Source organism: Gemmobacter sp. LW-1, from assembly GCF_001303875.1.
GTDB lineage: Bacteria > Pseudomonadota > Alphaproteobacteria > Rhodobacterales > Rhodobacteraceae > Gemmobacter > Gemmobacter caeni.
Genome location: NZ_LJSC01000047.1, coordinates 1 through 56469, shown reverse-complemented (window position 1 = coordinate 56469; position 56469 = coordinate 1). Strand labels below are relative to the sequence as shown.

Below are 56469 nucleotides of genomic sequence, written 5' to 3'. Positions count from 1 at the left end.
TCTGTACATAATAACATCTGTCAAGAGGATGCGATGACGGTGATCTGGGCGGAGACAGCATTGCTGCCGAATGGCTGGGCCGAGGCGGTGCGTGTGGAGATGGCGGAGGGGCGCATTACGTCCGTCACGCCGGGCACCGCGCCAGAAGGGCAGCGGGTCGGCTGCCTGCTGCCCGCCGGGCAGAACCTGCATTCGCACGCATTCCAGCGCGCCATGGCGGGGATGACAGAGCGGCGCGGCGCAGGGCAGGATTCGTTCTGGACCTGGCGGACCCTGATGTATCGCTTCCTCGACCATCTGACGCCCGAGGATGTGCAGGCCATCGCCGCGCTGGTGCAGGTGGAGATGCTGGAGGCCGGTTTTGCCGGGGTCAGCGAGTTTCATTACCTGCATCATCAGCCGGGCGGTGCCCCCTATGCCGATCTGGCCGAAATGTCGGCGCGTATCGTCGCGGCGGCGGCAGAGACCGGCATCGGGCTGACGCTCTTGCCGGTCGCTTACGAACGCGGCGGCTGTGACGGGCGGGCGCTGACCACGGGGCAGTTGCGTTTTGGCAATGCGCCTGATCGCTTCGCCCGGCTGCATCAGGCCGCCGCGAAGGCGGTCGCGACGCTGCCGGACGGCGTGATCGGCGTCGCGCCGCATTCGCTGCGCGCGGTGCGCCCGGAAACCCTGGCCGCGATGCCGGGCTTCGGTGGGCCGGTGCATCTGCATCTGGCCGAACAGGTGGCCGAGGTGGAGGAAGTGCAGGCAGCTTACGGCGCACGGCCGACCGAATGGCTGCTGGCGCATGCACCCGTGGATACGCGCTGGTGCCTGATCCATGCGACGCAGATGCTGCCCGCCGAGACAGAGGCGCTGGCGCGCACGGGCGCGGTGGCGGGGCTGTGCCCGATCACCGAGGCCAATCTGGGCGACGGCATCTTTGACGGAATGCGCTGGCAGGCGGCGGGCGGTGTGTTCGGCGTGGGCTCGGACAGCAATATCCGCATCTCGCAGGCCGAGGAATTGCGGTCCTACGAATATTCGCAGCGTCTGCGTGATCGGGGCCGGGCGATGCTGGCGACCGCCGATGCCTCGAACGGGCGGGTGCTGGTGGAAAGTGCGGCGCGGGGTGGGGCGCAGGCGGGCGGTCGGGCCGCCGGGGCGATTGCGCCAGGGCTGTGGGCCGATCTTCTTGCGCTGGACACCGGCGCGCTGATGCTGGAGGGGCGGCGCGAGGATGCAATACTGGATGCCTGGATTTTCGCGGGCGATGATCGGCTGGTGGCCGATCTGTGGTCCGCAGGGCGTCATGTCGTGCAGGGCGGACGCCATGTGGCGCGCGACAGTATCGAGGCACGCTACCGCGCGGTCATGCGGCGGCTGGTGGGGGTCATGTAATGGCTTCGGGCCTCAAAGGTCCGGCGCGCGCGGGCGACTGGGTCCAGGTCTGGGTTCCGGGTGGGAAGCGGTACAAGGGCGGCTGCCCCCGGTCTCCGGCCACCCTCCGGGATATTTTGTCAGAGTTAAAGAGCCGCGTCTCAGAGGACCGGCGCCTTGTCGATGCGGGACAGCGGTTCATTCACATCAAGGATCAGGCCACGGATGCCGGTGATGCCGAAGCCCTGAAGCCGGGCGGTATGCATGGTCAGATAGGCTTCGGCCTCGGCCCGGCTGGCAAAGCCGTAGATGCCGCCCGCGATGCCCTGCGCCTGATCCTCGGTCCAGTATTTGAACAGGAAGCCCGGCTCGGCTGCGATGGATTGCGCCAGCCCTTCGAAAGCGGAGGCCATTTCGGCACCCCAGGGGCCGGCGTGGGGAAAATCGACCTGAACGAGGGTGACGGGCATCGGGGCCTCCTGCATGGGTTGCAGGGCGAGGCTAGGCGGCGCGGGGCGGGCTGTCCAGTGGCTCGGGGCCTGCGGCGGCGAGGCGGCGGCGTACGATGCGGGTGAGGCGGCGGTGCAGCGGCGAGATGCGGTGCCGCAGGTGCAATGCGGCATAGACCGGCTGGCGCAGCACCGGCGCATCGCTCACCCGGCGAAAATGGCCGCTGGCAACAAGCCCGGTCGCGGTTTTCTCCAGCACATAACCCGCGCCGCCCATCGCGGTCAGCAGGCTGGCGACGGTGGCGCTTTGGCCCACCGAAATGGCGGAACCCGCGAGTTGCGGCGTCACCTCGCGGTGCATCCGTTCGAATGCGGGCGAGAAATGCGCGAAGACAAAACTGTCGGGGCTGACCTGTTCCAGCGTCTCGGCCTCGGACGAGACCATGACATAGGGCACTTCGCCCACGGTTTCGAAATGCAGGTCGGGGTGGGGCTTGGGCGAGAACATCACCGCAAAATCCTGCACCCCGGTCAGCAGGTCGGCGCACATCTGATTGGAGTAATCGGGCTCGATATAAAAGGCGGTTTCCGGCAGGGCGCGGCGGAAATCGGCGACCCATTCGCCGATATGCTGGGCGGCAAGGTCATTCTGGATGCCCAGCCGGATCAGCTGTGCCGCGCGGTCGGGCAGGCGGATGCGGCGGCGCGCCTCGTTCCACTCATGGCGCAGGCTGCGGGCATGGGATTCGAAGCGCCGCCCTTCCATCGTCAGATCGGTGCCTGCGCGGGACCGGGCAAAAAGCCGGGCGCCCAACGCCGCTTCCAGCGCCGCGATCCGGGCCGAGACGGTGCTTTGTGTCACGTCCAGCCGTTCGGCGGTGCGGTTGAAGCTGCGCGTCTCGCAAAGGTCGAGAAACGTGTCCAGAAGGTCGATCTGCATGGCGGCACCGTGATCGGGTTTTCCGATCAATAGGGCGCGTCCGGGTGAATTGAAAGCGCGAAGATGCGGGCCGATACTCCGCCCAAACAGGGAGTGGATCATGGCGGATTTTCCGACGACGGCGCGGGTTGTGATCATCGGGGGTGGGGCGGTCGGGGCCTCGGCGCTTTACCATCTGGCGAAGGCGGGATGGAGCGATTGCGTGCTGCTGGAGAAGAACGAACTGACCGCCGGGTCCACCTGGCATGCGGCAGGCAATGTGCCGACCTTTTCCTCAAGCTGGTCGATCATGAACATGCAGCGCTATTCGGCGCAACTCTATCGCGGCCTTGGGGCCGAGGTCGATTATCCGATGAACTACCATGTCACCGGCTCGGTCCGGCTGGCGCATACGGCGGAACGCTTGCAGGAATTCAAACGTGTCGTCGGCATGGGGCGCTATCAGGGGATGGACCTTGATATCCTGTCGCCTGAGGACATCCGCACGCGCTATCCCTTCCTTGAAACGCACGACCTGACCGGGGCGCTTTACGATCCCTATGACGGCGACATCGACCCGGCGCAGCTGACGCAGGCTTTGGCCAAGGGGGCGCGTTCCATGGGCGCGCGGATCGAGCGCTTCTGTCCGGCGACCGGCGTGCGGCGCGAGGGCGGCGACTGGGTGGTTTCAACGCCGAAGGGCGAGATCCGCTGTGAATTCGTGGTGAATGCTGCGGGTTACTATGCCCGCGAGGTCGGCAAATGGTTTGGCCGCGACGTGCCGATGATGGTGATGAGCCATCAGTACATGCTGTTCGACACCATCCCCGAGATCGAAAGCTGGTCGAAAGAGGTGGGCCACAAGCTGCCGCTGCTGCGCGACGTGGACAGCAGCTATTACCTGCGGCAGGAAAAGTACGGCTTCAACCTTGGCCCCTATGAGCGCAATTGCAAGGCGCATTGGGTGACGAAGGACGATCCCTTCCCCGAGGATTTCAGCTTCCAGCTTTTCCCCGACGATCTGGAGCGGCTGGAATGGTATATCGCCGATGCCATGGCGCGGGTTCCCCTGCTGGAAAAGGCGGCGCTGACCAAGGTGATCAACGGGCCGATCCCTTATACACCGGACGGCAATCCGCTGATCGGGCCGATGCCGGGGGTGCCCAATGCCTTCGAGGCCTGCGTTTTCACCTTCGGCATCTGTCAGGCCGGGGGCGCGGGCAAGGTGCTGGCGGAATGGGTGACCGAGGGCGCGACCGAATGGGACATGTGGTCCTGCGACCCGCGCCGCTTCACCGGCTGGGAAGATCGCGACTATTGCGTGCAGAAAGGGATGGAGGTTTACGGCCACGAATATGCCATCCACTTCCCGCATCATGCCTGGCCTGCGGCGCGCGACCGCCGCCTCAGCCCGGTGCATGCTCAGACCATGGCGCTGGGCGCGCAGTATGGCGCCTATAACGGCTGGGAACGTGCGCTGTGGTATGCGCGGCCGGGCGATGACATATCCGAAGCAGGCACCCAGACCTGGCGTCGCGAAGGTCCCTGGTTCGGCGCGGTGGCCGAGGAATGCGCGGCGGTGCGGGATGCGGCGGGGATTCTGGATCTGCCGGGCTTCTCGCGCTTCCGCCTGACGGGGCCGGGCGCGGCGGAGTGGCTCGCACGGCAGATCAGCGGCAAGGTGCCGTCGGTCGGGCGGCTGGGGCTGGCCTATTTCGCCGATGACAAGGGCCGCATCGTCACCGAGATGTCGGTGGCGCGGCTGGCGGAGGACGAGCTTTGGCTCATCACCGCCGCCACGGCGCAGGCGCATGACCGCGAATGGCTGGAACGCCATCTCGAACCGGGGCTGCGCCTCACCGATGAAAGCGCCGATTGGGCGACGCAGATCCTGACCGGGCCGAATGCGCGCGCCATCCTTGCCGGGGTGGCGGAGGCAGATCTTTCCCGCCCCTGGCTGACCTGGCAGACGGCGGTGATCGCCGGGGCGGATTGCCTGCTGATGCGGGTCAGCTTCGCGGGCGAACTTGGCTGGGAAATCCATTCCCGCAACGCCGATACGCCGCGCATCTGGGAGGCAGTGATGGCCGCCGGCCAAGGGCATGGGCTGAAACCCTTTGGCATGTTTGCGCTCAACAGCCTGCGGGTGGAAAAGGGCTATCGTGCATGGAAAGGCGATCTTTCGACCGATTACACCCTGCTGCAAGGCGGGCTGGAGCGCTTCATCGACTGGTCGAAACCTGCGTTCAGGGGCAAGACGGCGCTGGAGGCGGAAAAGCAGGCGGGGGTCAGCAAGCGTTTTGCCACGCTGGTGATCGAGACCGGCGATTTCGACCCGCCCTATATGTCGACGATCTGGCACGAGGGTCAGGTGGTCGGCGAACTGACCAGTGGCTACTGGGGCCACCGCGTCGGCGCCTGCATCGGGCTGGGCATGATCCGCGCCGATCTGGCGGTGCCGGGCACCGAGGTCGAGGTGGAAATCTTCGGCGAGAAGCTGAAAGCGCGGGTGCAGAAGGATGAACCGCTCTGGGATCCGGCCAATGCGCGGATCCGGGCGTGACGCAAATTTCTTGCAAAGAAATTTGCAAAAGTTTTCGGAAAACTTTTGCCCGCAGGCGGCGGGCGCAGGAGCGGTGACATGACGGAACTTCCGCAAAAGGCGCGGGCGGTGATCATCGGGGGCGGGGTCTCGGGTTGTTCGGTCGCCTATCATCTGGCGAAGGCCGGGTGGCGCGACATCGTGCTGCTGGAGCGCAAGCGGCTGACTTCAGGCACCACATGGCATGCGGCAGGGCTGATCGGGCAGTTGCGCGGTTCCGCCAATATGACGCGGCTGGCGAAATATTCGGCCGATCTTTACGTCCGGCTGGCGCAGGAAACCGGGGTGGAAACGGGGATGCGGCAGGTCGGCTCGATCTCGGTCGCGCTGACGAAGGAACGGCATGAGGAGTTGTTGCGTCAGGCCACGGTGGCGCGCATCTTCGACGTGGCGGTGCACGAGATTTCGCCCGCCGAGGTCAAGGCCATGTATCCGCATCTGAACACCGATGGCGTGGTGGGGGCGGTGCATCTGCCGCTGGACGGGCAATGCGATCCGGCCAATATCGCCATGGCGCTGGCCAAAGGCGCGCGGATGCAGGGCGCGACGATTGCCGAGAACGTCAAGGTCACCGGCGTCACCGAGGCGGCCGAGAATGGCCGCCGTCGCGTCACCGGCGTGTCCTGGCAACGCGGCGAGGAACAGGGCCATATCGCCGCCGATGTCGTCATCAACTGCGGCGGCATGTGGGGCCGCGATCTGGCGGCCTCCAGCGGTGTCACGCTGCCCCTGCATGCCTGCGAGCATTTCTATCTGGTGACGGAAGGCATTGACGGCCTCGGCCATCTGCCGGTGCTGCGGGTGCCGGATGAATGCGCCTATTACAAATCCGATGCGGGCAAGATGATGGTCGGCGCGTTTGAGCCGAAGGCGAAACCCTGGGGCATGGGCGGCATCCGCGAGGATTTCGAATTTGACACCCTGCCAGAGGACTGGGACCATTTCGCGCCGATCCTCGAGATGGCGACCAACCGCATGCCGCTGTTTGAAACGGCGGGCATCCATACCTTCTTCAACGGGCCGGAAAGCTTTACCCCCGATGATCGCTATTATCTGGGGGAGGCGCCGGAACTGGGCGGCTACTGGATTGCGGCGGGCTATAACTCGGTCGGCATCGCCTCCTCCGGTGGGGCGGGCATGGCGCTGGCGCATTGGATCACCGAGGGCGAGGCGCCGTTTGACCTGTGGGAGGTGGACATCCGCCGCGCCCAGCCGTTCCAGAAGAACCGCCGCTATCTGAAAGAGCGGGTGAGCGAGACGCTGGGCCTGCTTTACGCCGATCACTTCCCCTATCGCCAGATGGCCACCGCGCGCGGGGTGCGGCGATCACCGCTGCACGAGCACCTGAAGGCGCGCGGCGCGGTCTTTGGCGAGGTCGCGGGATGGGAGCGGGCGAACTGGTTCGCGGCTGAGGGGCAGGAACGGGACTACCGCTATTCGTGGAAGCGGCAGAACTGGTTTGACAACCAGCGCACCGAACATACGGCGGTGCGGACCGGCGTCGGCCTTTTCGACATGACGAGCTTCGGCAAGATCCGGGTCGAGGGGCGTGATGCGGCGGCTTTCCTCAACCGGGTCTGCGCCAATCAGATCGACGTGGCGCCGGGGCGGATCGTCTATACCCAGATGCTGAATGAACGCGGCGGCATCGAAAGCGACCTGACGGTGACGCGGCTTTCGGAAACCGCCTTCCTGCTGGTGGTGCCGGGGGCGACGCTGCAACGCGATCTGGCCTGGCTGCGGCGGCATCTGGGCGAGGATTTCGCGGTCATCACCGATGTGACGGCGGGTGAGGCGGTGCTCTGCCTGATGGGGCCGCAAGCGCGGGCGGTGATGGAGCGGGTCAGCCCGAACGATTTTTCCAACGCCGCGCATCCCTTCGGCACTGCGCGCGAAATCGAGATCGGCATGGGCCTCGCCCGCGCGCATCGGGTGACTTATGTGGGCGAACTGGGCTGGGAGATCTATGTGCCGACCGATCAGGCCGCGCATGTCTTCGAGGCGCTGGAGGAAGCCGCGCCGGAGATGAAGCTGTGTGGCCTGCATACGCTCGACAGTTGCCGCATCGAAAAGGCGTTCCGCCACTTCGGCCACGATATCACCGACGAGGATCATGTGCTGGAAGCGGGCCTTGGCTTTGCAGTGCGGACCTCGAAACCCGGTTTCATCGGGCGCGAGGCGGTGCTGCGGAAAGAAGAGGCCGGGCTTTCGCGCCGCATGGTTCAGTTTCGCCTGAAAGACCCCGAACCGCTGCTGTTCCATAACGAAGCCATCGTGCGGGATGGCCGGATCGTCGGGCCGGTGACCAGCGGCAACTATGGCCATGCGCTCGGTGGGGCCATCGGCATGGGCTATGTGCCCTGCGCGGGCGAGAGCGAGGCGGAGGTTCTGGCCTCGCGCTACGAGATCGAGGTGGCGGGGGTGCGACATGCGGCCGAGGCCTCGCTGGTGCCGATGTATGATCCGAAGGCCGCACGGGTGCGGATGTAGGGCTATCTGAACCGAATCCGGGGGGCTGTCTGCCCCGTCGGACTGAAGAAAAGCCGGGGGGCTGTCTGCCCCCCGGACCCCCCGAGGATATTTTTGCCAAGATGAAGGCAGGGCAGGAGCGTGCGATGAGTGAACCGGGAGAAGTTTGCGAACCGTCGCGGGCGCGGCGGTCAGGTGGGCGGGCGGCGCGGGTGGCGGTGCGGGCGGCGCCGCTGGCCGAGGCGCTGCGGCCGGTGCGGGCCGGGATGCCGGGTGGGCGTTACCGGCCGCTGAGCGATGCCGGTGTGGCGAAGATCCATGCGCAGGCGCTGGAGGCGCTGGAGGTCATCGGGCTGGCCAATGCGCCCGCCAGCGGGGTCGAGATCCTGACCGGGGCCGGGGCGGTGCTGGGCGATGACGGGCGCATCCGTTTCCCGCGCGCGCTGGTCGAGGATATGCTGGCGGTCGCCGCGCGCGACCTGACGCTGTATGGCCGGGATGAGAAATACGACCTGCATCTGAGCGGCTCCAACGTGCATTTCGGCACGGCGGGGGCGGCGGTGCATATCGTCGATCCGGTGACTTTGGACTATCGCGAGTCGACGGCGCAGGATCTGTATGATGCTGCGCGGCTGGTACAGAACCTCGACAACATCCATTTCTACCAGCGCACCATGGTCTGCCGCGATGTGGTGGACAATTTCGACATGGATGTGAACACGCTCTATGGCTGTCTTGCGGGTACGCGCAAGCATGTCGGCACCTCGTTCAGCGACCCGAGCCATGTGGCGGGCTGTTTCGACCTGCTGCATATGGTGGCAGGCGGCGAGGAGGCGTGGCGCGCGCGGCCTTTTGTCAGCAATTCCAATTGCTTTGTCGTACCGCCGATGAAATTCGCCGAAGAAAGCTGCATGGTGATGGAGGATTGCGTGCGGCGGGGGATGCCGGTCCTGCTGCTGTCTGCCGGGCAGGCCGGGGCGACAGCGCCCGCCCCCATCGCGCTGGCCATCGTGCAGGCCATGGCGGAATGTCTGGCCGGGGTGGTCTATGTCAACGCCATCCAGAAGGGCGCGCCCGCGATCTTCGGCACCTGGCCCTTTGTCAGCGATCTGCGCACCGGCGCCATGTCGGGCGGTAGCGCAGAACAGGCGCTGCTGACAGCGGGCTGCGCGCAGATGCACCGCTTCTACAACCTTCCCGGCGGTGCCGCCTCGGGCATCACCGACAGCAAGCTGCCCGACATGCAGGCGGGATGGGAACAGGGCATCACCAATACGCTGGCGGGCCTGTCCGGGCTGAACATGTGCTACGAATCGGTCGGGATGCATGCCTCGCTGCTGGGCTTCTGTCTGGAAAGCCTGATCATGGGGGATGACATTCTGGGGCAGGTCATGCGGCTGGTGCGCGGCATCGACGTGACCGAGGATTCCACCTCGATCGACGCGATGAAAGAGGCCTGTCTGGGCGGGCCGGGGCATTACCTCGGCTCTGGCCAGACGCTGAGTCTGATGCAGACAGAATATGTCTATCCGGTCGTCGGCAATCGCATGTCTCCGAAGGAATGGAACGAGGCAGGCAAGCCGGTGTTGCTCGACCGGGCGATTGCGCGCAAGAATGACATCCTCGCCAAGGCCGGTTGCCAGATCGCCCCAGAGGTTGATGCCGCCATCCGCGCTCGTTTCAACATCCATTTCCGGTGATGCCATGATCCCTGCGAACCTGCTGAAATTCTATATCGACGGTGCATGGGTCGACCCTCTGGGGGGCGAGCGTATCGGGGTGGAAAACCCGGCGACCGAAGAGATCGTGGCCGAGGTGGCGCTGGGCTCCGAGGCGGATGCCGACCGTGCCATTCTGGCCGCGCGCGCAGCTTTCGACAGCTATACCGCCACGCCGCTGGCGGATCGTATTGCTTTGGTTCGCCGCGTGCTGGAGGTCTACAACAGCCGCTACGAGGATTTCGCGCAGGCGATGAGCCTTGAGATGGGCGCGCCGATCGAATGGGCGCGCGGCGCGCAGGCCTGGGCGGGGCAGGTGCATATCGAAAGCACCATCACCGCCGCCGAGGAAATGGTCTGGGAATATTCGCGCGGCAATACGCGGATCATTTACGAAGGCATCGGGGTCTGCGCGCTGATCACGCCGTGGAACTGGCCGATGAACCAGATCGCCTGCAAGGTGGCGCCCGCGCTGATCGCCGGTTGCACCATGGTGTTGAAGCCCTCGGAAATCGCACCGCTGTCTGGCACGCTGTTTGCCGAGATCTGCCACGAGGCGGGCGTGCCGAAGGGCGTGTTCAACATGGTGAACGGCAACGGCCCGGTGGTCGGTGCGCGGATGAGCAGCCACCCCGAGGTGGATATGGTCAGCTTCACGGGGTCCACGCGCGCGGGCACGGCTGTCGCGGCGGCGGCGGCGCCCACGGTGAAACGCGTGGCGCAGGAACTCGGCGGCAAATCGGCCAATATCATCCTGCCCGGCGCCGATCTGGCGGCGGCGGTCAGCGGTGGGGTCGAGGGCTGCTTTGGCAATACCGGACAAAGCTGCGACGCACCGACCCGGATGTTCGTGCCGCGCGTGCAGCATGACGCGGCGCTGGAGATCGCGGCGGGGGCGGCGGCGGCCGTTGTCGTCGGCGACCCGCGCGACAGTGCCACCACGATGGGGCCGCTGGTCAGCCGCATGCAATTCGACAAGGTGCAGGCGCTGATCGAAAAGGGCATCGCCGAAGGTGCCACGCTGGTCTGCGGCGGGCCGGGGCGGCCCGAGGGTGTCAATCGCGGCTGGTTTGCCCGGCCGACGATCTTTGGCAATGTCACCAATGACATGACCATCGCGCGCGAGGAGATCTTTGGCCCGGTGCTGGCCATTCTGCCCTATGATACGGTGGATGAGGCCGTCGCCATGGCCAATGACACGCCCTATGGCCTTGCCGCCTATGTGCAGGGGCCCGAGGCCGAGGCGCGCGCTGTTGGGCGGCGGCTGCGGGCAGGGCAGGTGAGCCTCAACTACCCCGACTGGGACACGTTCGCGCCCTTCGGCGGCTACAAGCAATCGGGCAATGGCCGCGAATATGCGGGCTGGGGCATCCATGACTTCTGCGAGGTCAAGGCGCTGGTCGGATACGGAGAGGCATGATGCGCTACGGTTATGTCGGACTGGGCAATCTGGGCGGGCATCTTGCGGCCAGCCTGATCGGCGCGGGCTTCGATGTGACGGTCTACGACCGTAACCCGGCGCTGTCCGAACGCCACCGCGCGATGGGCGCGCGGGTGGCCACCTCGGCGGCGGAACTGGCGGCAGAGGTGGATCACGTTTTCACCTGCCTGCCCTCGCCGCAGATCAGCGAGACCGTGCTGGCGCAGATCCTGCCCGTGATGAAACCCGGCGCGCACTGGATCGAGAATTCCACGCTCGGCCGCGACGATGTGCTGCGGCTGGGCCAGCTGGCGGCGGACCAGGGCGTCGCCATGCTGGAGGCGCCGGTCACCGGCGGCGTGCATCTGGCGGCGCGCGGCCAGATCACCGTTCTGGTGGGGGGCGAGCCTGCGCTTTACGAGACGCACAAGCCTGCGCTGGATGCCATCGGCGGGCAGCATTTCCACATGGGGCCGCTGGGCAGCGCGGCGGTGATCAAGGTCATCACCAATATGCTGGCTTTCATCCATCTGGTCGCCGATGGCGAGGCGCTGATGCTGGCCAAACGCGGCGGGCTGGACCTGAAAACCGCGTGGGAGGCGATCCGGGCCTCATCCGGCAACAGTTTCGTGCATGAGACCGAGGGCCAGCTGATCCTGAACGGCAGCTATGACATCGCCTTCACCATGGATCTGGCGCTGAAGGATCTGGGCTTTGCCATGGGCTTCGGCCGCGAATTTGGCGTGCCGCTGGATCTGGCCTCGCTGGTGAACCAGACCTTCCTGAAGGGCAAGGCCGCCTATGGCGGCAGCGCGCAATCGTCGCAGATCGTCAAGCTGCTGGAAGATCTGCTGGGCACCGACCTGCGCGCCGAAGGCTTCCCGGCTCGGCTGGAATAGGCATTTTCTGTCTGAAAATATCCTCGGGGGAGTCGCCGCAGGCGACGGGGGCAGACAGCCCCCGCTCTGCGGTTTCCGAGGGCACTACGGTCAGATCAGCGCGACCAGACGCGCCGCCTCGGCCCGCACATCGGCCAGCGGGCTGCGGTCCTCGCCGGGGTGGAAACGCGCGCGGGTGGCGGTGGCCATCGGTGCGGGCGTTTCGATCAGCACGCGCGGCCCGACCTTGGCGGCCTCGGCCTGCCAGGACCGCGCCAGCGCGATCTGCGCTGCCTTGGTGGCACCATAAGCGCCGTAATACATCTCGCCGCCATGCGGATCGTCAAGGAACAGCGCCGTTGCCCGGTCGGAGCCGCGCAGCAGCGGCTCCATCATCGGAATCAGAACGCCGGTCGCCCGCACATTGGTGGCGATGGATTTGTCCCAGTCCTTCACATCAAGGAAGTTCGCCGGGGCCAGCGGGGCCGCATGGATGGCGGTATGGACCCAGAGATCGGCATGGCCCCAGCGGTCATAGACCGCGCGGCAGAGATGGGCCATGGCGTCGTCATTGGTGATGTCCATGGGGGCAAGGGTCAGCTCGCCCGCGCCGGGCTGGCGGGCGGCTTTCACCCGGTCATCCACCTCTTCCAGCCCGCCGGTGGTGCGGGCCACGGCGACGACATGCCAGCCCCGGCAGGCCAGTTCCTCGGCGATGGCGGCGCCGAGGCCGCGCGAGGCGCCGGTGACGATTGCGATGCGTTGGCTCATCGGGGTGACCTCCAGCCGGGGGAATGTGTTTGCCCCCGGGGGTTTCACACCCCCGGACGCCCGTGGGATATTTGAGCCAAGATGAAAGGACAAGAGCGGCGGCTGCGACGCGGCCGCGCAGGTCTTATTCGGCGGCCTTCATCTCGAAGCCTTCGGCGATCTTGTCCGAAGGGGCTATGGGATATTCGCCCGAGAAACAGGCGTCGCAGAATTTCGGCGATTTCGGATCGCGGCCCGCGGCCTCGCCCGCCGCGCGATAAAGCCCGTCGAGCGAGATGAACTTCAGGCTGTCGACGCCGATCCAGTCGCGCATCTCGTCTTCCGTCATGGTGGCGGCAAGGAGCTTCGAACGCTCGGGCGTGTCGACACCGTAGAAGCACGGCCAGGCGGTCGGCGGCGAGGCGATGCGGAAATGCACCTCGGCGGCGCCTGCGTCGAGGATCATGTCCTTGATCTTGCGCGAGGTGGTGCCGCGCACCACCGAATCGTCCACAAGGATCACCCGCTTGCCCCGGATCAGGGCGCGGTTCACGTTCAGCTTCAGCCGCACACCCATGTTGCGGATGGCGTCCGTCGGCTCGATGAAGGTCCGGCCCATGTATTGATTGCGGATGATCCCCATGGCGTAGGGGATGCCGGATTGCTGCGAATAGCCGATGGCGGCGGGGGTGCCGCTGTCCGGGACCGGGCAGACCAGATCGGCCTCGACCGGGGCTTCCTTGGCCAGCTCCACGCCGATCTGGCGGCGGGTTTCATAAACCGAGCGGCCTTGCAGGATCGAATCGGGGCGCGAGAAATACACCTGTTCGAAGATGCAGAAGCGCGAGGGGGCCTGATTGAAGGGGCGGGTGCTTTCGACCTTGTTGCCCTCGATCACCACCATCTCACCCGGCTCGATCTCGCGCACGAACTCGGCGCCGATGATGTCAAGCGCGCAGGTTTCGGACGAGAGGGCCCAGCCGCTGTCGCCGATCCGGCCCAGCACCAGCGGGCGCACGCCATGCGGGTCGCGCACGCCGATCAGCTTGGTCCGCGTCATGGCGACCACCGAGAAGGCGCCCTCCACCCGGCGCAGCGCATCCTTGATGCGTTCGGCGATGTTCTTCTGGATCGAGCGCGCCATCAGGTGAATGATGCATTCGCTGTCCGAGGAAGACTGGAAGATGGAGCCGCGCTCGATCAGTTCCTTGCGCAGCTGCGCGGCATTGGTCAGGTTGCCGTTATGCGCGATGGCCGCGCCGCCCATGGAAAATTCGCCAAAGAAGGGCTGCACATCGCGGATCGCGGTCGCGCCTTTCGACCCGGCGGTGGAATAGCGCACATGGCCGATGCCTATGGCGCCGGGCAGGGTGGCCATGACATCAGCGCGGGTGAAGTTATCGCGCACATAGCCGAAGCGACGGGCCGAGTTGAAGCCCTGTTCCGGGTCATAGGTGACGATGCCACCGGCCTCCTGCCCGCGATGTTGCAGGGCATGCAGGCCGAGCGCCACGAAATTCGCGGCATCGCTGACGCCGGTCACGCCGAAGACGCCGCATTCTTCCTTGAGCTTGTCGCCGTCCTCGACGGGGTCGAAAGGGGTGCCGGGGATGGCGCGCATGGTGGCTCTCCGAATCCGAGGGGGGCTTTCGCGCCCCATGTAATGCGAAGGGGCGTGAGTGTCACGCCCCTTACACATTCAGTTGTTCGTCGCCGGGGCCTCTGGCGCGGCGGGTTCCGCCGGTGCCGCACAGATACTCACCAGCCCTTCGTATTTGCTGACGATCCAGCCCGGCGCGTCCGAGGGGATCTGATCGTCGATATTGCCCTGGAACGAGGCAAAGACCTTGGCCGAGCGCGAGTTGTCGACCATGGGGATGGAATTGGAGGCCACCGCGCGGTCGTAGACGATGAAGGCGATGGCGACCAGCACGACACCCCGCACCACGCCGAACAGGAAACCGAGGCCCTGGTCAAGGCCGCCCAGCATCGTCTGGTTCACCCAGCCCGACAGCAGCGGCGTGAAGATCGCGGCGACCACAAGGCCAACGGCGAAGACGGCGGCGAAGGCGGCGATGACCGAAAGTTCGCAGCTGTCCGCCAGCATCTGGCCGACGACCGGCAGTTCCTTGACCAGCGGTTGTGCCTCGGCGGCAAACAGATAGGCCAGCAGCGCCGCGCCAATCCAGCCAAGGATGGCCATGGCCTCGCGGATCAGGCCGCGCGAATAGGCGAGGATCGCCGACAGCACGATGACCCCGGCCACCACGCCGTCAATGATGGTGAAACCTTCCATTCCCGTCTCCCCTCGGGGCTTATCCCGCCCCGAACATTTCGCCGACAAGCGCCGTCAGATCGGCCATCTCGCGCAGGCGCATTCCCTCGGCCTGCCCGGATTTCGACCGGGCGGGCAGTGTCGCCTGTGAAAAACCAAGTTTCGCCGCTTCTTTCAACCTGTTTTCGGTCTGGCCCACCGGGCGCAGGGCACCTGACAGCGAGATTTCCCCGAAAAGCACCATGTCGGGCGGAATTGCCACATCCTCGCGCGCGCTCAGAAGCGCTGCGGCCACGGCCATATCGGCGGCGGGTTCTGTGACGCGCATGCCGCCCGCGACGTTGAGAAACACATCCAGCCCGGCGAAGGGGATGCCGCAGCGCGCCTCCAGCACCGCGAGGATCGTGGAAAGCCGCCCCGAATCAAGCCCGACCACCGTGCGGCGCGGCGTGCCGAGGTTGGAGGGCGCGACCAGTGCCTGAATTTCGGTCAGCACCGGGCGTGTGCCCTCGATCCCGGCGAAAACGGCGGAACCGGGGGTGGCGGCCTCGCGGTCTGACAGGAACAGGGCCGAGGGGTTCAGCACTTCGGTCAGCCCGTCGCCTGCCATTTCGAACACACCAATTTCATCGGCGGGACCAAAGCGGTTCTTCACCGCGCGCAGGATGCGGAACTGGTGGCCGCGCTCGCCCTCGAAGTAAAGCACGGTGTCGACCATGTGTTCCAGCACACGGGGACCGGCGATGGCGCCTTCCTTCGTCACATGGCCCACGATCACCACCGCCGTGCCGCGGCGTTTGGCGAAGTTTACCAACTCATGCGCGGCGGCACGGACCTGGCTGACAGATCCGGGGGCGCTTTCGACATTATCGAGCCACATGGTCTGGATCGAATCGATGATCGCCAGCGCAGGGCGTTCGGTATCCAGCGTGGTCAGGATGTCGCGCAGGTTGGTTTCGGCTCCAAGGCCGACAGGCGCCTGTTGCAGGCCAAGGCGTTGCGCTCGCATCCGAACCTGCGCCGCCGCTTCCTCGCCCGAGATATACAGGCATTTCAGACCCTTGCGGGCGAAACTGGCGGCGGCTTGCAGAAGCAGTGTCGATTTGCCGATGCCCGGATCGCCACCGACCAGAATGGCCGAGGCGGGGACAAGGCCGCCGCCCAGCACGCGATCCAGCTCGCCAATGCCGCTTTGGGCGCGGGGCGGCGGGGCTTCCTCGGTCGCCAGATCGGTCAGGGGGATGGTGCGGCCGCGCGCCGTGGGTTTTGGTCCGGCGGAGAGGGCTGCTTCCTCGGCGATGGAGTTCCACGCCCCGCAGGCGTCGCATTTGCCCGCCCATTTGGTATAGGCCGCCCCGCAGGCGGAACAGACGTAGCTGACCGTTGCTTTCGCCATCAGAACCACGCCTCGGCGGTCAGGGTCAGCGAGCGCTTGCGCGCCTCGAAATCCCAGGTGTCGGTGACGAGGATCAGCTCATCCGCCTGCGTGGCGGCCACGATTCCCTCCAGCCCCGCGCGCACCTGATCCGGCGTGCCGACGGCATGGCTGCTGAGCATGGCCGCCACATGCGCCTCTTCGCGCGGCGTCCAGTCCAGATCGCCGGGCGGCATCTGATAGCGGCGGTTGTTGCGGATCAGGCCCAGAAAGCCCTTCTGCATCGTGGTGAACAGATGCCGCGCCTCGGTCTCGGTTTCCGCACAGACCACATTGGCAGCAACGATGGCATGCGGCGCCTTCAGCCGGTCCGAGGGCTTGAAATGCGCGCGGTAAAGATGCAGCGCCTCATGCAATGCCGCAGGGGCGAAATGCGAGGCGAAAGCATAGGGCAGGCCCAGTTCGGCGGCCAGCATGGCGCCGAAATGCGACGAGCCGAGGATGATGGCCTGCACTTCGGTCCCGGCGGCGGGCACGGCGGTGATGCCCAGGTTGTTTTCGGCGGCGAACCAGCCCATCAGCTCCACCACATCCTGCGGGAAATGATCGGCCCCGTGCGGGTCGCGGCGCAGCGCGCGGATCAGCGTCGCGCCATCGGTGCCCGGCGCGCGGCCAAGGCCAAGGTCGATCCGGCCGGGGAACAGCTGCGCCAGCGTGCCGAATTGTTCGGCCACCACATAGGGCGCGTGATTGGGCAGCATGACGCCCCCGGCACCGATGCGGATGCGCGAGGTTGCGGCGCCCACATGGGCGATAACCACGGGCGTCGCGGCCGAGGCGACGCCGACCATATTGTGGTGCTCTGCCACCCAGTAACGATCAAACCCGAGCGACTCGACATGCGCTGCGATTCCCGCCGCATTGCGCAATGCCTGTGCAGGCCCCTGATCCTCGCGCACACGGGTCAGATCAAGCAGCGACAGCGGGGGACGGGTCATTTCGGGCTCCGTAGAAACAGCGAGATCAGGATGAGGGCGGTGAACAGGTAAAGTCCCCATGCCACCTCGACAGTGGCAAGCCCTACGCCCTTCACGATCACGACATAAAGCGCGATCAGGAACACATCGGCCATGGCCAGCTTTCCCAGCACGGCCAGTGCCGGTTCGGCGCGCACGTCCAGCAGGCCGAAATCGCGAAGGGCCCGCCCGAGAACCTTCATCATGGGCGCGAAGACCGCGCAGAAAGTGACCACAAGTGCCAGAACCGCATCGCTTTTCCACAGCGATTGCAGACCGGAAATGACCGAGATTTCCGAAAGGCCGAAGACCGGCAACAGGCCGGCCCGCAGAAGGGGCGCGAACCACGACACCGGAAACAGCAGGGCAAGGGCAAGGTTGAGGGCGCGCGACATGGCCGCGACCATGGGGGCAAATGCAACCCGCCGCAAGATGCGGTCAGTGCAGCCCGTCGCTCTTCGGCCCGTCGGTCTTGCCGTTGTGCAGCGCCAGCGGCACCACATTCGCCTCGCGTGGTTCGTCGAAATCATAGCCGAGAGAGGGCAGCACCTCGCGCAGATCGGCCTCCAGCCGGCGAATCTGGGTATGGTTGCGGCGTTCCTCGGCCTCCACATCGGTCAGCCAGCGCTTTAGCTCATCGCAGGTCATGCGCGCCAGCTTGATGCGTTCGGACAGCAGGTCGGCATCGGACTGCCGCGCCTTCAGGAATTCGCGGGCACGGTTCACCTTGTCGTCGGAATAGGCGCGGGCCAGATCGCGCGACTGGAAGGACATCTGCGCCGCCAGTTCCAGAAGTTCGGGTTCAACATGGCGCAGATCGGGGTGCTTGCGCAGCAGTTCCATCCGCTGTCGCATGGATTCGAACTCGTTCGACAGGCTGAACACGCCTGTCCGGTCGGCGGCATGGGCAAGGCTGTAGGCGCGCTTCACATCCTCCATCCCGATCTGGAAAGAGCGGTGGCTCTTCTCCAGCCGCAGCATCCGGGTATTGGCCGGGATGAAGAAGCAGATGCAGAGCATCAGGAGGGTCAGCGCCAGTTGCACCCACATGCCGGCATCGGGCAGGGGCACATCTCCCCATGCCAGTGTCATGCTCGGCCATGGCATCTGGCCAAGCGCCGCCAGCAGACTGGAAAGGCAGAGGAAAGCGGTGACCGAGACGATGGCCCCGAAGGCGAGGGATTGCGCAACGCCCTGGGCCTGCCGGACCAGAGGACCGTGACTGTCGAACATGCGAAACCCCCGTTAACGAATTTGTTCCAGAATTCCGCTCAATGCCTCAAAGGCAACACATTTTCGCCATGATTGCGGAAAACGCCTGAAAAATCCAGTGGATCGCATGTATTGTTTCCATGCCGGAAACGTGCGCCGCAACCTGGGCGGGAAATTTGCCGGAGGAGTGCTGGCTCAGCGCAGCGATTCGATGGGGCCTTCGGCGCGGCCATGGATGAATTGCTGGACGTAAGGGTCTGGCGTCGCGTCCATTTCCGATACAGGCCCGGTCCATCGTACTTTGCCGCCATGCAGCATTGCCACATTGTCGGCGATGGCCCGGACCGAGGACATATCGTGTGTGATCGTCATGGCGGTCGCACCCATCTCGGTCACGATCTCGCGGATCAGATCATTGATGACACCCGACATGATCGGGTCCAGCCCGGTGGTTGGCTCGTCGAAGAAGATGATCTCCGGCTCGGCTGCGATGGCGCGGGCAAGGCTGACACGCTTCTGCATGCCGCCCGAAAGCTCGGCGGGGTAGAGGTCGGCCACATGCGGACCAAGCCCGACGCGGCGCAGCTTTTCAATGGCGATCTCGCGCGCCTCGGTCTTGGAGCGTTTCAGCGTGCCGCGCAGCAGGCGGAAGGCGACATTTTCCCAGATGCGCATGCTGTCGAACAGCGCGCCGCCCTGAAACAACATGCCGAACCGCGCGAGAAAGGCATCGCGGTCGCCCCGCGTCACATCCTGCCCGTCCAGCGTAATCTGCCCCGCATCCGGCGTCACCAGCCCGAGAATGCATTTCAGCAGCACCGACTTGCCGGTGCCCGAGCCACCGATGATGACCATGGAGGTGCCGCTGGCAATGGTCAGATCCACGCCGCGCAACACCTTGTTGCTGCCGAAGGTCTTGTGGACGCCGGAAAGCTCGATCATGAGAAGAACAGCTCCGTCAGCAGGTAGTTTGCCGCGAAGATCAGCACCGAGGCAGACACCACGGCGGCCTTGGTCGCAGCCCCCACACCCTGCGCGCCACGACCCGAATGCATGCCGTGATAGCAGCCCATCAGCGCCACCAGAAATCCGAAGGCCGCGCCCTTGAACAGGCCCGACGACACGTCCCAGACCTCAAGGAAATCCATGGTGTTCTTCAGATAGGCGGCCGAATTGAAATGCAGCCGGTTCACCCCGACCAGCCAGCCGCCCATGATGCCGATGGCATCGCCCACGCCCACCAGCACCGGCACCGCCAGCGTGGCCGCGACGACGCGGGGCACGGCAAGGTATTTCAGCGGGTTGGTGGACAGGGTGACCAGCGCGTCAATCTGTTCGGTCACCTTCATCGTGCCGATTTCCGCCGCGATGGAGGAGGCGACGCGCGCCGCCACCATCAGACCGCCCAGCACCGGCCCCAGCTCGCGCACCATGCCGATGGCCACGATGGCGGGCACCACCGCCTCGGCGCTGAAGCGCGCGCCGCCGGCATAGATCTGCAAGGCCAGCGCGCCGCCGGTGAAAAGGGCGGTCAGGCCCACCACGGGCAGGGAAAACCAGCCGATCTGCATCAGCGCATGAAAGAACTCGCGCGGATACCATGGCGGGCGGAAGATGTGGCTGACCACCTGCGCGGCAAAGATCGCCACCCGGCCCAGATGCGCCAGCAGGCCCAGCGTCACGCGCCCCAGCGCGGCAACCGGCGACAGAAGGCTCACACCTGCCCCCGCGTGGTGGTCGTTGCGTAGCGGCGGGTATAGCGGTGCCCGAGCGATGTCAGCACTTCATAGCCGATGGTCCCGGCAATATCGGCCAGATCATCCACCCCCTGCATCGGTCCCAGCAGGTCCAGCGTGCGGGGAATGTCGCGCAGATGGCTGACATCGACGGTGATGAGGTCCATCGAAACACGGCCGACGATGGGGCAGGGCACCTCGCCATCCCACAGCGTCGCGGCATTGGAGTAGCGCCGGGTCAGCCCGTCGGCATAGCCAGCGGCAACGGTGGCGATCAGCCGCGGCTCCTCGGCAGTATAGCCGCAGGAATAGCCCACGATCTCGCCCGCCGCGACTTCGCGGATCTGGATGACCGGCAGGGCCAGCGCCACCACAGGCTGCGCACTTTCCCACGGACGGCCGCCATACAGACCCACTCCGGGGCGGGTCAGTTCGAAATGGTAATCCGGCCCCAGCAGGATGCCGCCGGTCGCCGCAAGGCTGCGTGGCACGCCGATCCCGTCGGTCATGGCGTGAAATTCGGCCAGTTGCGCCTCGTTCAGCGGATGGCCCGGCTCGTCGGCGCAGGCCAGATGGCTCATCACCAGTTCCGGGCCCTGTTCCAGCACCAGCGCCGCCACCGCCTCCCATTCCGGGGCTTCCAGCCCCAGACGGTTCATCCCGGTATCGAGCTGCACCCCGAACGGATGGCCGGGCAGGCTTTCCAGATGCCGGGTGATCTGTTCCACCGAATTGAGCATTGGCGTCAGGTCGAGGTCATGCACCATCTCGGTGTCGCCCGCCATATGGCCGGACAGCACGCAAATTTGCGGTCCGGGGCCAAGTGCCTGCCGCACGGCGGCGCCTTCCTCGGCCACGGCCACGAAGAACCGCCGCGCCCCGGCCTCGGCCAGCGCACGCACAACGCGTTTGGCGCCAAGCCCATAGGCATCGGCTTTTACCACCGCAGCAGTCTGGGTGGTCGGGTCACTCATCCGGTCCAGCGCGCGCCAGTTGGCGGCGATGGCATCAAGGTCAATGGTCAGGGTCGCAGTAGCCATGAAGCGGTTTTGACAGGGCGGGCGGGAAGGTCAAGGGGAAATGGCGGCCGCCCGGCGCACCAGATCCGTTCCAGCGGATTTGCAAATTTCCCTGAAGAAATCTGCGGCCGCGCGGGGCGGCGGGCCTGAGCCTCAGAACCCTTCGTCGCCACGCGGCTCCCAGTGCTTCTCCAGATTGCCGAAGCGGGTAAAACGGCCCTCGAAACTCAGCTCCACCGTGCCGATCGGCCCGTGACGCTGCTTGCCGATGATGACCTCGGCCTTGCCATGACATTTCGACATCATGTCCTGCCAGGCGGCCATCTTCTCAAGCTCGTGATCTGCGGGCTTCTCGCGTTCACGATAATATTCCTCGCGGAACACGAACATCACCACATCGGCATCCTGTTCGATGGAGCCGGATTCGCGCAGGTCGCTCAATTGCGGGCGCTTGTCCTCGCGGCTTTCCACCTGACGCGAAAGCTGTGACAGGGCAATCACCGGGATGTTCAGCTCTTTCGCAATGGCCTTCAGACCTTGCGTGATCTCGCTGACCTCCTGCACCCGGTTCGCCTCGGAGCCTTTGGACGAGCCTTTCAGAAGCTGAAGGTAGTCGATCATCAGAACATCCAGCCCGTGTGTCCGCTTCAGGCGGCGGGCGCGGGCGGCTACCTGGCTGATCGGCAGGGCGGGTGTGTCGTCGATGTAAAGCGGGCAGGCTTCCAGCTCTTTCGCGGCGTCGACGAATTTGCGGAACTCGAATTCCTCCATGTCGCCCCGGCGGATCTTTTCCGATGGCACTTCCGAGGCTTCCGAGAGAATCCGCGCAGCCAACTGCTCGGCGCTCATCTCGAGGCTGAAGAAACCCACGACACCACCGTCGACCGCGCCTTCCTGGCCATCGGTCTTGCGGCCCCGGCGATAGGCTTTGGCCACGTTGAAGGCGATGTTGGTGGCCAGCGAAGTTTTCCCCATCGAGGGGCGCCCGGCGAGGATGATCAGGTCGCTTTCATGCAGGCCGCCCAGCTTCTTGTCGAGGTCGATCAGGCCGGTGGAAATGCCCGCCAGACCGCCGCCGCGCTGATAGGCGGCATTGGCGCTGTTCACCGCCTCGGTCACCGCCTTCAGGAAGGACTGGAAGCCGCGTTCGGCCACACCCTGTTCGCCCAGCTTGTACAGCCGCTGTTCCGCTTCGGTGATCTGTTCGCGCGGTTCCGAGGACAGATCGACCTTGGCCGCCTTGGCGGAAATGTCGCGGCCCAGACCGATCAGTTCGCGCCGCACCGCAAGGTCATAGATCATCTGCGCATAGTCGCGTGCGGCAAAGGCGCTGATCGCGGCACCGGCAAGGCGCACCAGATAGGCGGGGCCACCCAACTCCTTCAGACCCGCATCATCTTCCAGAAACGCCTTCAGCGTCACCGGCGAGGCCAGCGCATTCTTCTGGATGCGGGCGGCCGCGATTTCAAAGATGCGGGCATGGACCGGATCATAGAAATGTTCCGATTTCACCAGACTGGCGATGCGGTCATAGACATCGTTGTTGGTCAGGATCGCGCCCAGAAGCTGTTGTTCGGCTTCGATGTTGTGCGGAAGCGTGTCTTCGGTCTCGGCCGATTTGACTGCCGTGATCTCGTTCATGAACCCCGTGCCCCGGCCCTCTGGCCTGTCGTTTCTTCTGTGCGGCGCGTGCCCCGATCCCCGCGCCCGGCCCCTGCGATAGCCTGTGGGAAGGCCGTGGGGCAAGGCGCATAAGTGGCGGGATAAGCCTGTGGACGGATTCGGCCCGCCGACGCCCCCTAGTGGGGCGCCAGCCTGATCCTACCACATGATGCGGTGCGAGGGGCGGAAAAACCGCAAGCCGCGCGATTCGGCGCCGGTTTTATCCCCGATCTGCCCACAGGCGGTGGTTCCGCCTCGGCGTGGTTCCGCCGATGCGGCTCAGCCCTTGCGCGCTTCCTGCCAGGCGCGCGGATCGTTGAGGAACTCCTCCACCCCGGCCAGCGTCTCGGCGTCGAAACTGCCCTGCGCACGCGCCTCGGTCAGCATGTCCCACCAGGTGCAGAGATAGCTCAGCCGTACGCCATGTTCGGCCAGCCGCTCCTCGGTTTCCCTGAAGATGCCGTAGTAGAAGATCACCGAGGTCCAGCCGCAGGTCGCGCCGGTTTCGCGGATCGCATCGACGAAGGACAGTTTCGATCCGCCATCGGTGGTCAGATCCTCGACCAGCAGGACGCGCTGGCCCTCGGTCATCGCGCCCTCGATGCGGGCATTGCGGCCATAGCCCTTGGGCTTCTTCCGCACATAGGTCATCGGCAGCGCCAGACGTTCGGCCACCAGCGCGGCAAAGGGGATGCCAGCGGTTTCACCACCCGCCACATTGTCGAAAGCCTCGAACCCGGCGTCGCGCATCACGGTGACGGCCATGAAATCCATCAGCATCGACCGGACGCGCGGATAGGAGATCAGTTTGCGACAGTCGATATAGGTGGGCGAAGGCAGGCCGGAGGCCAGCGTGAAAGGCTCGCGTGCGTTGAAATGCACCGCGCCGATTTCCAGGAAGGCGCGGGCGGTGAGGCGGGCGATTTCTTCTTTCGGGGGGAAGGCGGCGGGGATCATGGCGGTCCTTTCGGCGGGAGGGCGGGGTGGCTGCGGCTTAGCCGAGCCTGCGCCGAAAGAAAAGACCGCCGGTCGGTCTGCGCGCCGTCAGGAAACAGGCGCCGAACCCGGCCCGGCGCCTGTCGGGCTTGCGTCAGGCGACACCCCAGAACAGCGGGAAGCCCGGATCGAAGACCGTGACCGGCCCTGCCTCGGTGATGATCTTCGACGGGTAGGCATGGGCGGTTTCGTGCTTCACCAGCCGGATCGTGCCCGGATTGACGGGCAGGCGGTAGAAGGCCGGGCCGTTCCGCGAGGTGAAAGCCTCCAGCCGGTCCAGCGCACCCTCTTCCTCGAACACATGGGCGAGGATCGATATGGTGTTGGTCGCCGTAAAACATCCGGCGCAGCCACAGGCATGTTCCTTCAACGCATCGACATGCGGCGCGCTGTCGGTGCCAAGGAAGAAGCAGTCCTCGCCACTGGTGGATGCCGCGCGCAGCGCCAGCCGATGCTTTTCGCGCTTGGCCACCGGCAGGCAGTAGTAATGCGGCTTGATCCCGCCCACGAGGATGTGGTTGCGGTTGATGATCAGGTGATGGGTGGTGATGGTCGCGCCCAGATCAGGGCCGCCCGCGCGGGCATAGGCCACGCCTTCCTCGGTGGTGATATGTTCCATCACCACGCGCAGACCGGGTGTTGCACGGCGCAGCGGGTCCAGCACCGTGTCGATGAACACCGCCTCGCGGTCGAAGATGTCGACCTCTGCCGTCGTCACCTCGCCATGGACGCAAAGCGGCAGGCCGATCTCGGCCATGGTTTCCAGCACCGCGCGAACATTCTCAAAGTTGCGCACGCCGCCATGGCTGTTGGTGGTGGCCCCGGCGGGGTAGAGCTTCACCGCCTTCACCAGCCCGCTTGCCGCTGCCGCACGCACGTCGGCGGCCTCGGTGTCTTCCGTGAGGTAGAGCGTCATCAGCGGCTCGAACGCGGCGCCTTCGGGCAGGGCGGCGAGGATCCGGTCGCGGTAGGCGGCGGCCTGCGCGCCGGTTACCACCGGCGGTACGAGGTTCGGCATGATGATCGCGCGGCCGAAATGGCGGGCGGTTTCGGGCAGCACGCCTTGCAGCATCGCGCCATCGCGCAGGTGCAGGTGCCAGTCATCGGGGCGGCGGAGGGTGAGGCTCTGGGTCATGTCTTCGCGCTACCGCAAGCGGCGCCGATTTTCCAGTGGATTCGGGGCCGCCGCCGGGCCTAGAGTCGGGCAGCAGCGGATGAGGAGATTGCGATGCGTTACGAAGGGGGCTGCCAGTGCGGCGCGGTGCGGTATCATGTCGAGGCGAGCCTTGACCAGCCGGTGACCTGCAACTGCTCGCGGTGTCAGAAACTGGGCTCAGTGCTGGTCTTTGCCCCGGCTGCGAATTTCGTGCTGGAGCGGGGTGGTGACAATCTGGCCGAATACCAGTTCAACAAGCATGTCATCCATCACCTGTTCTGCAAGACCTGCGGCATCCAGAGCTTTTCGACCGGCAAGGGCCCGGACGGGGCGGAAATGGTGGCGGTGAACGTCAATTGCCTGGACGGGGTGGACCCGCGTGAACTGGCGGCGCGTGCCTATGCCTATGACGGAAAGGCCGTATGAGCATGAAACTCTCTGCTTTACTGGTGCTGCTGGCGGTGCCCGCCAGTGCGCAGGAAGTCGATTGTGCCAATCCGACCTTCCAGATGGAAATGACCTATTGCGCGGAACAGGACTGGAATCGCGCCGATGCCGAGTTGAATGCGGCCTATAAAGAGGCGCGCGCCCGGATGCAGGCGCTGGATGCCGGCCTGCCCGCAGATCAGCGCGGGGCGGCCGAATATCTGAAACAGGCGCAGCGCGCCTGGATCGAGTTTCGCGATGCCGCCTGCGCGGCCGAAGGCTATACGATGCACGGCGGCTCGGCGGAGCCAATGGTCATCTATTCCTGCCGCGCGCGACTGACCGAACAGCGCAGCGCCGATCTGCGGGCGCTGGCCGAAACGCTCTGAACCGCGCCGGGGCGGTCAGTCCGCCCCGTCCGCCAGCCGGGCCTCCAGCGTGGCGACATGCCGCCGGAAGCGCGGGGCGTTCATCCGTTCTGCGACAGACCGGCAGATCGCCAGCGACCGCCGGGTCTGACCACGGGTTTCGGTCTGGTGCAGCAGGGCCTTCAGATACGGCCCGTGTTCGCGGCGCTTGCGCCATTCGCGGGCGAACAGGGCCGGGGTCAGCCGCCCTTCACCCGCCGCGTCGATCAGGCCGGGCAGGATGCCAGTGGTGATCAGGCTGTCCTGCACCCGATCCCCAAGCCAGGGCGTGCGGAGCTTTTGCACGAAAGGCTTGGTGAACAGCGCCGCATGCATCGAATCCTCAAGGCTGTGCGGATCGTGGATGACGAAAACCTCGCCGGTGCCCTCGATCATGTCGGGGGCATAGCCATAGCGTGAGGTGAAATCGAGCCGCCGCTTCGCCAGGTCACGGCGGTCCCAGGGCGCGATGGACGGGTCCAGCGTGGCGCGCGGGTTGATCGTCAGCACGGTTGCGCCGGGGGCACAGACCGAGAAGGCGCAGGCCGCGTAGCCGCCCATCCCGGCGCCATAGAACACCACGCGGTCGAAATCCTCGAAGAAGGCGTCGTCGACCAGCCGGTCGAAATAGCGCCAGACCGCCGGGTCGCGATACCAGGTGTCGCCGTCGGCGATGACACAAAGATGCGACCAGCCGTTGCGCGCCACCGCCTGACAGCCCTCTGGCATCTGCTCGGGACGCGCGCGGATCGATTCGAGCGTCTCGAACGTGACCAGCAGCGTCGGCCCCTCATCGGCGAAGAAGGCGAAATGCCGGGTGCCCAGCGGTTCGAAATAGCCCTCTTCCTCGGTGATTTCCTCCAGACGCGCCATCCATGCGGCGTGACTGGTCGCGGCCGAAGCGTCGTAACGGGCACTGCGGTCTGTCGCGGTCACTGTCATAGCCATGGAGTCCAATCACAAGAATTCAGGTCATTCCACTTATTATGCCAATCTCGCGTGGCCAAAGCGGGCAGACAAGTGGGCAGCCAAGTGACATCTCGCCTCTAAGTGGAAACAGACCGTTTTTCAGATCCGCCCGCAACCTCCGGCGCCGCGCGGGCATGGCGCAGGATCTGCATGGCTTCCGCACGGCTCAGCACCCGGCTGGGCGGGGCCAGCAGCAATCGTCCGAACAGCGCCCGCCACGGCTCCTGTTCCATCAGCGTGGTGAAGCGATGGCGCCGCCAGTCGCGCGCCTGCGCATCAAGACCGGCCAGCACGGGATCACCCAACAGTGTGTCACGCAGGTCCCGGCTGTCGAGCGCAAGGATCGACCGATCTTCGACCGCGCAGAAATTCCGTTCGATCCAGTAGCCCATATCAAACGGCTCTGCCGCGCGGTTGGCGCGGCCCCGGTCGCATTTCACCAGATAATCTGCCATGCTTCCAAGGGCATAGTGGTTCAGTTGCGCGAGGGTGTAATTGTCCTGTCCGAAGTCGGAAAAGACCCGCCCGGTGGCAAAAGCCGGGGGCAGCGGCCGTCCCGCGCCATCAAACCAGCGTGCCGACGCCAGCCGCTCGCGATCCGGCGCGCGCGGGCGATGCACCCCCATCTTGCGATAGGTTCCGTCGTTGCGAAACAGCGTCTTGAACATCGCGGCCCGCCAGGGCCAGTGCAGCACCGCAGGTGCCGCGTGGGTAAAGCTTTCGGTGACCCGGCCCTCCAGCGGTCCGATCACGCCGCAATTGCCGAACATCCGCCAGGTGAGCGGGATCGCAGTGGCCTCGGGCAGGGCCGCCAGCAGCGCAGACAGGGTGCGGTCACCCGTGTGGATGTTCACGAATTCATCGACATCGAGAAACATCACCCAATCCGCCTGCGCCTTCAGCGGGTGACGATCCGCCGCTTTCAGCGCCGCCCATTGCGGGCCTTCCTCCCAGGGGCCGGGATTGCGCACATGGGTCAGCCAGCCCAGCGCGTGCAGCCGGTCGAGCATCGCATCCGTGCCGTCCTCGCAGTCGTTCGAGAACACCAGAAAGTCGGTGAAACCCACAGCCCGGTGATGGGCGAGCCATTCCAGAAGGAAGGCGCCCTCGTTCTTCACCGAGGTGACGGCCAGCGCGCGCATCAGGCGGCGTCAGCCTCGTCCTCGTCGCCGACATCGGCGTCGCCGTCATAGGCCTTGCCCTCGACCTCTGCCGCATCGCCGGCGGCCATGCGGGCGCGGTGGCCTTCGATCCGGCCGATCATCTGGCCGAAGTCGGGATCGGCGTGCAGTTCGGCGATCTTGTTTTCGTGCCAGCGGACGGCCCGGTTGTGCAGCGTGTTGAGCCGCTGGTCGGATAGCAGATCGGCCATCCACTTCTCCACCGCCTCGTCATAGCGGCGGATCAGATCGCAGGCTTCCTCGTTGGTGTCATTGCGCACCCAATAGCCGAATTCCATCTTGTCATTGACGTGGTTCACCTTGCCGCGCGCCGATTTGACCAGAAAACTGTCCATCGAGCGCAACTGGTAATGGTTCACCTGCGCCCTGGAGTAATCGGCCTGCACATGCAGGATCGACTTGCCCTGCTCGACCGGGATGCCGCCCGGCACCTCACGGCGCAGTTCGCGGCCCAGATCGTGTTTCACCACCGGCGTGTGGACGCCCAGCCGCCGCATGTGCTGCACCACATCGCCCCGGAACAGGGTTTTCGGAAAGGCGTATTCGATGGCCTTCGGTCCGGTCGTCGCATTGGCCTGCGTGAATTGCGGGGTGATGCGGCCGGGCCTGAACTCTTTCTGCCCGCCGGTGCCAAAGGTCCGCCAGGGCACGCAGATCGCCTCCACCTCGGGCGTCGCCGCTGCCACCAGATCGCGGGCAGAGCCGTCTCCGATACGCGAGGCCAGAAACTCGTCCGCGTCGCAGACATAGATCCAGTCCGCGGTCTTCACCGCATCATATTGCAGCGCCTGACGCAGGGCACGGCGCTGGATCGACTGGCCGGGCCGGTAGCGTGTGGGATGACCCTGGCACAGGCCCATTTTCGACAGGCGCTTGATCATCTGCGCCGTCGTGTCCTCGCAATCGTTGTGACAGATCACCAGATTGTCGAACCCGAGCACCTTGTGATGCGCCACCCATTCCACGAGAAAAGCCCCTTCGTTCTTCATCGTGGTGATGAGCGTGTAGACATCGTTACCCATATACTCTCCTGTCAATGCTCGGCTTCGCCGTGGTGTTCCACGGTGAAGAAATAGTCGGCGGGCAGGTCGCGTTCGTGCAGGTCGGGCGGGATGACGCCCGGTCCGGCAGCAAAGACGGCCGATCCGAAATGATGCTGCAAGCGGCAGAGCCGCTCCATCCGCGGGCCGGTCAGTTCGGCGTAAAAGGCGCGGTAGTTTTCCGTCTGCATCAGGGCGGTGATCTTCTCGCGGTGGCAGGCGACGGAATGATCATGCGCGGCGCGAATCTCGGGGTCGGACAGCAGACGGTCATATTCGGCCCGCGCCGCCGGGATCATCCGCTGGATCGAGGTGTCGCGGTCGAGATTGTGGTTCATGCGGAACCAGTAGTTCAGCCCCTGATCGCGGTCGACATGGTTCACCCGGCCCCGGTCGCGCTTGACCAGAAAGCTTTCGGCGCTGCGCACGGCATAATGGTTCAGCTGCACCCAGTCATAGCCATAGGTGTCGGTGGTGGAGCGCCAGGCATTGCGGTAGGCCTCGTGCGGCATGGGCCGACCCGAGCCGTTCAGCCAGCGCACTTCGGACCACAGATCGGGTTTCAGCCCCTTGGGACGGTGGACGCCCAGCTTCTTGTAGATGTCGATATTGCGGAACAGGGTCTTGAAGCCCCAGGCCTGATGCGGTTTGCGGATCAGTTCGGGCGCGCAACGGTCGAACTGCTCGATCAGGAAACGGTCTTCATAGCGATGCACCTCGGCATTGCCGAACAGCCGCCATGTGAGCGAGATCATGTTGGCTTCGCCCATGGCGTGATACAGCGCCTTCAGCGTGCCGTCACCGATCTTGATGTCGATGAATTCATCGACATCCATGCAGATGCCCCAGCCGCAATCCTGCATCACCGGCTCTTTCTCGGCGGCTTGCAGCGCGGCATGTTGCGGCTTCAGCTCGCCCCCCGGCACATAGGGGTTGATACGGTGCTGCACGATGCCCTTGGCGGTCAGCAGTTCCAGCATCGTATCGGTGCCGTCGGTGCAATCATTGGTGTAGATCAGGAAATCATCCACCCCGATGGCACGGTGATAAGCCAGCCATTCCAGAATGAAGGGCCCCTCGTTCTTCATCGTGGTGACGATGGCGGTGCGCCCGCCTTCGACGGCACGGGCCGGGGCGGGGCGGGCTTTCGACACCGGCGCACGCACGGGGGCATGACCCAGCGGGCCTTCGGCCAGCGCCAGCAAAGCCTCATCCTCTATCAGCGAGGTCTTGGGGGCCAGCGCACCAGACGGCGCGCCCGGCACGCGGATGGCCATGGCCCGCCAGAAATGCGCGATGCCGCCTTCTTCCGGCTTGGCATAGCTGACGCGCACCATGCGCCAGCTGTTCTCCAGCCCGGCCTGTGCCGGGGCCACACCCCAGCGGGCGAGACCGCGCCGCTGATCGAACTGACGGCAGATGTGATCGCCAAAGCGCGCCTCGCGGTTCGCGCGCACCCGCCACGGGTAGATACGGTGCCCGATCAGCAGGATCACCCCATTCTTCGACCGGGTACAAAGCTCGAACGCGGTTGGCGTGCCGGGGGGCGGAGGGGCAAGGATGTCGGTCACATCCAGGGTCAGCACCGCCCGCGCCTCCGCCAGAAACCGCCATTTGACAGCCTCGTAGAGGATGCCCTCGCCCAGCGGGCTGCGCCAGGGGTCCGGCGCGGGCTGTTCCATCCGGTCCTTGCCCGGCGCATCGGGGGCGAGGAACAAATGGTTTTCCGGCCCCAGATCGGGCTTGCCCAGCGGCACCGGGCAGTCAAGCAGCACCACTGTCACCGGCACGTCCCCCAGCGCGGCACGCAATTGCGTGGCGAACCCCTCGGGGTCGGCGCCGGGCAGCCGGTTGACGATCAGCGCGGCTTGCAGCCCGTGATGGCGGTGATGATAGATCAGCCCCTCGGCCAGTTGCGCGGCGCTTTCCTCCAGCCGGAAACCGAAGATCGTGTTGAGGTCGCGGAACAGGTCATGCTCCGCCGGGGAAGGGGACAGGGCAAGCCGGTCGCCTTCAGTCAGCGCCAGATCGGCACCGCCCGCCGGATCGGGCCGGGCTGCGATCAGCGCCGATCCCGACAGCGCCCGGATTTCCAGCGGCAGCGCGCAGCCTTCCGCACCGTCAGGCAGGAAGCGCGCGGTATCGGTGCCATGGCCCAGAAAGACGCGGAAATGATCGCCCAGATCGACGGCATCCAGCACCAGCGGCAACCCCTCCAGCCCTGTCGCACGCGCGGCCAGTGTCCGGCGCAGCACCACCGCGCCGGGCCCTTTGGCCCGCCTGCGGCGCAGCGGCCGCGGTTCTGTCTGGTCTTTCGGCATAAGCCGCCTGTCCTTCGCCTCGCGTCGTCGTGTCGCGACTTCAGGTTAGGCTAGCATAATGGCCACAGTCGGGCAAAGCTGCGGCAGGGGAATTTTATGGGTTCTATTGGCAAATCAGCGGAACTTGGTCACACTGTTGACGAAAAAACTACAATAATCCCCGAAGTATCGGGGCGGGCAGCAAGAAAATCGCGGTTTGATCCTGCAGACGGGCCGGATTTTGTGACGAAGGGTAAGGGCATGGCACGAGTGCGCGAGGTCGGAACGCTGTGGATCGGGGGCAGCCTGAGCTGGATGGAGCAGCTTTGCCTGAAATCCTTCGTCGATCAGGGCCAGAAGATCACGCTCTTCTCTTATGACGACATCCCGAATGTGCCCGAAGGCGTGATCCGCCGCGACGGGCGCGAGATCATTGATACCGACAATTTCATCAAATACGAAGGCAAGGACAGCTATGCGCTGTTCGCCGACCTGTTCCGCCTGCACATGATGAAGAAATGTCCGGGCATGATCTGGGTCGATACTGATGTCTATTGCTGGCGTCCTCTCGACTATGACAGCGACTATGTCTTCGGGCTGGAGCTGCGCGAGGTCAGCCAGGGCAGCCCGCGCATCAACAATGCCGTGCTGGGTCTGCCCGCCGACAGCGCGATGCTGGACGAGATGCTGGACTTCACCTCGGATCAGTATGCGATCCCCGAATTCCTGAAACCCCGTGTCAAGGCGGAATACCGGGCGCTGGCCGCCGCAGGCACGCCGCTGCATGTCAGCCAGCAGAAATGGGGGGTCTGGGGCCCAACCATGGTGTCCTATTTCGCCCGCAAGCTGGGGCTGACCGATCTGGCCCAGCCTGTTGACGCCTTCTATCCGGTGACCTTTCCCGAACGGCTGGACGTGATCCGCGCCGCGCGCCGCGTGCATCCGAAGATCACCGAAAATACCACCGGCATGCATCTCTGGGCCTCGAACAAGCGCGAACTTTCGCTGCGCCACAATGGCGTGCCCAGCAAGGGCAGCTTCATTTATGAACTGATGGAAAAGCACGGGCTGCGGGCCGAGGACGCGCCGCTGCGCGCGCGCGGCTGGCGGCTGCTGGATGGCGAACTGGTCGAGAGTGTCGATCTTGAGACGGTGGAGACTTTCACCGATATCGGTGGCCGCTCGCGTCCGCTGGCCTATGAGATCTGGAAGCGCTGGGGCGCTGCCGTGCAGATCGTCGATGTCGACGCGCATGGTCAGTTCCCCGACCAGCCAAGCCGGGCCATCGCGGAATACCGCGACTATCTGATCGGGCTGGGCATGCCGGAAGACCGCGTGACCATCGCCCGCACGCTGGAAGACGTGCAGCCCGCGGATGTCATTGCCCATCTTCCGGGCTTTGAAAAAGAGGGCAAGCTGAAGGATTTCCTGCCGGTCTTCGGGCGCGTGCTGAAACCCGGCGCGCGCATGTTCACCGATATCCGCGGTGGCTCGGGCGGGTTTGGCGTGCTGCGTCCGCTGGGCACGAACGAGGTGCTGTCCGAACGCGAAAGCGACGGGGTGAAGGTGGCGCGGGTGCTGTTCCGCGCAGGTGATGCGCTTCAGCTCGCAACCGCTGTCCCGGCGCCCGAACCGGGCTGGTCCGAAATCGCCCGCGATCTGGCGGGCAAGGATGGCTTTTTCCGCGAAAGCGACAGCCACTCTTTCCTCTATATCCCGCGCGGCAGCGATACGCTGGTGGTGACCTTCGACAATCTCGACATCGCGATGGAAAAGCGCGAGGACCGGCGGCCCTGGGGCTTTTCCTTCATCGAGAAACAGGGCTGGTCGATGCTGGGCGTCATGGCGAACGGCTGGACCTGGTATCGTGACCCATGGGTCTGGGATCAGTTCGACGATCTCGCCACCTCGGATTTCTTCGACCAGTTCAGGCGCGTGGTGTTCTATGGCGCCTCGATGGGCGGCTATGCCGCCTGCGCCTTCGTCGCCGCCTGTCCGGGTGCCGATGTGGTGGCGATCAGCCCGCAATCGACGCTGGACCGTTCCATCGTGCCCTGGGAAACCCGCTACAAGGCGGCCTGGGACCGCGATTTCAGCGGCCATTACGGCGATGCGGCAGAGGTATCGAAGGCGGCGGGTAAGGTATTCATACTCTATGACCCTTACGAGCCGCTGGATTCCGGTCATGTCGACCGCTTTACCCATGACAATGTGCTGAAACTGCGCGCGCCGCTCCTCGGGCACCGGCTGGGGTCCAGCCTGCAACAGATGGGCGTGCTGTCGCCGATCACTCTTGGCGCGCTGAACGGCACGCTGACCGAACTGGAGTTCTACCGGCTGATCCGCGCCCGCAAGGCCTCGACCCGCTATCAGAAAGAGCTGTTCAAGCGGGTGGTTGGCAAGGGGCGCAAGGATCTGGCGCGCAAGCTTGGCCGTTATGTGCTGACGCGGGGTGACAACCGCTATATCCGCAAGGAGCTGGCGCTGCTTTAGCGCCGCGCCATCCAGCGCGCGATCAGGGGCGCCGCGGTGATCACAAGGAAGATCCGGGTCAGGTGGTGGGCCACAACGAAGGCCACATCCGCCCCGGTCATCAGTGCGATCACCGCCATTTCCGCCTGTCCGCCGGGCAGGAAGCTCAGCGCCACTTCCAGCGCCGGACGGCCGGACAGCAGTGCCGCCGCCTCGATGAAGCCCAGTGACAGGATGGCCAGCAACAGCGCATAGCCAAGGCCCGCCGTCACGTCATGGCGCAATTCGCGCGGGGTGATGCCCGCGTATTTCGACCCGACCGCGATGCCGATGAAGAACTGCGCGGCCCAGATCATCTCGGCCGGCGGGCGGCCCTGGATGACGCCCGCAAGGCTCAGGCAGGCTGTCAGGATCAGGGGCCCAAGGATCGAGGCACCGAACATCCCGATGCGCTCGGCGATCTTCCAGCCCGCGATGCCGGAAAAGACCATCAGCGCGATCTGCGACAGCGGCACTTCCGACGCGGGCCGCCCCGGTGCCTGCGACAGATCCACATCATACAGCAGCGCCAGCAGGAAGGGTGTGGCGGTCACGATCACCAGAACCCGTGTCGCATGGATCAGCGACATGCTGCGCACATTGCCGCCCGCCTCCTCGCCGAAGATCAGCATATCCTGCAAGCCACCGGGCATGGCGGAATAGAAGGCGGTCGGATGGTCATAGCCCATGACCCGCCGGAAGAACGGATAGCCCACCAGCCCGATCAGCCCGACGAACAGTGGCACCAGCGCCAGCGTCGCCCCCATGCGTGGCAGATCATGCAGCAGGGCGGGCGTCACGGTCGATCCGATGGCAACCCCCAGCCAAGTGCGCAGGGCGGTGCCCAGTACCCCCATCCCCTGCAACGGCGCCCCGGCCAGCGCCGCCAGCAGGCAGCCCAGCATCGGTCCCAGCAGCAATGGCAGCGGCAGGGACAGCAGAACAAAGGCCGCCGCCCCAAGGGCCGCAGCAGCAAGGGTGACAAGTCGGGGACGGGTGATCATCGCGCGCATGATGATCCCCGCTTACGCCCCCTGTCCAAAGGTCGCAAGACCCGCCTTCACCCTTGACCCTCTGCCGCCACGCCGCCAGCATGGCGCAAAAGAGGGGGGAGCCTGTGAGCGGAATTCCGACGTCGATCGACGGGGTGGAGCAGATGCTCGCCGCCCAGGGCTATGTGGCGGCGCGCGCGCTGTCGACGGTGACCTTCCTGTCGCTGAAACTGGGGCGCCCGCTGTTTCTGGAAGGCGAGGCCGGGGTGGGCAAGACCGAAATCGCCAAGGTCATCGCCAGGGCGCTGGACCGTCGGCTGATCCGCCTGCAATGCTACGAGGGGCTGGATGCCGCCTCGGCGGTGGCCGAATGGAACTTCGCCGCCCAGATGGTCGCCATCCGCACCGCAGAGGCGGCGGGGGGGGCCGACCGCGACGCGCTGAAATCCGAACTTTTCACCGAAGACTATCTGATCGAACGGCCGCTGCTGGCGGCCATGCGCCCGCAGCCCGGCGGCGCCCCCGTGCTGCTGATCGACGAACTTGACCGCACCGACGAACCCTTCGAGGCCTATCTGCTGGAGGCGCTGTCGGATTTTCAGGTGACGATCCCCGAGCTCGGCACCATCCGGGCGCCCGAACCGCCCATCGTCATCCTCACCTCCAACCGCACGCGCGAGGTGCATGACGCGCTGAAACGCCGCTGCCTCTACCATTGGGTCGATTACCCGACGGCGGATCGTGAAATGCAGATCCTCGCCGCGCGCTGCCCGGAGGCGCAGGAAACGCTCAGCCGCGAAATCGTGGCCTTCGTGCAGCGCCTGCGCACGGAAGACCTGTTCAAGAAACCCGGCGTCGCCGAAACGATCGACTGGGCGAAATGCCTGCTGGCGCTGGATGTGATCAGCCTGACCCCCGAGGTCATCGCCGACACGTTGGGCGCCATCCTGAAATATCAGGACGACATCCAGAAAATCCAGGGCTCCGAAGCCAAGCGCCTGCTCGATGAAATCCGCAAGGAAACGGTGCCCGCATGACGGCCCGCTCATTTCCCGCTTTCATCTTGGCAAAAATATCCCGGGGGTCCGGGGGCAGCGCCCCCGGCGCATCGTATGGCCAGCTACGCTGACCTCACCCTGCCGGAAGACGGCAAGATCAGCCGCAACATCCTGTGGTTCGCCCGCGCCCTGCGCAAGGCGGGGCTGCCCATCGGATCGGGCCGGGTGATCGACGCCATCCGCGCGGTAGAGGCGGTGGGCTTTACCGAACGGCGTGATTTCTACTGGACGCTGCATGCCTGTTTCGTCAACCGCCCCGAACATCGTGCGGTCTTCGATCAGGTGTTCCGGCTCTACTGGCGCGACCCGCGTTACATGGAACAGATGATGTCCCTCATGCTGCCCGCCATTCGCGGCGTGCAGGAGGAGAGGCTGGCACAGGCTGCCGAGAAACGTGCGGCCGAGGCGCTGCTGGACGGTGCCAACCGCGATCTGCCCGAGGCGGAAAGCCCTCAGGGCGAGGAACAGGTGGAAATCGACGCCTCCGCCACCATGGCGCGCGAAGAACGGCTGAAGACTCTGGACTTCGAGCAGATGTCGGTGGCCGAGATTGCCGAGGCAAAGCGCATGCTTGCCCGCCTCAGCCTGCCGGTGCAGCCCTTGCCCTCGCGTCGTCAGACTGCGGCCCCGCTGGGGCAGGCCATCGACCCGCGCGCCACATTGCGGCTGGCGATGCGCCGGGGCGGCGAGATCACGCGGCTGGCCCGCCGCGACCCGGCGCTGCGCTGGCCCAATCTGGTGGTGCTGTGCGACATTTCCGGCTCCATGTCGCAATATAGCCGGATGGTGCTGCATTTTCTGCATGCGGTGGCCAATCGCAAGGGTCAGGGCTGGGCGCGGGTGCATGGCTTCACCTTCGGCACGCGACTGACCAATATCACCCGCCATCTTGCGACCCGCGATGTCGATGCGGCGCTGGCCGCGGCAGGGCGCGAGGCGCAGGACTGGTCAGGGGGCACCCGCATCGGTGCCTGTCTCCATACCTTCAACCGCGACTGGTCGCGCCGGGTTCTGGGGCAGGGGGCGGTGGTGCTTCTGATCACCGACGGGCTGGATCGCGACGACAGCGGCCAGCTTGCGCGCGAAACGCAGCGGCTGCATCTGTCCGCGCGGCGGCTGATCTGGCTCAACCCCCTGCTGCGCTGGGAGGGCTTTGCTCCGCGCGCCACCGGCATTCGCGCGATGCTGCCCCATGTCGATGCCTTCCGCGCCGGGCATTCCATTGCCTCGCTGGAGGCGCTGGCCGCCGTCATATCCGACAGTGCCGATACCGGCGATAAGGCGCGGCTGATGCGCGCGCTGGCGCGCTGAGATGGCGGTGATCGTCCCCGAGCTTTCGGTCACCGACTGGCGTGCTTCCCGCGCCTTCTATACCGGGTTGCTGGGCTTCTCGGTCCTTTACGAGCGGCCTGAAGAGGGTTTTTGCTACCTCGGGCGCGATGGGGCGGAGCTGATGCTTGACCAGATCGGGCTGGGCCGTGATTTCGACCCCGGTCTTGGTGAAGCCCCGCGCCCGCTGGGCCGTGGCGTCAACCTGCAAGTCGAGGTCAGCGCCATCGCCCCCTTGCTGCATGCGCTGGCAGGGGCGGGCCACCCGCTGATCCTGCCGCCCGAAGACCGCTGGTATCGCCGGGATGACGAGGAACTCGGCAACCGGCAATTCGTCGTGGCCGACCCCGACGGCTATCTGTTGCGGTTTCACGAAGATCTGGGTGTCCGCAAGCGGCGCTGACGGATCAGGGGGCTGTCTGCCCCCTCGCCCCTGCGGGGCTCACCCCCGAGGATATTTTTTACCAAGATGAAGGTGCGGGGTTTCATCTTGGTCCAAATATCCTCCGGGGTGAATTGCCGAAGGCAAGAGGGGGCGGAAAGCCCCCTGATCCGGTTTATTCGGGGCGCCGCGCGGTGAGGGTCGCGGTAACCTCGACGGCGAAGCCCACGGTGGCCTCGTCGCCATAGCTCGCCCCCATGCCGAAGGCGCGGCGGTCGAGCGTGGTGGCGCCGGTCATTGTGGCGGTATTGTCCGCTGTGGTCAGCGTGAAGGGCAGGGTGACCGGCACGGTGGCGCCGCGCAGGGTCAGGGTGCCTTTCGCCTCATAGCCTGTATCGGCGGGCAGAATATCGGCGTCGAAGGTCGCGGTCGGGTGGGTTGCGGTATCGAAGAACTCCGGCCCTTTCGCCTGATCGGTGACCGAACCGAGCGTCAGCTTGGTCAGGTCTATGGCGACTGTGACATGTCCGTTCACGCCATTGACCGGGGTTTCGTCGAAGGTGATCGTGGCATGCCAGTCCGGCAACTGGCCGCTGACCTCTGCTCCCATCTGGCGCACCGTGAAGCCAAGGCTCCCGCTTTGGACCTGCCAGTTCCCTGCGGTTGCAGCGGGGGTGGGAGCGATGGCGGCGCGCGCCGGTTCATCGCCGCCGGTGGCGAAGATCAGGGCAAGCGTGCCGACGGCCGCATAGACCAGCCCGGCGGCGAATGCGGGCGCGCGCGGGGCGCTTCCCTTGCCTGCCGACGTGCCCCGCAACATCCGGGACAGGGTATGGTCGCGGTCGATCAGCGCGTGTTTCAGCGCGCCTGCAACATGCAGCAGCACCGAACCGATCAGCAGCTTGGAGAACAGCCCGTGCAGCGCACCCGCCGCCTCGGCCACGCCCTGCGATTTCGGCACGAAGGGCAGGCCCTGGCCGAAGGGCCAGAAGATCGGGGCGAAGCCGTCCAGCGCCGCGTGATGCACCCAGCCGCTGAGCGGCATGGCGATCATGGCGACGTAAAGCGACCAGTGGATCAGCGTGGCGACCCAGGTTTCCAGCCGCCGCTCGGGGTGGAGTGGTGCCGGATGCGGTTGGGTCAGCGCCCAGAGGATACGGGCCAGCGCGGTGAAGAAGGCAGCGATCCCCAGTGTCTTGTGCAGCGAATAGACCAGCGCCTTGGCTGCGACGGCGGCAGAGGTGTCGGCGGGCATGTCCTCGGCATATAGTCCGAGGCCGATGGCGGTCAGGATCAGCGCTGCGGTCAGCCAGTGCAGCAGGCGGGCGGCGCTGCCATAGCTTTGCGGGGTGTTGCGGGTGCTCATGCTCTCTCCGGTCTTTCGGTTTTTGGTGGTCTAGCACGCATGCTGCAGTGCGGAAATGCGAGGGCGGGCACAGGCTCTGTGCATCCGCGAAGGGTTGCGCGGCTGTGCGCAGCAGCGATTGCATGGCCCGCCCGCACGCGGTAAGCCGGTAAAAACGCTTGGAGGAACCATGTCCCGCGCATTCGTATTCCCCGGTCAGGGGGCGCAGACCATCGGAATGGGCCGTGCCCTGGCCGAAGCTTACCCCGCCGCGAAAGCCGTCTTTGACGAGGTGGACGAGGCTCTGGGCGAAAAGCTGTCCACGCTGATCTGGGAAGGCGATATCGCCGAACTGACGCTGACGCAGAACGCCCAGCCCGCGCTGATGGCAACGTCGATCGCCGCCCTGCGCGCGCTGGAAACAGAAGGCATCGGGATCGAGACGGCGGATTTCGTGGCGGGCCACAGCCTTGGCGAATATTCGGCGCTCTGCGCGGCGAAATCGCTGGCGTTGTCGGATACCGCGCGGCTGCTGCGCATCCGGGGGCAGGCGATGCAGGAGGCGGTGCCGGTGGGCGTGGGCGCGATGGCCGCGCTGCTGGGTCTTGATTTCGAGGCGGCGACCGAGGTTGCGGCGGAGGCCGCGCAGGGCGAGATCTGTCAGGCCGCCAATGACAATGATCCGGCGCAGGTGGTGGTTTCGGGTCACAAGGCGGCGGTGGAGCGCGCGGTAGAGATCGCCAAGGCCAGGGGTGCCAAGCGGGCGCTGATGCTGCCGGTCAGCGCGCCTTTTCACTGCGCGCTGATGCAGCCCGCTGCACATGTGATGGCCGAGGCGCTGGCAGCCGTAGTGGTAGACAATCCGGTGGTGCCGGTGGTGGTGAACGTCCGCGCCGAGGCGGTAATGGAGGCCGACCGCATCCGCGACCTGCTGGTGGCGCAGGTGACGGGCTCTGTCCGCTGGCGCGAAAGCGTGCTGTGGATGGAAGCTGCGGGGGTGACCGAATACTGGGAAATCGGCGCGGGCAAGGCGCTGTCGGGCATGATCAAGCGCATCGTCAAGGGCGCGGAAACCCGTGCCGTGGGGGCGCCCGAGGATGTGCTGGCGGCGAAGGGCTGAGCCGGGACCAAAATTCTTGGACAAGAATTTTGGGCGCTGACCGGCGCGGTTTTCGTGGGGCGGGGGCTGTGGACGGGGGCTGTCTGCCCCCGCGGCCTTCGGCCTTCCCCCGAAGATATTTGGCCCAGGGTAAAAGCCGGGCCGGGAAAAGGATGGAAACAATGTTCGATCTGGGTGGCAAGAATGCGCTGGTGACCGGGGCTTCCGGGGGCATCGGCGGCGAGATTGCCCGCGCACTGCATGCGGCGGGGGCGACTGTCACGCTGTCGGGGACGCGCCTCGCGCCGCTGGAGGCGCTGGCGGCGGAACTGGGGGAGCGGGTCTTTGTCGAGACCTGTGATCTTTCGGATGCGGCCAGTGTCGAGGCGCTGCCGAAGGCCGCTGCCGCGAAGATGGGCTCTGTCGATGTGCTGGTGAACAATGCCGGGATCACTCGTGACAATCTGTTCATGCGGATGTCGGATGACGAATGGCAGTCGGTGCTGGATGTGAACCTGACCTCGACCTTCCGGCTGTGCCGGGGCGTACTGCGCGGCATGATGAAGGCGCGCTGGGGGCGGATCGTGAATATAAGTTCGGTCGTTGGCGCCACCGGCAATCCGGGGCAGGGCAATTATGCCGCTTCCAAGGCCGGGATGGTCGGCATGTCCAAATCGCTGGCGGCCGAAGTGGCAAGCCGGGGAATCACCGTCAATTGTGTGGCGCCGGGTTTCATCACCACCGCGATGACCGAAAAGCTGAATGATGAGCAGAAGGCGCGCATCCTGACGCAGGTTCCCGCCGGGCGCATGGGCGAAGCGGGCGAGATTGCCGCTGCCGTGCTTTATCTGGCGAGCCCGGAAGCGGGTTACGTCACCGGAACCACCTTGCATGTCAACGGCGGCATGGCGATGATCTGACGCGGGGCGCGGCGGCACGGGCGCGCGGGAAAGCGTTTGCCAAGTGCCGGTGCGCTTGCTATAGCCGCGAACGGAACCACCAGTGCCGGAAGGCTCTGGTGCCCTGCCTGACGCGGGGAAAACAGCCAAGGGCCTGGCCCGCGGCAGGGACACCAGACCGGGGGCCACCCCGCAACGATGAGGAAGTGACATGAGCGATATCGCCGATCGCGTGAAGAAGATCGTCGTCGAGCATCTCGGCGTCGAAGAGGACAAGGTGACCGAGAACGCCTCGTTCATCGACGATCTGGGCGCGGACAGCCTCGACACCGTCGAGCTGGTCATGGCCTTCGAAGAGGCCTTCGGCATCGAGATTCCGGATGACGCCGCCGAAACGATTCAGACTTTCGGCGATGCCGTGAAGTTCATCTCGGGCGCTGTCTGAGGCAGGCGTTGCCAGAGGCCATGGCCTCGGTTTTTCGAAAGGGCTCCCTTTGGGGGCCCTTTTGCATTTGTTCATGCGGTGTAGCGAAAGGGTTGCCTCTGGCTCGCCGCGTTCGCCGTCGCACAAGATCAGCAACCCGGCTGCCGGCACAGGTTCCGGCAGGATCTTGCCGCGCAAGGCGGCAGCGGGCAGCAGCGAAGTTCGTGAGGAGATGCACAGGATCGCCGAGAAGCGCCGTCGCTTCAGCTACCGGCGCGTGGGTTGCACGCTGGGGCGCTAGGGCATGATCATGAACGAAAAGAAGCTCCACCGCATCTATCGGGAAGAGGGCCTGTCTGTGCGCCGCCGTCGTGGTCGCAAGCGGGCGCGAGGCAGCCGAACGCCAATGCCGGTCCTGCTGCGGCCAGACCCGCGCTGGTCGTGGCGCTGTTGTCACCGTCGAGGATCGAAGCACTCGCAGATCGTGTTCGCGGTTCGATGCCAATCGAACGAGAAGGAAGCCTGCATCAGCTCGTGAACACGCCGGCTGCTCGCACAGTGCTCGATCTCTTGATCACCGCCTGGAAGCAGACGGAAATATCAGGCGATGTGCTGGCCGGGATCTTGGTCGGTGCAGCCTTCGCCCACCAACAAGCGCAGCGCGAAAACCGTGTCGAGCTCGTTTGGACGGGCCCGACGACACCATTCGTCGCCACTCGCCGCACGTAGTAGGTACTCTTGGATCTCATCGGTCACGCGCAAAGTGACCTCTTTCTCGTCAGCTTCGTTGCATACGACGTCTCCTCGGTGGTCGATGCATTGAATGCTGCATGCAGTCGCGGCATCGACATCCGAATTCTGTTGGAAACCTCTACGAGCCACGGCGGGAGTCTGTCCGTCGATCCTATTGCTATGATGCGGCGCTGTGTTCCCTCGGCAGCGCTGTATGTCTGGACCGACCGGCCGGCACCCTTCGCCGAAGGACGGGTTCACGCGAAAGTGGCCGTTGCCGACGGCAGTTCGGCCTTTTTGATCAGCGCCAAACCTCGTCCACCACGCGCACCCAGACGGATGATCCGTTCGGCGGTGCGGCGATGAACAAGGTCAGCACGCCGCCCGTCGCTATGGCGAAACTCATCCCCATGTCGGTCAGGGGCGGCGTCCCGGTGCCGTCGTTTGCGACCAGTTGCCAACGGGTGTACGTCCCGCGCTGGAAGCCGATGCCAATGCAGTGAATGGCTGCGCGAGCGCCAGGGTGGTGGCCAGTGCGGCCGTCGATCCGTACAGGCCGAAGAAGCCCATTCCGGTTGCCTGTAATGTCGTCAGCGAAATCCGCGTGACGAAGGTCCAGCCGCCGAGGCCCGCCGCACTGCCGCGCCAGCAGGCCCAGCCTGCGGAGCGCTGGTCGGCCACCGAGTCTACCACTGCGGCCGACGTCAGACGCCAGCGCCGCATTGAGGCCGCCAGGTTCGTAGCGGCGAGCGTCGGGTGTGAGACTGTGCCGACCGAGGTGATCGGCATGCCTTCGGTGGTGATGCCGTTGGCTTCCGGACTCCGGATGCTGGGCCGGACTCCAAGCGGGGTCCAGCGGCTAACGCGGTGTCCGGTCGGAAGGCCCGCGTTCATTGGTGTTTGTACGGGGCTCGGGTGTATGCCCGGATCATGCGCGACTTGGTTCCTTCGATCGGGCTCGAGCCCAGTGCCTATGGTACGCATTCGATGCGGCGAACGAAGGTTGCGCAGATCTACAAGAAGACCGGAAATCTGCGCGCCGTGCAGCTGCTCTTGGGCCACACAAAGATGGACAGCACGGTACGGTATCTGGGTGTCGATCTGGAGGATGCGCTGACGCTATCGGAGGGGATTGATCTTTGACCTTTGCCTGGCCGGCGTCTGCCGGCCAGGCATGTCGCGCAGGGCGACATTGCACTTGACTTTCGCCGAAATGTCGCCTAAAGCTACACCATGAAGCAGATCAGCTACACCAAAGCCGCGATCAAGGCCTTGCGGCGGATGCCCTCGAATACCGCTGCGCTGATCCGCGCCAAGATCGAAGCCTATGCGCAGGACCCAAGCGCGCAGGCCAATAGCGTGAAGCCCTTGAAAGGCCGTGAGGGTATCCGGCTGAGGGTAGGGGATTGGCGGGTGATCATGGATGATCAGGGCAATGTTCTGGCCGTTCTCGATATCGGGCCGCGGGGCGGCGTCTACGACTGAAAGGGTTTGACATGAACGAGATGGTGACGATCCCGCGCGAAGAATATGACCGCCTGCGGGCCGCTGCGGAGGATCTGGCCGACCTGCAAAGCTATGACCGCGCCAGGGCGCGTCTCGCGGCGGGAGAGGACGAATTGATACCGGCAGAGTATGCGAACCGCCTTCTGAATGGCGAAAGCGCCCTGCGCGTCTACCGTGATCTGCGCGGCCTGACCCAAGCGGCGCTGGCCGAAAAATCGGGCGTGAAGCGGGTCACCGTGGCCGAGATCGAGACCGGCCGAAAGCAGGGCTCGGTCGCAACATTGCGCGCCTTGGCCGATGCGCTTGGCGTGAGTCTGGATGATCTGACAGAGTAACGTCGGCCATAGCTGCCACTCTGCTGACCGAGATGTTGCAATGCGCCACTCACCAAAGCCGCCTTTCGAGATGTGCTGCAGCAAAACATGAGACCGACATTGTTTTGATTTGAACAAACTCGACATTCGGGGTGAGCTGATCTGCTTTCAAATACGGAACTGCAACGAGGTATGCGTGGCACGTGCGGTGCATCAGGCCATCTGCTGATCGTCCACTGGAGCCCTTGACGAAGATGCCATTTCGTCGAGAAGGCACTGATATTCTTGGCTCAACTCAGACATCTTCCCTGTTGGTCCCAGCGAAGATGAACAATGCCGATTCTGAGGTCTGGCTGGCGGATGTGTTGACATGCGCGCGAATGCAGTCTCCTGACGCGCTAACAGACTCTGACCTTGGAATAGACAGCCACCAAGGTGCTGCAAAGCCGCAAGACGGGACCCTGCTTGATGGCTCCATTGATCGGCATGTGCCAGTCCGGACACCGCAATGGCAGCGCTGGATCAGTGGGCCTGCGGCATACCTTCCCCCGATTGCAAAAGGCCAGCCATCGCCAGTCTCGGCGCGTCGAGATAGAACATCACCTTGACGTGAAACGTCCCCGGCACGACGCGCGCCTGTCGTCGGCATGCCGGGAGCGCCCAGTCCTTAACACTCAGAAAAGGCCGCTGACTTCGGCGGTCTGCTTGCGCTTGTCATAGGCGCAGACCACGACGCGGTCGGCCGTTGCGCCCTGTTCTGGCCCGACCATGACGGCAAATGCGTAGGATTCCGAACCGTAGGGATCAACGTTGATGGTGTTCACCGTGATCATCCCGCCAACGGCGTTCAGGCAGGCCTGCCGGACGGCGACCTCAAGCTCTGCCCAGGCGTCATCGCTGGACGCCTGGGCTTGTTGCGCGGCGGTCATCAAGGTAGCCGTAAGGCAGGCAGCGCGTGCCACATCTCTGTGCCGTCCGATAATTCCGGTCATAGGTAGTATCCTTCTTTTCAATGGCTGAAGTCTTTTCTGCCCGCAATCCACAGGTGGAGGCTGGAGGGGCGCCCTTCCTTGAGACGGGATATGGATGGAATTGCGCCTGAACCGGGCCGCAGCATTGGGCGGCCCGGTCCGGGCATCAGATCAGTTGAAGGTCCAGATGGTGCCGGTTTCGTTGGCCATGGTGACCTTGCCTTCCAAAGAAATAAAGATGTCACTCGGCATCCCCGTCGGTTCGGGCGGATAGGCGTAAAGAACCTCGCCCGCCGCATCCAGACCCATCAGCTGGCCGCCGGTGGTCATCACGACCTCGGCCGTATCGGCATAGCGGATGCTGGGGTCATTGTTGACACACCAGACAAATCCGTTGTCAGCCTCGGTGTAGATACAAAGATTGCCGTCGGCCTGGAAGATCATGTAATAACCGTCCAGCGAAAAGCGCTGTTCGCGGGTGACGACGACTGCAATGCCTTCCCTGAGCGTTTCGGGGGCAGGTTCAGGCCCCGCAACCGGCTCTGCTGCAGGCTCAGGGGGTGCTTCGGGCGTTTCTTCCGGCAGCCCGGTCTGAACATCGGTCGCCGCCGGCGCATTCTGGCCGCTGTTGTCGACGCGGGCAGGAGTGTCGAAAGACCAGACAATACCATTTTTGTTTACCAAAGAGACCTCGCCCTTCGGCGAGATGCTGATATCGCTTGGGATGCCGGTCGGCTCGGGCGGGTAGGCGTACAGAATCTCGCCACGCCAGGTCATAGCCACCAATTCGCCTATGTCGTTCATCACGACTGCATTCGTATCGTCAAAGCGGGCGTTGGGGTCATTGCTGACACACCAGACCAAGCGGTTGCCCTCCACAGTGCGAATGCAAAGATTGCCGTCCTTCTCGACCTCTATGGCGTATTCGCCTGCCTCAATGCGTTGATTTCGGCGAATTCCACCCATAAGGCCGCCTAGGAATGGGTGAAGGTCGAAATCGTCATGAGAGGCAGGCCCTGCGAGATGTTCAGACATCAGATAGTTTACGCCCGCCGCCGCCCGCGCCGCCGCCAGCGCGGTCTCACCGATATCGTCAATCGGGTTGGAACCGTCGGCACGCTCGGTGGACGGCAGGTCAGCGACGGTTGCGTCTGCCACCTGCACATCCGCGGTGGCGGCGGCAAAGGCGGAATCGCCGGTCATCGCCACGTCATAGGTGCAGTCGCGCAGCAGGTTGATCTCGATCACGCCGTTTTGCAGGCAGGTGGTCGCGGCGCTGGTGCGGGTTTCTTCGGGCAGTTCGGCCATGACAACGGGCGCGGGCGGCGGGGCCGACGGCGCGGGCGGGCGGTGACGGAACAGGTTTTCTTCGGCCGTCACGCGCCAGGATTCGCCAAAGCGGTTGATCTCGGCCTGCGAAGCGGGCTGGGCGATCACCTCGCCGCTGCGCAGCGTCATGTCATTGGCGGGATCACCGTCCTGAAGACCAGACAGGCCGAATGCGTTCGGCTGCTTTGGCATTGGAACGATCCCCACGGAGGCAAAAGACCCGCCGGGCATGAACGCGAACCCCATAAAGCGCATGTTGTCCTCAATCGGAAGAGGATGGCCTGGCGGATAACGATCGATACTCACCCATTCCCAGGGATCCTGGGCGGTGGGGGGCGAGGATTGAATGATGCCCCCTTGCGGAAGTTTGTAAAAACGGGGGCCGTTTTCTATCTCGCTACTGGTCAGTTCAACCTCAACTCCGTTCACCACCACCAATGTGCCGCCGTCATAGACCTCGACCACGTCGCCATCTACATGGGCCGCGAAAGCGATGGCGACGGAGACTGCCGGATCCCCTGTCGAAGGTTCGGTGCGTATCTGCGACATGAACTGGCGGTCGGCTGATGACGTGGCAATGAAATCACCTGGCACCTGAAAATCATAGCTGAGCCCGTCAAGAGAACGAATATGAGCGTCGCCATAGGCCAGAATCTGAACACCCTCTGACCCCGCCCTAAGCGCAGGTTCAGGGGTGGCTGTCGCCGGTGCCGCGATCACGCTGCCGTTCAGCACGACTTCCGCCGCGCGCAACTTGTTGCCTGCGGGGCAATCGTCAACCTGTGTGATGACGACACGGTTCTGGCCGGTCCGCAGGAACTGCGCCAGATCCATGGTGACGTTCTGGTCATAGGCCACGAAATTGTTGACGCCATTGGGCATGTCCGGCGTGCCGCTCGGGTAAGCCTCGTTGAAGATGGTGATGCGCGAGCCGTCATCCATTCCGGTAAAGCCGATCGAAAAATCCGAGACCTGCGCGCCTTGGGGGACAGTCACCACCGTGTCGAAGAACACATAGTCAAAGGCCTGCAAGCAGGTCCCCTCGGCCAGACGCGAGATCTCGTCGCCGTTATGGCCCTTGAACGCAATGATCTGCGGATCGGGTGCAGGCTCCCAGCCGGGGGCGTTGGCGTCGGGGATCGGCGGGGCATAGACAAAGGCCAGCGGATCCCCGTTGGCCGGGGAGGATACGCCGGGCACGGTCACGATCTCGCTCGTCCTGTTCATGCGCCAGTCTGCACGGGTGACATCCTGCGCTAGCGCATTTGTGGCGAAGGCGGCGAATATGGCCGTTGCGGGTAACACAATGTTGCGCCCTGCGCCTATGCCTTTGAATGAATGCCGCAAGTAGCTCTCCCTAATTGAAATCTCGCATATCAAGACGGTGCAGGCTGGCCTTTCTGTCAATACGGATTCACGGCAAAATCGGGGCTTGATATCTGATAACAATCGGGAAGTTGTAACCATCACAAAGCTGGGTCGCCCATTTCTGACGGCCTTCGTACAGTCCTTTCGCGATGATGACGCGCGGGCTGACGGCCGCGGTGATGATCATCCTTCATCACCTGAGCGATCGGGGCGCCGAGGGCGAGGCAGTCCCGCGACTTCACCAGCGTTCCCGCCAAGGTGATCTCCAGCGAGGTTGCGGTGACGCTGGTGATGATGACGCTCCGAAAAGGCGTCTTGCCCGTCAGATCGCGCCAGATGCGGGATTCATCGAGACGGCTGACCATCGGGGCGATGACCGCGACATAGACGATCATCAGCGGTATGGCGGCTGCCCAGACTCTCAACTCTTTCTTGGTGGCATGCGCGACGCGCGCTTTAACCCGGCCATCGTCCCCTCCCTTACCTTCGGTGCGCCGTTCTACGGCGGCGAGAACCACCTTGGCGGCCCCCATGCCCAGCAGGCCGGTGGCAAAGGTCGCGGTATCGGTGGCTCCTGCGCCAAGCTCTCCGACGTTGCCCTCGATGATCGCCAGCACCACCGGCGACATATACCGGGCGAAGATCGCGCCGGTGATCGCGGCGGGAATGCCATCGCGCAGCCTGCGCCTCTCGCTCATCCACCAGCGCATGAGGCCACCGGCGGCGCCAGCGACATAGGCCCGGCCCGCCTCGCCGTCGAGCCAAGCCAGCACGACAGAGGCATAGATCCCTTGAACCCAAGCTGCTGGGCCAGTGATCACATCCCGCGCAGGGCGGATTCTGCGGTGTAGAAGGCATATTGCGAGGTGCGCGACAGTGTTGCCCGCTCCTCTGCCGAGGTCATATCCTCGATTTCGGTCGCCAGATCGGGGAACTTGATCGAACCATCGGAACGGGGCAAGGTTCCCGCCAAAGTGCCGGCCCCACCGTATTTCGCAAGAATCTCGCGTTCCTCTGTCGTGGCCGGTCGGCCTTCCAACTGTATCTGGCGCAGCGTGCGAATGGCGGAAATGCTTTCGCGGGCGCGGGTTTTCTCTCCGCGGGCAAGCTCCAGCCCGCCGGGCTCGATCACATGGTTTCGGGGGCCTCGTCCGACAGAGCGGTCTCCAGCGCCAGAGCCATCGCGATCTCCTCCACCATGCGCAGGCGGTTCGGATCGTTTCGCGGCACGTTCTGAAGGTCCACTTCCTCGCCCGCCTGCTTCACGATCATCTTGACGTAGGCTTCCAGCTTGCCTTGTCCGCGCGCCATGATCCGGTTCGCTTTCCGAGGTGCTTGGTTGCACATCGCCTGCATGATCTCGGTTATCATCGGGGGACTCCATCTTTTCCGTGGCTTCCATCTTACCAGACACGGAAGCCGTCTGCACCTCCTGTTGCGGCGCCGGGCTCGGCTCAGCGGCGTCACGAAGCTCATTCAGGGCCGCCCTGACCTGTTCGGCATCATCCATGCCTTCGATCGACAGGTCTGAATCCTCCATCATGTCGCGGGCGCCGTTATACCAGGAGCGGAGATAGGGGCGCAGCTTCTGCGGGGTGGTGCCCAGATCGTCGGCAATAGCCTTCGCCATGTCTGCGAAGCGCCGCGCGCCAGCCTCGATGCGGAACACGGCCAGTTCCGCGCCGATGGCGAGGATTTCCGGGTCGATACCGCTGTTCAACTGATCGCGCAGTTTCGCCTTGAGCCGTTCCCGCAATTCCGCGGCCCGGTCAGCCGATACCAGCTTGTTCTGGGCGCCGTAGGTGCTGGACGGTGTGGCCGCCGGTTCTGAAATCGTGGTGGTGGCGGCGCGTCGCTTCCCAACAGGTTTTTCCGCCCGTGGCACTTCTGCGCCGAAGATTGCATTGTTCAGCGCATCGAATTGCGCCGAATCCAGTTTCCCGGTGACCTGTTCGGATGTCAGGCTGGTTGCGATGACGGTATCAAGCCCGGCCTTTGTCAGCGCAGCGCGACGCTGATCCCGGTTGTTCGTCCACCACCAGTCAAACCGCCGTGGGCCGCGCGGCTGTGGGGCAAGTGATGCTTCATCCGCGTCAGCCTTTGCGGCGCTACCTACTGGCGTTTCCGCCATCACCGGGGAAAGCGGGCCATCCCATTTCCCCTCTGCGACGCGCTTGAAGAAATCGACATGCCGCATGGGGGTCATGGCTCCAAGGCGGTCCTTGCCCTTGCCATCGGAGAACCCGGCCTCATAGGCGGCGCGGGCTTCGGCCTCGGAGTTGAAACCCAGCATGACCTTGTGTTCGTCGAATGCCTTGGTGTCGGCATCGACCTGATCGACCACAAACACCGCCTCGCTCTGCGGGTTCTCGCCCATGTAGAAATCGACATGATCGCCATCGGTGCCGGTGGTGCGCAGGATGCGCCCGTAGTGGGCAGGCATCTTCACCTTCCAGGCGGTTTTGCCGTCAGGTGTGACCTTGCTTCGGATCGAGCCCTTGGCGTTCTCGATGGAAAGGTTCAACCCGCGCCAATTCACCTTTCCGGTGCGGTAGTTTTCGGCTTCGGCCTGCGCCGGGGTAGGGGCCTTGGCCGTTTCTTTGGCCGCCGCTTTGAACTCTGCGGCCGATGGAGCAGGCTTTTCGGCTCCCTTCATATCGGCAGGCAGCACGGCTTTCGATGGCGTCAGCGTGGTGGCTTGAACCGGCGCGACTCGATCCAGTTCAGACAGGGCACCGTGCAGCCTTGCCGCAATGGTGTCGCGGTCCATGCCTGCGGTATCAATGGTGAAATCCAGATCGCTCCTCTCGCCCGGCTTCGCCCGCAGCACGATCTTGTTGCGCCGGATAAGCACATCCCGGCCTTCAAGCGTGGTATCGTCATTGCTGCCACCGGCGGCGATGCCGAGGACGCGGCCCCATTCTTTCCGGCGCTTCTCCTTGCATGCCATGACAGCTTCGGTCATTTCAGCGCCGCACAGGTGCCTTCCCTGATGATGCCCGCTTTCATGGAACTTGAACGCGCCATCCTTGGCGGCGAGTTCCATCATGGCGCGCATCCCGTGCTTCGTCATTGCTTCGCCAATGTGGTGGTGAAGCGAAACGACCTCGGGCATGTGGTCAAGTTCACCAAGTCCCGCAAATGGCTGTCGATTGACGGCGCCGTGGCCGCTGCCATGGCGGTGGCGCGCGTGGCCGCCGGGGATGTGGGCAGCTTCGCCAGCGCCGAGCTTTTCACCGCAGATTTCTTCAGGGGGTAACCATGGCCGAAACCGCAGACGAACGCCTTGTGGTGATGCTGGAAGCGCGCATTTCGGAGTTCGAAAAGCGCATGGCGAAACCGCCGAGATCGTGGGGACCGATCTCAATGTGCAGCACACCTTCCGGGGCACCGATCATGTGACCGTCGCCTCGACCCGCGCGGTGCCGCGCCAGCCCAAGGCCGCGCCACTGGATCTGGACTGGTACAAGGGCATGCCGGGGCGGCTGGCGCATCCGAGGGCGGTGCTGCTCGACAAGACCTCGGGCGAGCCGGTCTTCCTGCTCGTCTATGACGTGCCGGGGCAGAATGTGAAAATGGTCATCGAGATCAACAGCTGGGTTAAGAAGGCGAAGGCCACGTTCAACACCATGCAAACCGGCCGCTTCGTGACGCTGAATGATCTCGCCGCTACAATCGGCGCCGGTGTCACGCTCATCGAAGGGAGGATCTGAGGCCGGGTTGGACTCGAACCAACATCAATTCCCAGCAAGCTGGCGAACCCCCTTGCCCATCGGGGTACACGGCCTCAGGAGGACAATATAGGCATGTTCACGATTGAAATAAAGGATGCGGAGGTCGAGCGGGCGCTGACCGGGCTTCAGGCGCTGCTGTCCGACCTCAGCCAGGTGATGCGCCAGATCGGCGATGCGCTGGTGCAATCCACCCAGGACCGGATGCTGATCGGCCAGAGCCCGGACGGATCGCCCTTCGCCCCGCGCGCCGCCTCGACCCTGAAAGCCTATGAGAAGAAGGGTGCGAAACCCGGCCCCTATCCGCTCTGGCTGGAGGGGGACATGCGACGGGGCATCAACTTCCGGTCCGGCCCCGACTTCGTCTCGGTCGGATCAAATGCCCTGCAGGCTGCGGTCATGCAGTTCGGCGCGAAACAGGGCCAGTTCGGCGCCCGCATGGGCCGGACGAAGCAGAAAGACGGCGGCCCCGCCTCCCGCGACTATTTCCACCACCTGCCCTGGGGCGACATCCCGGCCCGGCCTTTCCTCGGCCTCTCCGACACAGACCGCTCCAACATCCTCGATATCGTCCGCGAGGCCTTCGAGGCGCAGGTGGGAGGATGATTTGGACCCTCACCTGTCGTTCACGGGGGTTGGTCATCGCTGGGGGGCGGCTGCCCCAAACCAGCCTTTTGTGACATCATATAGGAGGATCGAGAAATGGCTTAATAGGTTCAATGCGGTATCGCTTTCTGAACTCGCGAAGCACCATTTCGAGCGTTGCCTCGAACGCGCTCTGGTCAAACCTCATCGTTTCCTTTGCTTCGTGGAGATACCGCCAGCCGATAAACGCATCTTTGTGCTGTGACAGAATGTCACGAATGCCGCCGTCAGTGTAAAAGATGTTGGGATGATGCGGACGTACTGATCTCTTGAACTCTTCGTTAAGCCTTTTCTGGCTCTCGGGGAGCAAGGCATCAAACAGCTCCGCCAGATCATGCGACTTGATCACGGTTGGATCGTCGCGGTCAAAAACGAGCCATGCCTTGAGCGCCAACTCCATCGAAAGGGCCAACAGCATTGGCTCTACGCCGACATGTTCGTGATCTGCCCAGTCTTCGATCTCGTCAAAACGGAGGGCAGGAAACTTCCTTGTCTTTTGCAGAATCGCCATAGCGGCATCGCTGATTCTGATGGCTGTCGATAATCGAGCGCTCATAGATACCCCTTCGGCTGGCTGGCAACAGGATTGAGGGCGAAGTAGAAGGTATGCAAGCAGGCAATCGCAGAGTGCTCATGGCCCTTGGCTGCTCGTTGAGTATGCGATCATGCTGCGGTGCGGTTTCCCCGAAGTGGACTGCCGTGGTTTGGTGCCGCAAAATCCGGGGTGAATGTCGCAGACGCGGACCTAAGCGGTCGCAGGGCTTCGCTCGATACTGTTGGGCGAGCTCTGAATGCGCTGCTCGATTGTTGGCGGGTTTGATCGGATCTGACTTGACCCATACGGCTTTAGCGCACAGAGGATAGACCTCGCCGCGAACAGCAGAGGTTTCAATAGCATGCGAGACAATCGGTATGGGGCGCTCTCATCCTGGGTTTACAATCTCGATAAGCCGGTCGGCCGATCCTTTGGTGATCTGGAGTATTATCGGGACCGACTCGCACAATGTCATGGCCCCATTCTTGAGCCCGCTGTGGGCAATGGCCGGATCTTTGTGCCCCTGCTGCAGGAAGGCTTCCAGATCGAGGGCTTCGATGCCTCTGAGGAGATGCTGAATTACTGCCTGGATGAGTGCCGGGGGCGGAACCTTCCGGTGGATTTGACGCTGCAGTCGTTCGAGAAATTCTCCTACGACAAGAGCTTCGCAGCTATCATCATTCCGGCTGGATCATTTCAGCTCATCACCGATGAAATTGCTGCAGCTGCCGTATTGAAACGCTTTTATGATCACCTGGCACCCGGGGGACGATTGATCATCGACCTCGATCCGGTTGGCAGCATACTTGCTCCTCCTGGCCCCATTCGGAGCTGGACCACCGAAGATGGTGATGTGCTGACCCTGACCGACAACCGGGTGGAGACCAACTATCTCGCGCAGACGACGCTATCTCACAATCGCTATGAGCTCTGGCACAAGGGGGCCTTGATAAAGACCGAGTTGGAATTATTCAAACTGCGTTGGTGGGGTATCTATGAGTTCCGGCTGGCCCTACAGGTCGCCGGTTTTATGAATGTGCAGGTGTCAGGCAATTACCAGCATGCACGAACACCGCAGTCGGAGGATGAGATTATTACCTTCGAGGCACAACGACCGATAGCTTAGCGCTTGCTCCAGACCTTCGCCTAAGCCGCCCTTGCCTCAGTAGTGCGGACACAGCCACCTTCCAAAGTGATTCATGCCGTTAGAAGGCCATCACGCAGTGATCATGACAGGGGTAAAGACGCGAGCGGCTCGCTGTTCAGGAGGCCTCGCGCCCGCTAAAGTGCGCAGGAAATGAGGATCGCAGCGCCGCGCGCGGATGTCATTTTGGTCGTATTCTCTACAGGTGCGGCGCTGCGCTGCCGTTAGGCAGCTTTCCACTCGGACTGCCGGCGGGGCCTCATGACTCGGCCAGCCGCTCCATGCCCCCCCCTGACCCCATCCCATCCGCACACCGTTGCGGATGTTTTGGTTTCGGCTGTCGGGGGATGTTGGGTTCATGTCGAACCCGCAGATCATCTCGCTTCAATCCACGTCGCTGCCCGAGGGCGGTGCCCCTGACTGGATCCACCTGATCCCGGCCGGGGCGGAGATCCTGACCGCCGATGCGCGCGGTCCCTATCGGCTTGTCGATCCGCAGGCGGTGATTGCCGCCTCGACGGGGAAGCTCCCGATCGACGAGAACCATGCCATCGACCTCGCCGCCCCGCGTGGCGAGGCCTCGCCCGCCCGGGGCTATGTCGTCGAGCTGCAGGCGCGCGCCGACGGCATCTGGGGCCGGGTGGACTGGACCGAGACCGGCCGCGCCCTGGTGGCCGACCGGGCCTATCTCGGGATCAGCCCGGCGGTGATCCATGACGGCGCCAAGCGCATCCTCGCCATCGCCCGCGCCTCGCTGACCAACCGGCCCAATTTCCGGGGCCTCACTTCCCTGCATATGGAGACCTCCATGATCCCTGCCGTCGCCAAGGCCCTGGGCCTTGCCGATGATGCCACCGAGGATCAGATCCTCGGGGCCATCGGAACCCTGAAGCAGCCGCAGACCGCGCTGCAGTCGCAACTGGGCCAGATCGGGCTGGCGCTTGGCGTGACCGAAGCCACGCCCGAGGCGATCCTCGCCGCCGCGCAGGCGCGGACCACCGCGCAACCGGCCGAGATCACCGCCCTGCAATCCGAACTGGCCGATGTCTCGACCCGGCTGAAGGCGCTGCAGGACACCACCGCCCGCGACCGGGCCATCGCCTTCGTGGACGGCGCGATCAGCGAGGGCCGGGTCGGCGTGAAGCCGATGCGCGAGCGCTACATCGCCATGCATATGGCCGATGCGCAGGGCACCGAGGAGCTGATCGGCGCCATGCCCGCGATCACGGCCGAACTGCCCTCGGGCGAGATCGCGCTGCAGGCCGCCGACAGCGCCGATCTGGTCACCCGGGCGCGGGCCTATCAGGCGCAGCAGAAGGCCGCCGGGATCGACCTCGGCTGGACCGCCGCCGTCACCGCCGTTTCGGAGGGCAAGCAATGATCCCGACCTTCGTCCGGGCCTTCGAGGCCTCGGCCGCCATCGCGGGCCGCCGCATCGTGGCCTTCTCCGATGCCGCCGCCTCGTCGAAGATCGCGCAGGCGGCCACCGCGACTGCCCCCGCCCTCGGGGTGTCGGAGGCGATGGGCGCCGAGGCGGGCGGCATGTGCGATGTCGTGCTGGCGGGCATGGCGGCGGTCGATCTGGGCGGCACCGTCACCGCCGGGGCGCCGCTGATGGCCGATGCCGAGGGCAAGGCCATCGCGGCCAGCGCCGCCGCTGCCACCACCCGCCGGGTGGTCGGCTTCGCCATCCAGCCGGGGGTTGCCGGCGACATCATCGATATCTGGCTCGCGCCGAGCCTGCTCGACCGCGCCTGAGAGGAGTAACCCATGGCCCCGAAACGCCCGTTTACCGTCGATCCCGTCCTGACCGCCATCTCGGTCGGCTATCGCAACCCGTCGATCACCTATATCGCCGACGAGGTTCTGCCGCGTCAGACGGTCGGCGGCGAGATATTCAAATGGACCGAATATCCGCTGGCCGATGCCTTCGCCATTCCTGACGGCCGGGTCGGCCGCAAGGGTCGCGTGCAGCAGCTGGAGTTCACCGGCGAGGAGAAGGAATCCGCCGTCGAGGATTACGGCTTCGATGCGCCCATCGTGCATTCCGATGTCGAGGCCGCCGCCAATGCCCGCGCCCGGGGCCTGTCGGCCATCGACCCGGAGAGCCATGCGGTCGAGATGCTGACCGATGTGCTGCAGAACATCCGCGAGGTGCGGGTGGCGGGGCTGGTCCACAACCTCAACACCTATGCCGCCGACAAGCGGGTCACGCTGTCGGGCAGCTCGCAATGGTCGGATTACGCCAATTCGGACCCGATCACCGCGCTGAAGACCGGGCAGGAATCGACGCTGGTCTATCGCCCGAATACCTGGGTGATGGGGCGGCCGGTCTGGTCGAAGCTGTCCTCGCACCCGATCATCGTCAATGCGATCAAGGGCGGCACCCAGACCTCGGGCCTCGTGAGCCGCGAGCAGTTCATCGAGCTCTTCTCGGGTGAGGGGCTGCAACGGCTGCTGATCGGCGATGCCTGCCCGAGGGCGCCGTCCTGCCGCGTGAAGCGGTGAATTGCGACTGGCTGGCCTCGGAGGTCACCCGCATCGACGGGGTGATCCATCTGACCCTGCTCCTGCCGCATGGCCCGATTCCGTGGCCCGCACCGCCTGAATCGCGGGTGGTCACCCATCCCGAGCCGATCCTCGTCACCGCAGACGGGCCGATCCTGTTGCCGGGCTATAACCCTGAGGAGGCCGCACAATGATCGACTGGAGCAGGACGATCACCGCCGAGGCCCGCGCCGCAGCCGCGCTGGAGGCCGCCAAAGCCGAGGCCCGTGTCACGCTGGCAGCGGCCGTCACCGCCGCCCGCGCCACGCTG

52 protein-coding genes, 1 tRNA gene and 3 pseudogenes are annotated in these 56469 nt (G+C 64.7%); 27 read left to right on the top strand and 29 right to left on the bottom strand.

Annotation, left to right across the window (positions count from 1 at the left end; genetic code table 11):
* Positions 1-33 precede the first annotated feature (33 nt).
* Positions 34-1383 (top strand): formimidoylglutamate deiminase, encoded by a 1350-nt coding sequence (locus AO684_RS13350; protein ID WP_054303240.1) that lies wholly within the window; start codon positions 34-36, stop codon positions 1381-1383.
* A gap of 140 nt (positions 1384-1523) precedes the next feature.
* Here AO684_RS13350 and AO684_RS13345 read toward each other — a convergent pair whose 3' ends face one another.
* Positions 1524-1832 (bottom strand): monooxygenase, encoded by a 309-nt coding sequence (locus AO684_RS13345; RefSeq protein WP_054303239.1) that lies wholly within the window; start codon positions 1830-1832, stop codon positions 1524-1526.
* A 31-nt stretch (positions 1833-1863) separates the two neighbouring features.
* Positions 1864-2751 (bottom strand): LysR family transcriptional regulator, encoded by an 888-nt coding sequence (locus tag AO684_RS13340; RefSeq protein WP_054303267.1) that lies wholly within the window; start codon positions 2749-2751, stop codon positions 1864-1866.
* Positions 2752-2851: 100 nt separating this feature from the next.
* Between AO684_RS13340 and AO684_RS13335 the strand changes: the two genes are divergently transcribed.
* The 5 genes from AO684_RS13335 (at position 2852) to AO684_RS13315 (ending at position 11838) form a co-directional block, all read left to right on the top strand.
* Positions 2852-5293, top strand: coding sequence for an FAD-dependent oxidoreductase (locus tag AO684_RS13335; protein ID WP_054303238.1), 2442 nt, complete (start codon positions 2852-2854; stop codon positions 5291-5293).
* A gap of 78 nt (positions 5294-5371) precedes the next feature.
* A complete protein-coding gene (locus AO684_RS13330; protein WP_054303237.1) occupies positions 5372-7822 on the top strand; it encodes an FAD-dependent oxidoreductase in 2451 nt (816 codons plus the stop codon).
* Between the two features lie 125 nt (positions 7823-7947).
* Positions 7948-9501: a trimethylamine methyltransferase family protein gene (locus AO684_RS13325; protein WP_054303236.1), complete on the top strand. Its 1554-nt coding sequence runs from the start codon at positions 7948-7950 to the stop codon at positions 9499-9501.
* 4 nt (positions 9502-9505) lie between these two features.
* Positions 9506-10939 carry an aldehyde dehydrogenase family protein gene (locus AO684_RS13320; RefSeq protein ID WP_054303235.1) on the top strand — a complete coding sequence of 478 codons (1434 nt, stop codon included), beginning with the start codon at positions 9506-9508 and terminating at the stop codon, positions 10937-10939.
* A complete protein-coding gene (locus tag AO684_RS13315; protein WP_054303234.1) occupies positions 10939-11838 on the top strand; it encodes an NAD(P)-dependent oxidoreductase in 900 nt (299 codons plus the stop codon). The genes AO684_RS13320 and AO684_RS13315 overlap by 1 nt, the downstream gene beginning before the upstream one ends.
* A gap of 90 nt (positions 11839-11928) precedes the next feature.
* Here AO684_RS13315 and AO684_RS13310 read toward each other — a convergent pair whose 3' ends face one another.
* The 13 genes from AO684_RS13310 to pyrC form a co-directional block, all read right to left on the bottom strand.
* Positions 11929-12588: an SDR family oxidoreductase gene (locus tag AO684_RS13310; RefSeq protein ID WP_054303233.1), complete on the bottom strand. Its 660-nt coding sequence runs from the start codon at positions 12586-12588 to the stop codon at positions 11929-11931.
* Between the two features lie 124 nt (positions 12589-12712).
* Complete coding sequence (gene purF, locus AO684_RS13305; protein ID WP_054303232.1) at positions 12713-14188, bottom strand: amidophosphoribosyltransferase; 1476 nt, start codon at positions 14186-14188, stop codon at positions 12713-12715.
* 78 nt (positions 14189-14266) lie between these two features.
* A complete protein-coding gene (locus tag AO684_RS13300) occupies positions 14267-14863 on the bottom strand; it encodes a CvpA family protein (protein ID WP_054303231.1) in 597 nt (198 codons plus the stop codon).
* A 19-nt stretch (positions 14864-14882) separates the two neighbouring features.
* Complete coding sequence (gene radA / locus AO684_RS13295; RefSeq protein ID WP_054303230.1) at positions 14883-16238, bottom strand: DNA repair protein RadA; 1356 nt, start codon at positions 16236-16238, stop codon at positions 14883-14885.
* Positions 16238-17215, bottom strand: coding sequence for an LLM class flavin-dependent oxidoreductase (locus AO684_RS13290; RefSeq protein ID WP_054303229.1), 978 nt, complete (start codon positions 17213-17215; stop codon positions 16238-16240). Before AO684_RS13290 ends, radA begins: the two co-directional genes overlap by 1 nt.
* The gene (locus AO684_RS13285) at positions 17212-17628 is read right to left on the bottom strand and encodes a paraquat-inducible protein A (RefSeq protein WP_054303266.1); all 417 of its coding nucleotides are present in this window, start codon (positions 17626-17628) and stop codon (positions 17212-17214) included. The genes AO684_RS13290 and AO684_RS13285 overlap by 4 nt, the downstream gene beginning before the upstream one ends.
* Before the next feature lie 43 nt (positions 17629-17671).
* Positions 17672-18466: a hypothetical protein gene (locus AO684_RS13280; RefSeq protein ID WP_054303228.1), complete on the bottom strand. Its 795-nt coding sequence runs from the start codon at positions 18464-18466 to the stop codon at positions 17672-17674.
* A 174-nt stretch (positions 18467-18640) separates the two neighbouring features.
* Positions 18641-19387 (bottom strand): ABC transporter ATP-binding protein, encoded by a 747-nt coding sequence (locus AO684_RS13275; protein ID WP_054303227.1) that lies wholly within the window; start codon positions 19385-19387, stop codon positions 18641-18643.
* Positions 19384-20154, bottom strand: a complete 771-nt coding sequence (locus tag AO684_RS13270) for an MlaE family ABC transporter permease (RefSeq protein WP_369814594.1) — start codon at positions 20152-20154, stop codon at positions 19384-19386. Before AO684_RS13270 ends, AO684_RS13275 begins: the two co-directional genes overlap by 4 nt.
* Before the next feature lie 5 nt (positions 20155-20159).
* Positions 20160-21221, bottom strand: coding sequence for an alanine racemase (gene alr / locus AO684_RS13265; RefSeq protein WP_054303225.1), 1062 nt, complete (start codon positions 21219-21221; stop codon positions 20160-20162).
* A 132-nt stretch (positions 21222-21353) separates the two neighbouring features.
* A complete protein-coding gene (locus AO684_RS13260; protein WP_054303224.1) occupies positions 21354-22841 on the bottom strand; it encodes a replicative DNA helicase in 1488 nt (495 codons plus the stop codon).
* A 300-nt stretch (positions 22842-23141) separates the two neighbouring features.
* On the bottom strand, positions 23142-23819 hold the full coding sequence (locus AO684_RS13255) for an orotate phosphoribosyltransferase (protein WP_054303223.1): 678 nt from the start codon (positions 23817-23819) through the stop codon (positions 23142-23144).
* Positions 23820-23952: 133 nt separating this feature from the next.
* Positions 23953-24993 (bottom strand): dihydroorotase, encoded by a 1041-nt coding sequence (gene pyrC, locus AO684_RS13250; protein ID WP_054303222.1) that lies wholly within the window; start codon positions 24991-24993, stop codon positions 23953-23955.
* 93 nt (positions 24994-25086) lie between these two features.
* Here pyrC and AO684_RS13245 point away from each other — a divergent pair, with 93 nt between their 5' ends.
* Both AO684_RS13245 and AO684_RS13240 read left to right on the top strand, forming a co-directional pair.
* Positions 25087-25440: a GFA family protein gene (locus AO684_RS13245; RefSeq protein WP_054303221.1), complete on the top strand. Its 354-nt coding sequence runs from the start codon at positions 25087-25089 to the stop codon at positions 25438-25440.
* Positions 25437-25829 carry a lysozyme inhibitor LprI family protein gene (locus AO684_RS13240; protein WP_054303220.1) on the top strand — a complete coding sequence of 131 codons (393 nt, stop codon included), beginning with the start codon at positions 25437-25439 and terminating at the stop codon, positions 25827-25829. The genes AO684_RS13245 and AO684_RS13240 overlap by 4 nt, the downstream gene beginning before the upstream one ends.
* 15 nt (positions 25830-25844) lie before the next feature.
* Here AO684_RS13240 and AO684_RS13235 read toward each other — a convergent pair whose 3' ends face one another.
* The 4 genes from AO684_RS13235 to AO684_RS13220 form a co-directional block, all read right to left on the bottom strand.
* Complete coding sequence (locus AO684_RS13235) at positions 25845-26795, bottom strand: phosphoadenosine phosphosulfate reductase (protein ID WP_229825170.1); 951 nt, start codon at positions 26793-26795, stop codon at positions 25845-25847.
* A 98-nt stretch (positions 26796-26893) separates the two neighbouring features.
* Complete coding sequence (locus AO684_RS13230; protein ID WP_054303219.1) at positions 26894-27958, bottom strand: glycosyltransferase family 2 protein; 1065 nt, start codon at positions 27956-27958, stop codon at positions 26894-26896.
* Positions 27958-29019: a glycosyltransferase family 2 protein gene (locus AO684_RS13225; protein ID WP_054303218.1), complete on the bottom strand. Its 1062-nt coding sequence runs from the start codon at positions 29017-29019 to the stop codon at positions 27958-27960. The genes AO684_RS13230 and AO684_RS13225 overlap by 1 nt, the downstream gene beginning before the upstream one ends.
* 11 nt (positions 29020-29030) lie before the next feature.
* Positions 29031-31358 carry a glycosyltransferase family 2 protein gene (locus tag AO684_RS13220; RefSeq protein WP_082400975.1) on the bottom strand — a complete coding sequence of 776 codons (2328 nt, stop codon included), beginning with the start codon at positions 31356-31358 and terminating at the stop codon, positions 29031-29033.
* A 240-nt stretch (positions 31359-31598) separates the two neighbouring features.
* Here AO684_RS13220 and AO684_RS13215 point away from each other — a divergent pair, with 240 nt between their 5' ends.
* On the top strand, positions 31599-33830 hold the full coding sequence (locus tag AO684_RS13215) for a hypothetical protein (protein ID WP_054303217.1): 2232 nt from the start codon (positions 31599-31601) through the stop codon (positions 33828-33830).
* Here AO684_RS13215 and AO684_RS13210 read toward each other — a convergent pair.
* A complete protein-coding gene (locus AO684_RS13210; RefSeq protein WP_054303216.1) occupies positions 33827-34861 on the bottom strand; it encodes an AbrB family transcriptional regulator in 1035 nt (344 codons plus the stop codon). The two genes, AO684_RS13215 and AO684_RS13210, sit on opposite strands and share 4 nt — an antisense overlap.
* 143 nt (positions 34862-35004) lie before the next feature.
* Here AO684_RS13210 and AO684_RS13205 point away from each other — a divergent pair, with 143 nt between their 5' ends.
* The 3 genes from AO684_RS13205 (at position 35005) to AO684_RS13195 (ending at position 37630) form a co-directional block, all read left to right on the top strand.
* On the top strand, positions 35005-35877 hold the full coding sequence (locus AO684_RS13205) for a MoxR family ATPase (RefSeq protein WP_235451287.1): 873 nt from the start codon (positions 35005-35007) through the stop codon (positions 35875-35877).
* A gap of 75 nt (positions 35878-35952) precedes the next feature.
* A complete protein-coding gene (locus AO684_RS13200; protein ID WP_054303215.1) occupies positions 35953-37209 on the top strand; it encodes a VWA domain-containing protein in 1257 nt (418 codons plus the stop codon).
* A 1-nt stretch (position 37210) separates the two neighbouring features.
* Positions 37211-37630: a VOC family protein gene (locus AO684_RS13195; protein ID WP_054303214.1), complete on the top strand. Its 420-nt coding sequence runs from the start codon at positions 37211-37213 to the stop codon at positions 37628-37630.
* Between the two features lie 154 nt (positions 37631-37784).
* On the opposite strand, the gene AO684_RS13190 is transcribed toward AO684_RS13195, so the two are convergent.
* Entirely contained in the window at positions 37785-38975 is a 1191-nt protein-coding gene (locus AO684_RS13190; RefSeq protein ID WP_054303213.1) for a cytochrome b/b6 domain-containing protein, read from the bottom strand.
* 169 nt (positions 38976-39144) lie between these two features.
* Here AO684_RS13190 and fabD point away from each other — a divergent pair, with 169 nt between their 5' ends.
* The 4 genes and pseudogenes from fabD to AO684_RS21345 form a co-directional block, all read left to right on the top strand.
* Positions 39145-40074, top strand: coding sequence for an ACP S-malonyltransferase (gene fabD, locus AO684_RS13185; RefSeq protein WP_054303212.1), 930 nt, complete (start codon positions 39145-39147; stop codon positions 40072-40074).
* A gap of 161 nt (positions 40075-40235) precedes the next feature.
* A complete protein-coding gene (fabG, locus tag AO684_RS13180; protein WP_054303211.1) occupies positions 40236-40973 on the top strand; it encodes a 3-oxoacyl-ACP reductase FabG in 738 nt (245 codons plus the stop codon).
* Positions 40974-41163: 190 nt separating this feature from the next.
* Positions 41164-41397, top strand: coding sequence for an acyl carrier protein (locus AO684_RS13175; protein ID WP_054303210.1), 234 nt, complete (start codon positions 41164-41166; stop codon positions 41395-41397).
* Positions 41398-41593: 196 nt separating this feature from the next.
* Positions 41594-41818, top strand: a pseudogene (locus tag AO684_RS21345) (IS3 family transposase); the annotation flags it as partial.
* 158 nt (positions 41819-41976) lie between these two features.
* On the opposite strand, the gene AO684_RS22035 reads toward AO684_RS21345, so the two are convergent.
* Entirely contained in the window at positions 41977-42132 is a 156-nt protein-coding gene (locus AO684_RS22035) for a hypothetical protein (protein ID WP_200907819.1), read from the bottom strand.
* Here AO684_RS22035 and AO684_RS22600 point away from each other — a divergent pair.
* Positions 42115-42474 (top strand): phospholipase D-like domain-containing protein, encoded by a 360-nt coding sequence (locus tag AO684_RS22600; RefSeq protein ID WP_082400971.1) that lies wholly within the window; start codon positions 42115-42117, stop codon positions 42472-42474. The two genes, AO684_RS22035 and AO684_RS22600, sit on opposite strands and share 18 nt — an antisense overlap.
* Here AO684_RS22600 and AO684_RS22295 read toward each other — a convergent pair.
* Positions 42419-42915 (bottom strand): annotated as a pseudogene (locus AO684_RS22295) (DUF2793 domain-containing protein); the annotation flags it as partial. The gene AO684_RS22600 and the pseudogene AO684_RS22295 overlap by 56 nt on opposite strands.
* Positions 42916-43020: 105 nt before the next feature.
* On the opposite strand from AO684_RS22295, the pseudogene AO684_RS13165 reads away from it, so the two are divergent.
* The 3 genes and pseudogenes from AO684_RS13165 to AO684_RS13155 all read left to right on the top strand — a co-directional run.
* A pseudogene (locus AO684_RS13165) lies at positions 43021-43251 on the top strand (tyrosine-type recombinase/integrase); the annotation flags it as partial.
* Positions 43252-43341: 90 nt separating this feature from the next.
* Entirely contained in the window at positions 43342-43593 is a 252-nt protein-coding gene (locus AO684_RS13160; protein ID WP_054303208.1) for a type II toxin-antitoxin system RelE/ParE family toxin, read from the top strand.
* 11 nt (positions 43594-43604) lie between these two features.
* Positions 43605-43949 carry a helix-turn-helix transcriptional regulator gene (locus tag AO684_RS13155; RefSeq protein ID WP_054303207.1) on the top strand — a complete coding sequence of 115 codons (345 nt, stop codon included), beginning with the start codon at positions 43605-43607 and terminating at the stop codon, positions 43947-43949.
* Between the two features lie 653 nt (positions 43950-44602).
* On the opposite strand, the gene AO684_RS13150 is transcribed toward AO684_RS13155, so the two are convergent.
* From AO684_RS13150 to AO684_RS13135, 4 genes are all read right to left on the bottom strand, one after another.
* Entirely contained in the window at positions 44603-44857 is a 255-nt protein-coding gene (locus AO684_RS13150) for a hypothetical protein (protein WP_054303206.1), read from the bottom strand.
* Positions 44858-45070: 213 nt separating this feature from the next.
* The gene (locus AO684_RS13145) at positions 45071-47575 is read right to left on the bottom strand and encodes a hypothetical protein (protein WP_152968424.1); all 2505 of its coding nucleotides are present in this window, start codon (positions 47573-47575) and stop codon (positions 45071-45073) included.
* A 119-nt stretch (positions 47576-47694) separates the two neighbouring features.
* Positions 47695-48369 carry a hypothetical protein gene (locus tag AO684_RS13140; protein WP_054303204.1) on the bottom strand — a complete coding sequence of 225 codons (675 nt, stop codon included), beginning with the start codon at positions 48367-48369 and terminating at the stop codon, positions 47695-47697.
* Positions 48370-48413: 44 nt separating this feature from the next.
* Positions 48414-50963 (bottom strand): hypothetical protein, encoded by a 2550-nt coding sequence (locus AO684_RS13135; RefSeq protein WP_152968423.1) that lies wholly within the window; start codon positions 50961-50963, stop codon positions 48414-48416.
* Between AO684_RS13135 and AO684_RS13125 the strand changes: the two genes are divergently transcribed.
* Entirely contained in the window at positions 50947-51309 is a 363-nt protein-coding gene (locus AO684_RS13125; protein ID WP_054303201.1) for a hypothetical protein, read from the top strand. The genes AO684_RS13135 and AO684_RS13125 overlap by 17 nt on opposite strands.
* Here the strand turns inward: AO684_RS13125 and AO684_RS21605 are convergent.
* A tRNA-OTHER gene (locus AO684_RS21605) sits at positions 51307-51385 on the bottom strand. The two genes, AO684_RS13125 and AO684_RS21605, sit on opposite strands and share 3 nt — an antisense overlap.
* A gap of 17 nt (positions 51386-51402) precedes the next feature.
* Between AO684_RS21605 and AO684_RS13120 the strand changes: the two genes are divergently transcribed.
* Positions 51403-51933 (top strand): phage virion morphogenesis protein, encoded by a 531-nt coding sequence (locus AO684_RS13120; protein ID WP_054303200.1) that lies wholly within the window; start codon positions 51403-51405, stop codon positions 51931-51933.
* Positions 51934-52009: 76 nt separating this feature from the next.
* On the opposite strand, the gene AO684_RS13115 is transcribed toward AO684_RS13120, so the two are convergent.
* The gene (locus AO684_RS13115) at positions 52010-52483 is read right to left on the bottom strand and encodes a hypothetical protein (RefSeq protein ID WP_200907817.1); all 474 of its coding nucleotides are present in this window, start codon (positions 52481-52483) and stop codon (positions 52010-52012) included.
* Positions 52484-52868: 385 nt separating this feature from the next.
* On the opposite strand from AO684_RS13115, the gene AO684_RS13110 reads away from it, so the two are divergent.
* The 5 genes from AO684_RS13110 (at position 52869) to AO684_RS13090 (ending at position 56353) form a co-directional block, all read left to right on the top strand.
* Positions 52869-53633 carry a class I SAM-dependent methyltransferase gene (locus AO684_RS13110; RefSeq protein ID WP_054303198.1) on the top strand — a complete coding sequence of 255 codons (765 nt, stop codon included), beginning with the start codon at positions 52869-52871 and terminating at the stop codon, positions 53631-53633.
* A gap of 376 nt (positions 53634-54009) precedes the next feature.
* Positions 54010-55032 carry a phage protease gene (locus AO684_RS13105; RefSeq protein WP_082400979.1) on the top strand — a complete coding sequence of 341 codons (1023 nt, stop codon included), beginning with the start codon at positions 54010-54012 and terminating at the stop codon, positions 55030-55032.
* A complete protein-coding gene (locus AO684_RS13100) occupies positions 55029-55409 on the top strand; it encodes a capsid cement protein (RefSeq protein ID WP_054303197.1) in 381 nt (126 codons plus the stop codon). Before AO684_RS13105 ends, AO684_RS13100 begins: the two co-directional genes overlap by 4 nt.
* Positions 55410-55421: 12 nt before the next feature.
* On the top strand, positions 55422-56159 hold the full coding sequence (locus tag AO684_RS13095) for a hypothetical protein (RefSeq protein WP_054303196.1): 738 nt from the start codon (positions 55422-55424) through the stop codon (positions 56157-56159).
* On the top strand, positions 56156-56353 hold the full coding sequence (locus AO684_RS13090; RefSeq protein WP_054303195.1) for a hypothetical protein: 198 nt from the start codon (positions 56156-56158) through the stop codon (positions 56351-56353). Before AO684_RS13095 ends, AO684_RS13090 begins: the two co-directional genes overlap by 4 nt.
* Positions 56354-56469: the final 116 nt, after the last annotated feature.

What these genes read in the sequence shown, in the direction of transcription:
- fabD (WP_054303212.1), top strand. Translation starts at nt 39,145, where the DNA reads ATGTCCCGCGCATTCGTATTCCCCGGTCAGGGGGCGCAGACCATCGGA.
- purF (WP_054303232.1), bottom strand. Translation starts at nt 14,188, where the DNA reads ATGCGCGCCATCCCCGGCACCCCTTTCGACCCCGTCGAGGACGGCGAC.
- AO684_RS13335 (WP_054303238.1), top strand. Translation starts at nt 2,852, where the DNA reads ATGGCGGATTTTCCGACGACGGCGCGGGTTGTGATCATCGGGGGTGGG.
- AO684_RS13310 (WP_054303233.1), bottom strand. Translation starts at nt 12,588, where the DNA reads ATGAGCCAACGCATCGCAATCGTCACCGGCGCCTCGCGCGGCCTCGGC.
- AO684_RS13220 (WP_082400975.1), bottom strand. Translation starts at nt 31,358, where the DNA reads ATGCCGAAAGACCAGACAGAACCGCGGCCGCTGCGCCGCAGGCGGGCC.
- AO684_RS13095 (WP_054303196.1), top strand. Translation starts at nt 55,422, where the DNA reads ATGGCCCCGAAACGCCCGTTTACCGTCGATCCCGTCCTGACCGCCATC.
- AO684_RS13285 (WP_054303266.1), bottom strand. Translation starts at nt 17,628, where the DNA reads ATGTCGCGCGCCCTCAACCTTGCCCTTGCCCTGCTGTTTCCGGTGTCG.
- AO684_RS13205 (WP_235451287.1), top strand. Translation starts at nt 35,005, where the DNA reads ATGCTCGCCGCCCAGGGCTATGTGGCGGCGCGCGCGCTGTCGACGGTG.
- AO684_RS13215 (WP_054303217.1), top strand. Translation starts at nt 31,599, where the DNA reads ATGGCACGAGTGCGCGAGGTCGGAACGCTGTGGATCGGGGGCAGCCTG.
- AO684_RS13150 (WP_054303206.1), bottom strand. Translation starts at nt 44,857, where the DNA reads ATGACCGCCGCGCAACAAGCCCAGGCGTCCAGCGATGACGCCTGGGCA.
- AO684_RS13345 (WP_054303239.1), bottom strand. Translation starts at nt 1,832, where the DNA reads ATGCCCGTCACCCTCGTTCAGGTCGATTTTCCCCACGCCGGCCCCTGG.
- AO684_RS13210 (WP_054303216.1), bottom strand. Translation starts at nt 34,861, where the DNA reads ATGCGCGCGATGATCACCCGTCCCCGACTTGTCACCCTTGCTGCTGCG.
- AO684_RS13100 (WP_054303197.1), top strand. Translation starts at nt 55,029, where the DNA reads ATGATCCCGACCTTCGTCCGGGCCTTCGAGGCCTCGGCCGCCATCGCG.
- AO684_RS13275 (WP_054303227.1), bottom strand. Translation starts at nt 19,387, where the DNA reads ATGATCGAGCTTTCCGGCGTCCACAAGACCTTCGGCAGCAACAAGGTG.
- AO684_RS13200 (WP_054303215.1), top strand. Translation starts at nt 35,953, where the DNA reads ATGGCCAGCTACGCTGACCTCACCCTGCCGGAAGACGGCAAGATCAGC.
- AO684_RS13160 (WP_054303208.1), top strand. Translation starts at nt 43,342, where the DNA reads ATGAAGCAGATCAGCTACACCAAAGCCGCGATCAAGGCCTTGCGGCGG.
- AO684_RS13105 (WP_082400979.1), top strand. Translation starts at nt 54,010, where the DNA reads ATGTCGAACCCGCAGATCATCTCGCTTCAATCCACGTCGCTGCCCGAG.
- AO684_RS13350 (WP_054303240.1), top strand. Translation starts at nt 34, where the DNA reads ATGACGGTGATCTGGGCGGAGACAGCATTGCTGCCGAATGGCTGGGCC.
- AO684_RS13260 (WP_054303224.1), bottom strand. Translation starts at nt 22,841, where the DNA reads ATGAACGAGATCACGGCAGTCAAATCGGCCGAGACCGAAGACACGCTT.
- AO684_RS13115 (WP_200907817.1), bottom strand. Translation starts at nt 52,483, where the DNA reads ATGGCGATTCTGCAAAAGACAAGGAAGTTTCCTGCCCTCCGTTTTGAC.
- AO684_RS13315 (WP_054303234.1), top strand. Translation starts at nt 10,939, where the DNA reads ATGCGCTACGGTTATGTCGGACTGGGCAATCTGGGCGGGCATCTTGCG.
- AO684_RS13175 (WP_054303210.1), top strand. Translation starts at nt 41,164, where the DNA reads ATGAGCGATATCGCCGATCGCGTGAAGAAGATCGTCGTCGAGCATCTC.
- alr (WP_054303225.1), bottom strand. Translation starts at nt 21,221, where the DNA reads ATGGCTACTGCGACCCTGACCATTGACCTTGATGCCATCGCCGCCAAC.
- AO684_RS13190 (WP_054303213.1), bottom strand. Translation starts at nt 38,975, where the DNA reads ATGAGCACCCGCAACACCCCGCAAAGCTATGGCAGCGCCGCCCGCCTG.
- AO684_RS13280 (WP_054303228.1), bottom strand. Translation starts at nt 18,466, where the DNA reads ATGTTCGACAGTCACGGTCCTCTGGTCCGGCAGGCCCAGGGCGTTGCG.
- AO684_RS13195 (WP_054303214.1), top strand. Translation starts at nt 37,211, where the DNA reads ATGGCGGTGATCGTCCCCGAGCTTTCGGTCACCGACTGGCGTGCTTCC.
- AO684_RS13235 (WP_229825170.1), bottom strand. Translation starts at nt 26,795, where the DNA reads ATGGCTATGACAGTGACCGCGACAGACCGCAGTGCCCGTTACGACGCT.
- AO684_RS13225 (WP_054303218.1), bottom strand. Translation starts at nt 29,019, where the DNA reads ATGGGTAACGATGTCTACACGCTCATCACCACGATGAAGAACGAAGGG.
- AO684_RS13330 (WP_054303237.1), top strand. Translation starts at nt 5,372, where the DNA reads ATGACGGAACTTCCGCAAAAGGCGCGGGCGGTGATCATCGGGGGCGGG.
- AO684_RS13120 (WP_054303200.1), top strand. Translation starts at nt 51,403, where the DNA reads ATGTTCACGATTGAAATAAAGGATGCGGAGGTCGAGCGGGCGCTGACC.
- AO684_RS13240 (WP_054303220.1), top strand. Translation starts at nt 25,437, where the DNA reads ATGAGCATGAAACTCTCTGCTTTACTGGTGCTGCTGGCGGTGCCCGCC.
- AO684_RS13320 (WP_054303235.1), top strand. Translation starts at nt 9,506, where the DNA reads ATGATCCCTGCGAACCTGCTGAAATTCTATATCGACGGTGCATGGGTC.
- AO684_RS13255 (WP_054303223.1), bottom strand. Translation starts at nt 23,819, where the DNA reads ATGATCCCCGCCGCCTTCCCCCCGAAAGAAGAAATCGCCCGCCTCACC.
- AO684_RS13340 (WP_054303267.1), bottom strand. Translation starts at nt 2,751, where the DNA reads ATGCAGATCGACCTTCTGGACACGTTTCTCGACCTTTGCGAGACGCGC.
- AO684_RS13110 (WP_054303198.1), top strand. Translation starts at nt 52,869, where the DNA reads ATGCGAGACAATCGGTATGGGGCGCTCTCATCCTGGGTTTACAATCTC.
- AO684_RS13300 (WP_054303231.1), bottom strand. Translation starts at nt 14,863, where the DNA reads ATGGAAGGTTTCACCATCATTGACGGCGTGGTGGCCGGGGTCATCGTG.
- AO684_RS13325 (WP_054303236.1), top strand. Translation starts at nt 7,948, where the DNA reads ATGAGTGAACCGGGAGAAGTTTGCGAACCGTCGCGGGCGCGGCGGTCA.
- radA (WP_054303230.1), bottom strand. Translation starts at nt 16,238, where the DNA reads ATGGCGAAAGCAACGGTCAGCTACGTCTGTTCCGCCTGCGGGGCGGCC.
- AO684_RS13230 (WP_054303219.1), bottom strand. Translation starts at nt 27,958, where the DNA reads ATGCGCGCGCTGGCCGTCACCTCGGTGAAGAACGAGGGCGCCTTCCTT.
- AO684_RS13155 (WP_054303207.1), top strand. Translation starts at nt 43,605, where the DNA reads ATGAACGAGATGGTGACGATCCCGCGCGAAGAATATGACCGCCTGCGG.
- fabG (WP_054303211.1), top strand. Translation starts at nt 40,236, where the DNA reads ATGTTCGATCTGGGTGGCAAGAATGCGCTGGTGACCGGGGCTTCCGGG.
- AO684_RS13245 (WP_054303221.1), top strand. Translation starts at nt 25,087, where the DNA reads ATGCGTTACGAAGGGGGCTGCCAGTGCGGCGCGGTGCGGTATCATGTC.
- AO684_RS13290 (WP_054303229.1), bottom strand. Translation starts at nt 17,215, where the DNA reads ATGACCCGTCCCCCGCTGTCGCTGCTTGATCTGACCCGTGTGCGCGAG.
- pyrC (WP_054303222.1), bottom strand. Translation starts at nt 24,993, where the DNA reads ATGACCCAGAGCCTCACCCTCCGCCGCCCCGATGACTGGCACCTGCAC.